The organism is Natronorubrum bangense, assembly GCF_004799645.1.
Lineage (GTDB): Archaea > Halobacteriota > Halobacteria > Halobacteriales > Natrialbaceae > Natronorubrum > Natronorubrum bangense.
In genome coordinates, this window is sequence record NZ_CP031305.1 from 1,687,946 (window position 1) to 1,742,217 (window position 54,272).

At 60.1% G+C, this 54,272-nt stretch carries 61 protein-coding genes and 6 tRNA genes (2 of these 67 running past the window's edge); 26 read left to right on the plus strand and 41 right to left on the minus strand.

Going from position 1 to position 54,272, the window contains the following annotated elements; all coding sequences use genetic code 11:
• Positions 1-795 carry the 5' portion of an ABC transporter ATP-binding protein gene (locus tag DV706_RS08380; protein ID WP_006065073.1) on the minus strand. The gene continues 1,221 nt to the left of window position 1, outside the view, so only the first 795 of its 2,016 coding nucleotides appear in the window; it begins with the start codon at positions 793-795; its stop codon lies beyond the left edge, outside the window.
• Between the two features lie 146 nt (positions 796-941).
• Positions 942-1,436, minus strand: a complete 495-nt coding sequence (locus tag DV706_RS08385; RefSeq protein ID WP_006065072.1) for a DUF192 domain-containing protein — start codon at positions 1,434-1,436, stop codon at positions 942-944.
• Positions 1,437-1,497: 61 nt separating this feature from the next.
• On the opposite strand from DV706_RS08385, the gene DV706_RS08390 reads away from it, so the two are divergent.
• Positions 1,498-1,571: transfer RNA gene (locus DV706_RS08390), tRNA-Val, on the plus strand.
• A gap of 359 nt (positions 1,572-1,930) precedes the next feature.
• Here the strand turns inward: DV706_RS08390 and DV706_RS08395 are convergent.
• Entirely contained in the window at positions 1,931-3,721 is a 1,791-nt protein-coding gene (locus tag DV706_RS08395; protein WP_049889673.1) for an ABC transporter ATP-binding protein, read from the minus strand.
• A gap of 134 nt (positions 3,722-3,855) precedes the next feature.
• Here DV706_RS08395 and DV706_RS08400 point away from each other — a divergent pair, with 134 nt between their 5' ends.
• A complete protein-coding gene (locus DV706_RS08400) occupies positions 3,856-4,656 on the plus strand; it encodes a hypothetical protein (protein ID WP_049889670.1) in 801 nt (266 codons plus the stop codon).
• Positions 4,657-4,762: 106 nt separating this feature from the next.
• Here DV706_RS08400 and DV706_RS21720 read toward each other — a convergent pair whose 3' ends face one another.
• The 3 genes from DV706_RS21720 to DV706_RS08410 all read right to left on the minus strand — a co-directional run bounded on the left by DV706_RS21720 (position 4,763) and on the right by DV706_RS08410 (position 6,740).
• The gene (locus DV706_RS21720; protein ID WP_006065069.1) at positions 4,763-4,939 is read right to left on the minus strand and encodes a hypothetical protein; all 177 of its coding nucleotides are present in this window, start codon (positions 4,937-4,939) and stop codon (positions 4,763-4,765) included.
• 104 nt (positions 4,940-5,043) lie between these two features.
• Entirely contained in the window at positions 5,044-5,976 is a 933-nt protein-coding gene (locus DV706_RS08405) for a hypothetical protein (protein WP_006065068.1), read from the minus strand.
• A 317-nt stretch (positions 5,977-6,293) separates the two neighbouring features.
• On the minus strand, positions 6,294-6,740 hold the full coding sequence (locus DV706_RS08410; protein WP_006065067.1) for a DUF7344 domain-containing protein: 447 nt from the start codon (positions 6,738-6,740) through the stop codon (positions 6,294-6,296).
• Positions 6,741-6,965: 225 nt separating this feature from the next.
• On the opposite strand from DV706_RS08410, the gene DV706_RS08415 reads away from it, so the two are divergent.
• Positions 6,966-7,039, plus strand: a tRNA-Phe gene (locus DV706_RS08415).
• A 270-nt stretch (positions 7,040-7,309) separates the two neighbouring features.
• Here DV706_RS08415 and DV706_RS22560 read toward each other — a convergent pair.
• Positions 7,310-7,732, minus strand: coding sequence for a DUF7344 domain-containing protein (locus tag DV706_RS22560; protein WP_449406812.1), 423 nt, complete (start codon positions 7,730-7,732; stop codon positions 7,310-7,312).
• A 578-nt stretch (positions 7,733-8,310) separates the two neighbouring features.
• On the opposite strand from DV706_RS22560, the gene DV706_RS08425 reads away from it, so the two are divergent.
• Entirely contained in the window at positions 8,311-10,113 is a 1,803-nt protein-coding gene (locus tag DV706_RS08425) for a hypothetical protein (protein ID WP_136350840.1), read from the plus strand.
• Between the two features lie 111 nt (positions 10,114-10,224).
• Here DV706_RS08425 and DV706_RS08430 read toward each other — a convergent pair whose 3' ends face one another.
• Entirely contained in the window at positions 10,225-10,485 is a 261-nt protein-coding gene (locus DV706_RS08430; RefSeq protein ID WP_006065064.1) for a helix-turn-helix domain-containing protein, read from the minus strand.
• Positions 10,486-10,649: 164 nt separating this feature from the next.
• On the opposite strand from DV706_RS08430, the gene DV706_RS08435 reads away from it, so the two are divergent.
• From DV706_RS08435 to DV706_RS08445, 3 genes are all read left to right on the plus strand, one after another.
• On the plus strand, positions 10,650-11,150 hold the full coding sequence (locus tag DV706_RS08435) for a hypothetical protein (RefSeq protein WP_240756743.1): 501 nt from the start codon (positions 10,650-10,652) through the stop codon (positions 11,148-11,150).
• 39 nt (positions 11,151-11,189) lie between these two features.
• Positions 11,190-11,651, plus strand: a complete 462-nt coding sequence (locus tag DV706_RS08440) for a hypothetical protein (RefSeq protein ID WP_006065062.1) — start codon at positions 11,190-11,192, stop codon at positions 11,649-11,651.
• A gap of 72 nt (positions 11,652-11,723) precedes the next feature.
• A complete protein-coding gene (locus tag DV706_RS08445) occupies positions 11,724-12,152 on the plus strand; it encodes a hypothetical protein (RefSeq protein WP_006065061.1) in 429 nt (142 codons plus the stop codon).
• 7 nt (positions 12,153-12,159) lie between these two features.
• Here DV706_RS08445 and DV706_RS08450 read toward each other — a convergent pair whose 3' ends face one another.
• The 3 genes from DV706_RS08450 to DV706_RS21725 form a co-directional block, all read right to left on the minus strand.
• On the minus strand, positions 12,160-13,182 hold the full coding sequence (locus tag DV706_RS08450; protein ID WP_006065060.1) for a tyrosine-type recombinase/integrase: 1,023 nt from the start codon (positions 13,180-13,182) through the stop codon (positions 12,160-12,162).
• Between the two features lie 290 nt (positions 13,183-13,472).
• Positions 13,473-14,054 carry a carboxymuconolactone decarboxylase family protein gene (locus tag DV706_RS08455; RefSeq protein ID WP_006065059.1) on the minus strand — a complete coding sequence of 194 codons (582 nt, stop codon included), beginning with the start codon at positions 14,052-14,054 and terminating at the stop codon, positions 13,473-13,475.
• A gap of 94 nt (positions 14,055-14,148) precedes the next feature.
• Positions 14,149-14,316, minus strand: coding sequence for a hypothetical protein (locus tag DV706_RS21725; RefSeq protein WP_006065058.1), 168 nt, complete (start codon positions 14,314-14,316; stop codon positions 14,149-14,151).
• Between the two features lie 214 nt (positions 14,317-14,530).
• Between DV706_RS21725 and DV706_RS08460 the strand changes: the two genes are divergently transcribed.
• Entirely contained in the window at positions 14,531-15,082 is a 552-nt protein-coding gene (locus DV706_RS08460) for a cysteine hydrolase family protein (RefSeq protein WP_006065057.1), read from the plus strand.
• A 159-nt stretch (positions 15,083-15,241) separates the two neighbouring features.
• On the opposite strand, the gene DV706_RS08465 is transcribed toward DV706_RS08460, so the two are convergent.
• Positions 15,242-15,313: transfer RNA gene (locus DV706_RS08465), tRNA-His, on the minus strand.
• 155 nt (positions 15,314-15,468) lie between these two features.
• Here DV706_RS08465 and DV706_RS08470 point away from each other — a divergent pair.
• Positions 15,469-15,924 carry a DUF5814 domain-containing protein gene (locus tag DV706_RS08470; RefSeq protein WP_006065056.1) on the plus strand — a complete coding sequence of 152 codons (456 nt, stop codon included), beginning with the start codon at positions 15,469-15,471 and terminating at the stop codon, positions 15,922-15,924.
• Positions 15,925-15,927: 3 nt separating this feature from the next.
• Here the strand turns inward: DV706_RS08470 and DV706_RS08475 are convergent, their stop codons facing one another.
• From DV706_RS08475 to DV706_RS08495, 4 genes are all read right to left on the minus strand, one after another.
• Entirely contained in the window at positions 15,928-16,332 is a 405-nt protein-coding gene (locus tag DV706_RS08475) for a hypothetical protein (protein ID WP_006065055.1), read from the minus strand.
• Between the two features lie 67 nt (positions 16,333-16,399).
• On the minus strand, positions 16,400-17,158 hold the full coding sequence (locus tag DV706_RS08480) for an SDR family NAD(P)-dependent oxidoreductase (protein ID WP_136350841.1): 759 nt from the start codon (positions 17,156-17,158) through the stop codon (positions 16,400-16,402).
• A gap of 270 nt (positions 17,159-17,428) precedes the next feature.
• Positions 17,429-18,070 (minus strand): RPA family protein, encoded by a 642-nt coding sequence (locus DV706_RS08490; RefSeq protein ID WP_006065053.1) that lies wholly within the window; start codon positions 18,068-18,070, stop codon positions 17,429-17,431.
• A gap of 1 nt (position 18,071) precedes the next feature.
• Complete coding sequence (locus DV706_RS08495; protein ID WP_006065052.1) at positions 18,072-19,001, minus strand: hypothetical protein; 930 nt, start codon at positions 18,999-19,001, stop codon at positions 18,072-18,074.
• Between the two features lie 265 nt (positions 19,002-19,266).
• Between DV706_RS08495 and DV706_RS08500 the strand changes: the two genes are divergently transcribed.
• The gene (locus tag DV706_RS08500) at positions 19,267-19,578 is read left to right on the plus strand and encodes a DUF7091 family protein (protein ID WP_006065051.1); all 312 of its coding nucleotides are present in this window, start codon (positions 19,267-19,269) and stop codon (positions 19,576-19,578) included.
• 42 nt (positions 19,579-19,620) lie between these two features.
• Here the strand turns inward: DV706_RS08500 and DV706_RS08505 are convergent, their stop codons facing one another.
• On the minus strand, positions 19,621-19,851 hold the full coding sequence (locus DV706_RS08505) for a CDGSH iron-sulfur domain-containing protein (protein WP_006065050.1): 231 nt from the start codon (positions 19,849-19,851) through the stop codon (positions 19,621-19,623).
• Positions 19,852-19,974: 123 nt separating this feature from the next.
• On the opposite strand from DV706_RS08505, the gene DV706_RS08510 reads away from it, so the two are divergent.
• Positions 19,975-20,268 carry a DUF7521 family protein gene (locus tag DV706_RS08510; protein ID WP_049889669.1) on the plus strand — a complete coding sequence of 98 codons (294 nt, stop codon included), beginning with the start codon at positions 19,975-19,977 and terminating at the stop codon, positions 20,266-20,268.
• Positions 20,269-20,404: 136 nt separating this feature from the next.
• Here the strand turns inward: DV706_RS08510 and DV706_RS21430 are convergent, their stop codons facing one another.
• From DV706_RS21430 to DV706_RS08520, 3 genes are all read right to left on the minus strand, one after another.
• Positions 20,405-20,842 (minus strand): hypothetical protein, encoded by a 438-nt coding sequence (locus tag DV706_RS21430; RefSeq protein ID WP_161569794.1) that lies wholly within the window; start codon positions 20,840-20,842, stop codon positions 20,405-20,407.
• Positions 20,843-21,026: 184 nt separating this feature from the next.
• A tRNA-Thr gene (locus tag DV706_RS08515) sits at positions 21,027-21,098 on the minus strand.
• Positions 21,099-21,191: 93 nt separating this feature from the next.
• Positions 21,192-21,965, minus strand: a complete 774-nt coding sequence (locus DV706_RS08520) for a DUF7114 family protein (RefSeq protein WP_006065047.1) — start codon at positions 21,963-21,965, stop codon at positions 21,192-21,194.
• Positions 21,966-22,026: 61 nt separating this feature from the next.
• Between DV706_RS08520 and DV706_RS08525 the strand changes: the two genes are divergently transcribed.
• Both DV706_RS08525 and DV706_RS08530 read left to right on the plus strand, forming a co-directional pair.
• Positions 22,027-22,737: an enoyl-CoA hydratase/isomerase family protein gene (locus DV706_RS08525; RefSeq protein ID WP_006065046.1), complete on the plus strand. Its 711-nt coding sequence runs from the start codon at positions 22,027-22,029 to the stop codon at positions 22,735-22,737.
• Between the two features lie 70 nt (positions 22,738-22,807).
• The gene (locus tag DV706_RS08530) at positions 22,808-23,347 is read left to right on the plus strand and encodes a GNAT family N-acetyltransferase (protein WP_006065045.1); all 540 of its coding nucleotides are present in this window, start codon (positions 22,808-22,810) and stop codon (positions 23,345-23,347) included.
• Between the two features lie 122 nt (positions 23,348-23,469).
• Here the strand turns inward: DV706_RS08530 and DV706_RS08535 are convergent, their stop codons facing one another.
• A complete protein-coding gene (locus DV706_RS08535; RefSeq protein ID WP_006065044.1) occupies positions 23,470-24,264 on the minus strand; it encodes an NAD+ synthase in 795 nt (264 codons plus the stop codon).
• Positions 24,265-24,678: 414 nt separating this feature from the next.
• Positions 24,679-25,113 carry a universal stress protein gene (locus tag DV706_RS08540; RefSeq protein WP_006065043.1) on the minus strand — a complete coding sequence of 145 codons (435 nt, stop codon included), beginning with the start codon at positions 25,111-25,113 and terminating at the stop codon, positions 24,679-24,681.
• Positions 25,114-25,658: 545 nt separating this feature from the next.
• Between DV706_RS08540 and DV706_RS08545 the strand changes: the two genes are divergently transcribed.
• Positions 25,659-26,513, plus strand: a complete 855-nt coding sequence (locus DV706_RS08545; protein WP_006065042.1) for an NAD(+)/NADH kinase — start codon at positions 25,659-25,661, stop codon at positions 26,511-26,513.
• A 40-nt stretch (positions 26,514-26,553) separates the two neighbouring features.
• Here the strand turns inward: DV706_RS08545 and DV706_RS08550 are convergent, their stop codons facing one another.
• The 3 genes from DV706_RS08550 to DV706_RS08560 form a co-directional block, all read right to left on the minus strand.
• Positions 26,554-27,174: a DsbA family oxidoreductase gene (locus tag DV706_RS08550; protein ID WP_006065041.1), complete on the minus strand. Its 621-nt coding sequence runs from the start codon at positions 27,172-27,174 to the stop codon at positions 26,554-26,556.
• 125 nt (positions 27,175-27,299) lie between these two features.
• Complete coding sequence (locus DV706_RS08555; protein ID WP_006065040.1) at positions 27,300-28,082, minus strand: hypothetical protein; 783 nt, start codon at positions 28,080-28,082, stop codon at positions 27,300-27,302.
• A 435-nt stretch (positions 28,083-28,517) separates the two neighbouring features.
• Positions 28,518-29,438, minus strand: coding sequence for a nucleotidyltransferase domain-containing protein (locus DV706_RS08560; RefSeq protein ID WP_006065039.1), 921 nt, complete (start codon positions 29,436-29,438; stop codon positions 28,518-28,520).
• A 518-nt stretch (positions 29,439-29,956) separates the two neighbouring features.
• Between DV706_RS08560 and mptA the strand changes: the two genes are divergently transcribed.
• Positions 29,957-30,889 carry a GTP cyclohydrolase MptA gene (mptA, locus tag DV706_RS08565; protein WP_006065038.1) on the plus strand — a complete coding sequence of 311 codons (933 nt, stop codon included), beginning with the start codon at positions 29,957-29,959 and terminating at the stop codon, positions 30,887-30,889.
• A 29-nt stretch (positions 30,890-30,918) separates the two neighbouring features.
• On the opposite strand, the gene DV706_RS08570 is transcribed toward mptA, so the two are convergent.
• Together DV706_RS08570 and DV706_RS08575 are read right to left on the minus strand one after the other, a co-directional pair.
• The gene (locus tag DV706_RS08570; protein ID WP_006065037.1) at positions 30,919-31,722 is read right to left on the minus strand and encodes a TrmB family transcriptional regulator; all 804 of its coding nucleotides are present in this window, start codon (positions 31,720-31,722) and stop codon (positions 30,919-30,921) included.
• A gap of 85 nt (positions 31,723-31,807) precedes the next feature.
• Positions 31,808-33,457 (minus strand): DUF255 domain-containing protein, encoded by a 1,650-nt coding sequence (locus tag DV706_RS08575; protein WP_006065036.1) that lies wholly within the window; start codon positions 33,455-33,457, stop codon positions 31,808-31,810.
• 155 nt (positions 33,458-33,612) lie between these two features.
• Between DV706_RS08575 and DV706_RS08580 the strand changes: the two genes are divergently transcribed.
• Together DV706_RS08580 and DV706_RS08585 are read left to right on the plus strand one after the other, a co-directional pair.
• A complete protein-coding gene (locus tag DV706_RS08580; protein ID WP_006065035.1) occupies positions 33,613-34,218 on the plus strand; it encodes an FxsA family protein in 606 nt (201 codons plus the stop codon).
• A gap of 68 nt (positions 34,219-34,286) precedes the next feature.
• Positions 34,287-34,360: transfer RNA gene (locus DV706_RS08585), tRNA-Ile, on the plus strand.
• Positions 34,361-34,659: 299 nt separating this feature from the next.
• Here the strand turns inward: DV706_RS08585 and DV706_RS08590 are convergent.
• From DV706_RS08590 to DV706_RS21435, 3 genes are all read right to left on the minus strand, one after another.
• Complete coding sequence (locus tag DV706_RS08590; RefSeq protein ID WP_006065034.1) at positions 34,660-35,118, minus strand: hypothetical protein; 459 nt, start codon at positions 35,116-35,118, stop codon at positions 34,660-34,662.
• Between the two features lie 428 nt (positions 35,119-35,546).
• Entirely contained in the window at positions 35,547-36,905 is a 1,359-nt protein-coding gene (gene chrA / locus DV706_RS08595; RefSeq protein ID WP_006065033.1) for a chromate efflux transporter, read from the minus strand.
• Positions 36,906-36,984: 79 nt separating this feature from the next.
• Positions 36,985-37,143: a hypothetical protein gene (locus DV706_RS21435; RefSeq protein ID WP_161569795.1), complete on the minus strand. Its 159-nt coding sequence runs from the start codon at positions 37,141-37,143 to the stop codon at positions 36,985-36,987.
• Between DV706_RS21435 and DV706_RS08600 the strand changes: the two genes are divergently transcribed.
• Positions 37,142-38,212 (plus strand): anthranilate phosphoribosyltransferase, encoded by a 1,071-nt coding sequence (locus DV706_RS08600; RefSeq protein WP_006065032.1) that lies wholly within the window; start codon positions 37,142-37,144, stop codon positions 38,210-38,212. The two genes, DV706_RS21435 and DV706_RS08600, sit on opposite strands and share 2 nt — an antisense overlap.
• Before the next feature lie 180 nt (positions 38,213-38,392).
• On the plus strand, positions 38,393-39,154 hold the full coding sequence (locus DV706_RS08605) for an SDR family NAD(P)-dependent oxidoreductase (RefSeq protein WP_006065031.1): 762 nt from the start codon (positions 38,393-38,395) through the stop codon (positions 39,152-39,154).
• Positions 39,155-39,244: 90 nt separating this feature from the next.
• On the opposite strand, the gene DV706_RS08610 is transcribed toward DV706_RS08605, so the two are convergent.
• The gene (locus DV706_RS08610; protein ID WP_049889671.1) at positions 39,245-40,216 is read right to left on the minus strand and encodes a succinylglutamate desuccinylase/aspartoacylase family protein; all 972 of its coding nucleotides are present in this window, start codon (positions 40,214-40,216) and stop codon (positions 39,245-39,247) included.
• 142 nt (positions 40,217-40,358) lie between these two features.
• On the opposite strand from DV706_RS08610, the gene DV706_RS08615 reads away from it, so the two are divergent.
• On the plus strand, positions 40,359-40,877 hold the full coding sequence (locus DV706_RS08615; RefSeq protein WP_006065029.1) for a peptidylprolyl isomerase: 519 nt from the start codon (positions 40,359-40,361) through the stop codon (positions 40,875-40,877).
• Between the two features lie 83 nt (positions 40,878-40,960).
• On the opposite strand, the gene DV706_RS08620 is transcribed toward DV706_RS08615, so the two are convergent.
• On the minus strand, positions 40,961-41,116 hold the full coding sequence (locus tag DV706_RS08620) for a rubrerythrin-like domain-containing protein (protein ID WP_006065028.1): 156 nt from the start codon (positions 41,114-41,116) through the stop codon (positions 40,961-40,963).
• A gap of 198 nt (positions 41,117-41,314) precedes the next feature.
• Between DV706_RS08620 and DV706_RS08625 the strand changes: the two genes are divergently transcribed.
• The 3 genes from DV706_RS08625 to DV706_RS08635 all read left to right on the plus strand — a co-directional run bounded on the left by DV706_RS08625 (position 41,315) and on the right by DV706_RS08635 (position 42,879).
• Positions 41,315-42,265 carry an oxidoreductase gene (locus tag DV706_RS08625; RefSeq protein ID WP_006065027.1) on the plus strand — a complete coding sequence of 317 codons (951 nt, stop codon included), beginning with the start codon at positions 41,315-41,317 and terminating at the stop codon, positions 42,263-42,265.
• Between the two features lie 101 nt (positions 42,266-42,366).
• A complete protein-coding gene (locus DV706_RS08630) occupies positions 42,367-42,705 on the plus strand; it encodes a ferredoxin (RefSeq protein WP_006065026.1) in 339 nt (112 codons plus the stop codon).
• A 90-nt stretch (positions 42,706-42,795) separates the two neighbouring features.
• Positions 42,796-42,879, plus strand: a tRNA-Leu gene (locus DV706_RS08635).
• 208 nt (positions 42,880-43,087) lie between these two features.
• On the opposite strand, the gene nadC is transcribed toward DV706_RS08635, so the two are convergent.
• The 7 genes from nadC to DV706_RS08670 form a co-directional block, all read right to left on the minus strand.
• A complete protein-coding gene (gene nadC, locus DV706_RS08640) occupies positions 43,088-43,903 on the minus strand; it encodes a carboxylating nicotinate-nucleotide diphosphorylase (RefSeq protein ID WP_006065025.1) in 816 nt (271 codons plus the stop codon).
• On the minus strand, positions 43,893-45,419 hold the full coding sequence (locus tag DV706_RS08645) for an L-aspartate oxidase (protein WP_006065024.1): 1,527 nt from the start codon (positions 45,417-45,419) through the stop codon (positions 43,893-43,895). The genes nadC and DV706_RS08645 overlap by 11 nt, the downstream gene beginning before the upstream one ends.
• Positions 45,420-45,425: 6 nt before the next feature.
• Positions 45,426-46,559 carry a quinolinate synthase NadA gene (gene nadA, locus DV706_RS08650; RefSeq protein WP_006065023.1) on the minus strand — a complete coding sequence of 378 codons (1,134 nt, stop codon included), beginning with the start codon at positions 46,557-46,559 and terminating at the stop codon, positions 45,426-45,428.
• Positions 46,560-46,801: 242 nt separating this feature from the next.
• Positions 46,802-47,563 carry a GIDE domain-containing protein gene (locus DV706_RS08655; RefSeq protein WP_136350842.1) on the minus strand — a complete coding sequence of 254 codons (762 nt, stop codon included), beginning with the start codon at positions 47,561-47,563 and terminating at the stop codon, positions 46,802-46,804.
• 114 nt (positions 47,564-47,677) lie between these two features.
• Positions 47,678-48,901: an ABC transporter permease gene (locus DV706_RS08660; RefSeq protein WP_136350843.1), complete on the minus strand. Its 1,224-nt coding sequence runs from the start codon at positions 48,899-48,901 to the stop codon at positions 47,678-47,680.
• Positions 48,898-49,680: an ABC transporter ATP-binding protein gene (locus tag DV706_RS08665; protein WP_006065020.1), complete on the minus strand. Its 783-nt coding sequence runs from the start codon at positions 49,678-49,680 to the stop codon at positions 48,898-48,900. Before DV706_RS08665 ends, DV706_RS08660 begins: the two co-directional genes overlap by 4 nt.
• Positions 49,681-49,828: 148 nt before the next feature.
• Positions 49,829-51,403: an amidohydrolase gene (locus DV706_RS08670; protein ID WP_006065019.1), complete on the minus strand. Its 1,575-nt coding sequence runs from the start codon at positions 51,401-51,403 to the stop codon at positions 49,829-49,831.
• A gap of 111 nt (positions 51,404-51,514) precedes the next feature.
• Between DV706_RS08670 and DV706_RS08675 the strand changes: the two genes are divergently transcribed.
• Both DV706_RS08675 and hmgA read left to right on the plus strand, forming a co-directional pair.
• The gene (locus DV706_RS08675; RefSeq protein WP_006065018.1) at positions 51,515-51,901 is read left to right on the plus strand and encodes a hypothetical protein; all 387 of its coding nucleotides are present in this window, start codon (positions 51,515-51,517) and stop codon (positions 51,899-51,901) included.
• A gap of 67 nt (positions 51,902-51,968) precedes the next feature.
• Complete coding sequence (hmgA, locus tag DV706_RS08680; protein ID WP_136350844.1) at positions 51,969-53,195, plus strand: hydroxymethylglutaryl-CoA reductase (NADPH); 1,227 nt, start codon at positions 51,969-51,971, stop codon at positions 53,193-53,195.
• On the opposite strand, the gene DV706_RS08685 is transcribed toward hmgA, so the two are convergent.
• On the minus strand, positions 53,192-53,548 hold the full coding sequence (locus DV706_RS08685; RefSeq protein ID WP_049889653.1) for a hypothetical protein: 357 nt from the start codon (positions 53,546-53,548) through the stop codon (positions 53,192-53,194). The two genes, hmgA and DV706_RS08685, sit on opposite strands and share 4 nt — an antisense overlap.
• Positions 53,549-53,605: 57 nt before the next feature.
• Positions 53,606-54,130, minus strand: a complete 525-nt coding sequence (locus DV706_RS08690) for a DUF5817 domain-containing protein (protein ID WP_006065017.1) — start codon at positions 54,128-54,130, stop codon at positions 53,606-53,608.
• Positions 54,131-54,244: 114 nt separating this feature from the next.
• Here DV706_RS08690 and DV706_RS08695 point away from each other — a divergent pair, with 114 nt between their 5' ends.
• Positions 54,245-54,272, plus strand: the 5' portion of a protein-coding gene (locus tag DV706_RS08695) for a cupin domain-containing protein (RefSeq protein WP_006065016.1). 314 nt of this gene lie beyond the right edge of the window; the window shows 28 of its 342 coding nt (coding positions 1-28); the start codon lies at positions 54,245-54,247; its stop codon lies beyond the right edge, outside the window.

Below are 54,272 nucleotides of genomic sequence, written 5' to 3' on the forward strand. Positions count from 1 at the left end.
CCGGGAGACGTCCTCGACACGGTCCGATTCGTACGTTTCCGTGTTCGAGGATTTGATGACGCCGATCCCGCCGAGGTTGTTCTCGAGGCGGGAGTTTACCTTGCCGACCGAGGAACGGACCGCGGCGTACTTTGGCTGAATCTTCTTGACGAAGATGTAGGTAAAGCCCGCGATCAACGGCACGGGCGCAAGCGAGACCAGCGCCAGCTGCGGGTTGAGCCAGAACAACAGCGCGGAGATGCCGACTACCATTACGATCAGCCGGGTCGCAGAGTTCATCCCCTCGTTGAGAAAGCGCTCGAGTTGGTTGACGTCGTTTGAGAGCACCGACATCATCTCGCCGGTCTGTTTCGAGGCGAAAAACTCCATATCGAGTCGCTGCATCTTGTCGTAGGTTGCGGTTCGAACGTCGTGTTGGATCTCCTGTGAGAAGGCGTTAAAGCCCCAGTTTCGAAGCCAGTGAAACAGCGCGCCGAAGACGAACGAGGCCGCGATGGCGATGGCGACGAACCTGAACTGTCCGTCGGCCGTCGCCGGCAGCCACGCCTCCGGCAGGATCACGAACGGCACCTGTTCGGCGAAGACGGCATCGCCGAAGATGGCGTCGATCGCAACCGCAAGCAAGAGTGCAGGTAACAGATCAAGCGCTCGCGCGAGCACACTCGAGATGAGCCCGACAGTGACGGAAAACCAGTACGGACGACCGTACTCGAAGAGCAGCCGTCGCATCGGGCTCTCGACCTGGTCCCGCTGGTCCTCGAACGGGTCGTCTTTCTCCCAGTCGACGTCCTGCATTACATCCGCCTCGGGGAGCGCTGGGGATAAGCGTTTGCGACAGTCACACGCCGGCTCGAATCAAGCGCCTCAGACGGACCGTTGTCCGTCAACTCCGTCCCGACCCATCCTGCGGTCGTGCCAAGAACTCGGTACAGCAGTCCGTCTCACTTGTAGTCGATATCGACCTCGTCGCCGGCCTCAATTCCAGTTTCAGTGGCGTAACCACGTGGTACCTCGAGGACCCACTTCGCCTGCCCAGTGTACTGGAGGTCGTTGCCGTCCTCGCCCGGCTCTGGCGCGCGGGCGTGCTCGATTGACGTGATCTCGCCGTCAGCGCCGATGAAGATGATGTCGATATCGAAATCCATCTCGCGCATGACGTAGGTGCGTTCGTCTTCACTCGAGTGAACGAACAGCATCCCTTCACCGTCCGCGAGCGATTCGTGGTCGCTCAACCCGGTGTAGCGTTCGGCTTGTGTATCTGCGACCTCGACATCGACTGCGGCCAGCTCGTCGCCGGTGTCGCCGTCGAGCACGCGCACGTCGGCCTCCGATTCCGCCCACGGTGGCGTCACAATCCCGAGTTGGAAAACGAGCAGGCCGATCAGTGAAACGGCGAGAACGGTTACTAGAACCGACCAGACACGCTCGAGAGCCATGCCGAGTTCTCCGACGCCAGAAAGTAAAGGTTATTCGGACGGGGTGACTTCTGTCGAATGCGGGCTCGTGGTCTAGTTGGTCATGACGCGGCCTTTACAAGGCCGAGGTCGGTGGTTCGAACCCGCCCGAGCCCATTCCTGCGGCGAGCAATATCGCGAGCAGCAGGACTGTACCGAGGGCGAGTCGAACTCTATCAGTCGCGCGCAGCGAAGCGAGCACGTCTGATTCTGGTTCGAACCCGCCCGAGCCCATTTCTGTGGCGAATCGATTCGTGAGCCACAGAACTGTCTGCGAGTGGCGGTTCGTGCCCTGCAAGTCGCAGCACTCGAGCGGATGCGAGAGTGATCGTCTTGCTTCGGTCCGAACCCGCCCAAGCCCACTGTTGGTGTCCCGAACAACTCGTGAGCGACAGCCTCCTCACGAAAGCACCGCTCGAGTCCGAACGATCCTGCCCGGAGAACTGATCGACTGAGAGCACTCGCGAAGATGCCGCCTACTGGACTGCGTAGAGCTCTGCATACGCCCCGTCCTGTTCGAGCAACTGCCCGTGTTCACCGCATTCGGCGATGGTTCCGTCCTCGAGTGCGTAGATGCGGTCGGCATCGCGAACGGTCGAGAGCCGGTGAGCAATCGCGACGATGGTATACTCTTGGGCCATCGACTCGATCCCGTCCTGAACGCGTCGTTCGATGGTCGCGTCGAGGTCGCTCGTCGCTTCGTCCAGCACCAGGATGTCTGCGTCCTCGAGGAGGGCTCGAGCAAGGGCGACACGCTGGCGCTGACCACCGGAGAGGCGGACGCCGTCGTCACCGAGTTCAGTGTCGTAGCCGTTGGGCAACTCGTCGAGGAATTCGGTGACCTGGGCGATTTCACAGGCTTCGTGCACCGCTGTGTGGGATGCGTCAGGGTTGCCGACGGTGATGTTCTCGAGCAGTGTCTCATTGAAGATATACGGATCTTGGCGGACGAACGCGATTCGCGACCGCCACGCTTCGGTGTCGAACTCGTCGATTGGCGTTCCGTTAGCGGTGATCGTGCCGTCATCAGGGGCGTACAGCCGGGCGAGTAACGCCGCGATCGTCGACTTGCCTTCGCCGGACTGGCCGACGAACGCGACGAACTCTCCGTCGCCGACACGAAACGAGAGATCTTGTAACACTGGCTCGTCGTCCTCGTAGGCAAACGAAACGTCCTCGAACGCGATCGGCGTCGCCGTTTCTGGGACCGACCGGTCGCCGCCCTGGATATCCTGGCTCGCCTCGAGTTCCTCGATAAACTGCTGGGTCCGAACCAGATGTGGGAGCCGTCCTTCGACCTTGTAGAAGTACTCGTTAGCGCTGCTGACACGAGGGCCGACCTGAAACATGACGAACAGGAACGCGGCCAACGCGCCGAGGGAGAGATCAGCGAACGTTATCGAGACGTAAATCAACCCGAACACTAACAGAGCGATCGAAAGGTTGTAGGCGGAACTGATCGCGGCTTCGTTACGGCCGAGTTTGATCGACGAGGTGGTAAACCGATCGAGGTGTGTCGAGAACTGCTCGTACAACGTATCAGTCATGCCGAGAAGCTTCACGTCTCGGATCCCTTGCGTTCCCGTCTGGACGTTCCGTTGAATCCCCTCGTTTGCGTCGGCCACCTGTTCACCGACGTCGTACCCACCCTCGAGAACGTTCCGGATGAGAACCGTCAGAGCCACGATCGACACTCCTGCAGCGATCGTCATGAGCGGTGAGATGTAGAACGCGACTGCGAGGTAGACCACAATCAACAGCACCTGTTCAAAAAACCGGATGAAGTCTCTGATCGCTTTTCCGGCGTACTCCGCTTGCGTGACGATCGCGTTGAGCACGTCGTCGGAGCCTTCGGTATCGAAGTACGCAACTCGAGCGTCAAGCGCTGTTCTGAACGCTCGAGACTGGAGCTCACGGACATAGTTCGTCCGGAGCGAGACGCGCATCCACGCGACGACAAACGATGAGAGATATCGAACCGTGATGACCGCACCGACGGTCAACACGATGTAGCCGAGTGTAAACGGAATCCCAGCGAACTCGAACGCAGTCAAGAACATGCCGATGATCCCATCTTCCTGGGCTGCTGTCTCGCCGGATGACTGTGCGATTTCAATGATCGGAATGATAAAACTCACACCGACACCCTCGAGGACAGCGACGATGCCACTGAAGAGGACGAGAAAGAGCGTCACGGCCGGCCGGTAGGTCGCGACCAGGTACAACCCCCGGAGCTTTTCGCGACGCGTAAGATCCTCGGTAGACATGTGTTCGGATCGAACGACCACTCGGTCAGGTATTGTTATGAGAACGTTATGAAATAGAAGAGGGTCACTTCTGGATGAACGTCGGCTGTGAACGATTCTGTCGCTTTTTCCCTCGGTCTGGTGTCCGTATCTGCATGTCGCTCGGTGATCGCTCGTGGCTGCCGTTGCAGACGCTCGAGAACGTCTATACGGCGCTTCCAGTGGCTGCCCCGACCGCTGTGAAGAACGTGTATCTGCGACGAACACTTACGGACGATTTCGATCAGTTTGATCATCCGCCGGATCCGTTTGCGACGCTCACGGCCGATCCAAACACCATTCGATCGTTTACAGGTCGGCCGTATCCGCCATATCACGAGAAGGCCACACAGCTTGGCACCGTTCGCGACGGTGACTGGGACCGGACCGAGGACGTCGTCATCACCGACGACGACTACCGGGAGCGCTATGACCTTTATCGCGCGGATCGCTTCGAAGAGAGCGTCTTCTTCCAATCGATGGCGGCCCACTTCGTCGGTGGGACCGACTGGACCGAGACGCCATTCGTTGCGCGGTGTCTCGAACTGGCTGACGACGGCATCCCGTCCTGGCGGAGTCTCACGACCCGTCAGGCCATCCTCGAGCGCTGTGCTCGAATCGATGCGCTCTACGAGCGCATCCGGCAGGATGGCTACCAGTCACAGCAGGCGCTTGGGTTCGACTCGCTGCTCGGCGTCACCGAAGAAGTACTCGTGGACATCGGCCGTAATGGCGATCTCCTGTTCGTCAACGGCCGTCACCGTCTGGCGATCGCGAAACTACTTGATCTCGAGACGATTCCCATTGGTGTGCTCGTCCGTCACCGAGACTGGATGCGTCGCCGGGATCAGTACGCACGAACCGGTGTGATTCCCGACCATCCAGATCTCCACGACGTACCCCGGCGTTCGGACTAACTTGCTGTTACTGATCGTCTTCGAAGGGGCGTGTCACAGTGAGCAACAGACGGCGATCTGGCTGCAGTCCCCCGTTTGAGATCGTTTTCGGACACTCAGTAACTGACTATCGCTTGGCGGTGAGGTCCAGCCACCGCGACGACCAGATCCACTCCGACGCGGATGGTCGTTCGTCCTCCATTGGCGCGATTCGGACGCCGACGATACCGGCGTTCGAATGCGGGTGCCATTCTTCCGGGACTGGCGCTGGCCGGAACGACGTGCTGTCTCGGGTGTCGAGCATACGTTTCGTCTATTCCAGTTCCGGTGTTCCCGGATAGTTACGAAGCCACTGAAGCATCGAAGCCGGTGGCTGTGTCAGTGTCGACGCAGGTATCGAGTGATTTCTTACTCGTCGACGGTTGCCGGTGAGCGATCTCCACTCGTTGCTGCCGTTTCGGTTTCGGTCGCCGACAGCTCGAACTCGTGCAAATCACGCACATCGGGATGCTCGAGATGTCTTCGGGCCTGTGCAGTCAGATCAGATGGTCGAGTGGCGGCCGCGATTTCCGCGCGGATCGATTGCCAGTGTATGTGCCGGCGTCGAACCAGAACTGGAACTGTTCGACACTCAAGCAACTTCGCGATTGCCAGTCGATGATCGCCGCGGTCGCTATGTAACAACCGACCATCTCGACCAATACTGACGGTCACCTCGTCGAGTCGCGGATCGATCGTCCGGTCCCACTTGTAGAAGACGGTCCGTTGATACTCGGGCCGGTCGGACCAGAGTTCCGGCTGTGAACGATATCCATCAGTCGCGATCCGATCGCAAATCGCATCGAGTTCCTCGAATCGTGCCTCTAGTTCGTCTTCGGTCGTACAGCCTTTCGGTTGTTCACCGGCCTCGAGTCGGTCGCGATACTGTTCGAACTCGGCAGTCTCCGACCAGGGCGTTCCTTGCTGGAAGTGTGCTACGACGCTTCGATAGGCGCTGGTTTCGTCGAACGGAAACACCGCTCGATCCCAGCCGCCATCGACAACCCGACCCCAGCGTTTCGACGTCGTCCGTACCTGAGCGTCGATCCGTGCAGGATCGATCCACAGCCGGGCGAAAGGGTCTGTGTCAGTAATCGATGCAGGCCGAACCCACCGGCGCGCTCGCAAGTACGCCCTCGCAGCAGGAACCCCTCCCATGCGGGCAAGGAGTTGTTTCCAAAGCCGATTCCGTCGGCGTCTGAGATACGGGACGCTTCGGTGGACCAACTCGAGTACGCCTTCTGTCCGCACTGTCGCAACCGCGCGCCCGAGGAGTTCTCGTGGGGTGTGCTCTCGGCCCATTTTCGGCTGCTATTTCACGCTATCTGATCAATCTATGGCTCGTGTCAGTTGAGTAGCCACGACAGTCTCTCGAGTAAGAACCGGTTACAGAACAGGTTGCGTCGGTCGAACAGCCCCCAGTCGAAAACTGATGACGTGCTGTCCGCTCAGGTCGAAGTGCAGGCTGTCGAGCGATGCTGTTCTCGGTGTCGGCTGTCCAGGTACCGGTAACTCGAGGATACATTGTCGACAATCAGATCTGAGCCGTCAGAACCACGTTCGGGCGGAGCGGTCATCGACAGTCACACACTCGTATCGCCGCTAAACGCTCAGCGGCTCTAATGTTTGAGCCGCGCAACGTTTTCCCGGATTTGACCCAGCAGACCATCGCCAGATTCCGTCTGCAGGGCGCCATGAAGAATCGAATTCTCCGGTTCGTCCTTGACGACGACACGAAGGTAGGGCTCGAGTTGTTCGAAGTTATCTGAGAGAACGACAGTGTGGTTCTCCTCGTCGTGGTCGACAACACCTGCGTCGGCTAACTTCGGAACGTGACACTGCACAGAAGAGACGTAGACACTCTTGTACTCGTTTTTCGCCACCTCGTCTGGTGGAACATCCAGCTCCCAGCCGGCGACCTGCTCGGCGAGCGTTGAGAGTTCGATTGGGTCGTCCCGTCCACGAAGTGCATAGAGAAGGTATCGCCGCCGACGGTTTGCCAGCAACTCGAGGATAGTGTCTGCAGAGAGGTTTTCGACGTCCTGATCCGAGGTAAGTGCTTCCATAACATGATATTACCCGTCAGACCAGAAAAGGGTGTCTTGAATATCTACAAATCCAACAGACCGCAATCAATTGTTGGTATACTCGAGTGTATCCACTGCGTTACTTTGGATCGCTGTTCCTAACCGGAGACAGACTGGGCGACCTCGAGTAAGTCAGTGGTAATCACTCTCGCAGTGGCTTCGCTTCGAAACCCTTTTTTATACGATCAACAGATGTAGAAATGCGCCGCCTTAGCTCAGACTGGGAGAGCACTCGACTGAAGATCGAGCTGTCCCCGGTTCAAATCCGGGAGGCGGCATACTTGTTACGGGTCGAACCACAATCGCCATACAGCGAAGCAATTCGTCCAGTTTTGATGGGAATCCACCGAGAGATTTGAACCCGCTACAACGCGCGACTTCGTGCTTGCTTGCGTTTCACGTCATTCGACGCCCGAGAGTGTGGTAAATGAAGTCGGATGAGTGAAAGTGGACATCGTGCGTATGTATCATCACTCTCGTCGCTAATGGACACGACGCAAGAGCAGGCGATCTCAGCGGTGTTTCAGTGCAGTGCCCTACGATGTATCCTATTGATCCCGGATCGGGAGAGACGCGAATGTGCTGTCGTCTCCGCAATGAGTACCTTGAATGATTTGACGGTTATTCCGAAGAGGTATCCCATTCAATAATTGGGGGGGGAGTTGTGATTCTAATTTTTGAAGATCCTCTGTCGGGCCAATGACACCGCGTGATTGGTCGTACTCAATAATCTTGGTTTCTGCCAACTTCGGAATATGTACATGATAAAGCGAGATATGGATGTCCACGATTTTGTCCCCCGGGATTTCCGTGATTTCATCGTCATATTCTCGCACGGCAATTTCATTCGTGAGATCCGATAACGTCAACTTCCGTTCATGGGTCAAAAGCAACTCAAGAATCGTACGCCGGCGGTGGTGGGATAGGAGATCGTATAATGTGTCCGCCGATAGACGTTCAGGATCACCCATGGTCGTGCCGAAGTACGAACCGCACCAACTTAGTTCTGCGTGATAATTAGGGTCAATTCGTCTATTCCCGATGGATGACTGAGGCGTACTTCACTGACGTCCCTTACGCGCAATGTTTGTAACGCATCACCATTCTAAACAACAAATCGGAACTCTTGAACTTGATCTCCCCGCTATTCCAGCGCACCGAATTACGCTCAATAGTATACTCTCCTTCTCACTGCGGGACCTATTTTTCAAATCCTCGGTTTTTGTCTCCATTTTCCTTCGAGAACGCGTTAGCAGCAGGCGACGTGAGCGGTTGGAGGTGCTGGTTCCGTGTCATCCATCGGAATGACTCTTCCTCCGCTTAGACGGGAAACGTCTGCGCCTCTCCCCGTTTAACCTATTTAACGACGTATGGGGTAAACTCAGGTCGTTGATTAACGACAATCGTGATTGTTCTAGAGATATTTCCTTACAGCCCACCGAGAGTTTATCGACTCACGCAAACTAGGGTCGTTGAAAGCAATGGTTGCCGCAATCAAGAGTACATTCCGTAGACATATAGGCATTGTTCCCCGTGAACGTGATAACCGATGAGCGGTGCGCAGGGTACCGTTACGAAACGATCCGCCAATCAACGTTGTCGGCGGGAAATTGTGCGTGCGATGGAAAACGGTGACAACGTGTTGATCGATGCGTTGCCCAGCATCGGGAAAAGTAGCAACGTTATCCCCGCCGCACGCGAAACTGATTCCCCGGTTACGATTCTCACAGCTCGCCATGATTTGTATGATCAGTATGAAGAGTGGTGCAAGGATTATCAAAAAGAGTACAACGATAATTTCGAGTTTCAAATCCTCCCGTCATTTCTCAACGATTGCCCTACGGCGTGCGGAGACGAAGGGGACGGATGGCAACAGCAGGTGAAGCGCATCTACGATCGAGGCGTCTCTGGCCGAGACATCCACAATCATGCAAATCGATTCTTCGGTGAACCACTCCCCTGTACGGAAAATAACGAATGTCCGTATGATGAGACGCGGAATTTCGATGCCGATGTGCTGATTGGACACTACACTTACGCATATGTTCATCCGGCGGTCAATGGTCGAGTCGTTGTATTCGATGAATTTCCCGAAGATGACTTCGTCACGGATTTCGACAATCCAAGTGTCGCGGTATCGGATTTTCTTAAATCGAGTACAAACATTCCGTTCAATGATTTCACGGATTTGATTACAAATCGATTAGATCCATCGTATCGGGATGCCGCACTGAAAGTGCTTAACGACATACCGATCGGACAATTGGATAATCCGTCGGCGGTTCTTGACGATCCAACTGGACAAACACACGCACTGGCACCTCACATCGTCTTCACCCTCGTGAACTCCGAACAGATTGACGGCAAATGGGAATGCTCGACTTTGGGGCACGAGGCAGGGGTTTACAACCGAGAAAGTGGCAAAGTCAGGGTTCTACGTCCACCCAGATTGACCGATGCGAGAAACGTTATTGGGTTAGATGGGACACCATCGTGGCGGATGTGGAACATCGTATTGGGATGTGGGCTCGGTGCGAACGAAATGCTTGAACATAAGCAAATTCTCACCGACGATGAGCGACGTGAGTACGTGCGAGACGTTCTCAGTTTGACTGTCATCCGAACCACTTCCGATGCGAAACATTACAGCGGTGGGAAATACGTAGATCCAGAGAAGGAAAAGGCGCTGATCGAAGCAGTGTGTTCGAAACATCGTGATTCACCCGCCCTCATCACAACAAAAAAGGCAGTAGTGAAATACAAAAAGGTGGGTGCGTTGAACGAGCTTGCATACTACGATCATTATGGAAATATCAAAGGATCGAATAAATATGGTCAGTCCCGTGTCGGGATCGTTATTGGATCACAAGTTTACGGATATGATTACGTCGAAGAATGGGCGTCATTTCTAGGTGAACAGACAGATTCGAATGGAAAGGGAATGAATCTTTCATTCAGCGAATTCGGCGATGAGGTTCTCCACCATATGCGTGAACTCGAAGTCACTCAGGCAATTATGCGGTTCGGACGGGATACGAACGGAGCAACGGTATACGTTCACACCGCTGCGATTCCGGATTGGATGCCAATTTCTGCCAAAGGACGCGTGTCCGACCGTGGACGCGGTTACGGGCAGGTCGTTCGGGCGTTATCAGAAATACAGCGCGCGTCAACAGACGATATTGCTGCACATTCAGAGGTCAAAATCAAAAATCGGCAGGTCGGAAGGGTTTTGGACAAGTTGGAAGAGGAAGGGCACGTCACGTATGAGAAGAGCGGACGAAAGGGAGTGTGGGTGGATAGGTCATTAGACACGGTCAATCCGTCCTTCGATGTTTCGCTTCCAAGTTGACAAATATGTCAATTCGGGTAATTAACGTCATTCCGCATATAGTAGTGTATACGTGAGAGGACGTTAGTTAGATTTTTTGACGGATGATGTCGCCGAGTATGATTCCAAGTGTTATTCTGGTTGTTTGATTTCATCGGCGTCAATATTCCCATCGAGGAAGCGGCATCCGAGATCGGTGAGGCGGTAATTCGAAGCGTCAACACGTTGTAATAGACCCGCATCAGTGAGTTTGCGGCATCGTCGTGAGATGTATTCAGAAGTGTAGTCGATATTGGCAGCAATCACCGTTGGCGTTGCGACAATATCCTTCTCGTGTAGAAACTCGAGTACGCGTTCGTCTGCTTGCGTCATCCAATCAACCCGTGGTCGCATTTGATGACGAGAATACGCAATTTGACTGCTTCAGAGGGGGTCAAGGCGTGGTTGTAGACACTAACAATCGTATCTGTAACCACAATTTTTTGTGGTTAATACTAAGTCAGTCGAGAGTTTCGGTTGAGTCAATGAATTTGAGTCGCCGTTTGCTTGAGCAGAAAGTGAACGACTACGAGGACCCGATTTACGAGGAAGAACTCGAACGTATCGAGACGCTTCCCGAGGTGTTTTCGAGCGGTGAATGGACTCAGGACGACCTCGAATGGATAATCAAGTGGAAAGTTGGAACAGCGTTCGAGAAACCGACGCTCAGGCACATCCGATCGAACTCCGACGAGCAGATCAGACGGGCGATAGAAACCGCTGTGAACGCACGCGCTGTCGGGGAGAAGGTCAATGCGCTTACGTCGATTAAGGGAGTCGGAGTTCCCGTTGCATCGGCGATACTGCTGTTCATCAACCCGGATCGATATACGGTGATCGACGTCCGAGCATGGGGGGCGTTATACGAAATGGGATACGTCGATCGAGAGTTGTCGGATGATCCCACCATTGAGGAGTATTTGCTGTATCTCGGTGCCTGCTGGACGCTTGCGAATGAGTACGATGTGAGTCTCCGGACGCTCGATATGGCGTTGTGGGCGCTTGGAGGCGAAGATTAACTGCTACTATCAAACGAGTATTAACTCCAACAAAAACTCATGGAAGAACCCGATCGCCCCGATCCCGACGCCGATGCCAGCGAAATTCAGGAGTGGATGGACGAATCGTTCGATCGATCGGTTGTCGAGGGGATGGAATCGGTAGACGATGGAAATGTGACGGTCGAGATTATCGACTACGAACGGGACGAGGTCGTTGGGACGATTGATACGGACGGCAACCTCGATACGGAGAGCGAGGCGCTCAGAAACGTCTCCGGGGAATATATTGACCGGGGCATTCCCGTACTCGTCCCAATGACAAACGAAAACGATGAAGGTGAGACGGTACACGCAGACGCGGAGGTAATTATCGAACCGGGAGCGGACGGATTCGTGCGAGCGTTCGTTGACGAACTCCCGAGCCCGTTCGACTGCGATATGGGTGTTCTCGATGAGTTGCCGACGTTCGATATGAGGGAACCATCGAGCGAAGGCGCAATGAACGGGAGGAACAGTTGAAACCGATATCCATCCGAAATAGTTACTTTAGCAACAAATAATATGCCAATCGAAATGAACCGACGTAAATTCATGACCGTAGCAACTGGCGCGAGTACTGCCGTTCTCGCAGGTTGTACCGGATCAGCAGGCGCAGATGTAGTGCTCGAATACAGTTACGAAGAAGGAGATCCAGGCCAGGACACTATTCCTCAACACGTCAAGGATGCCGCGGGAGACGATGTTCTCATTCGAGGTGATGAACACAAGTGGGTCGTCTTCACGCTCGAGATTCTCGAAGGAGAGTTACACATTGACGAGATCATGGATCACGCATACATCGAAACTGATGCTGACTCACATTTTACCCGTTCCGTGGTGATTACCTCACCAGAAGACGCTGAAGAAACGATTCCCGAGGGTGGCGAGGCGGATGTATTGTACCAAATCCCCGTCGAGGATGAGGTAACCGGGTGGACGATCGATCAGTCCAGTTTAGATGTTGAGGCCAACGAAAATTAAACAACGGTCAAACGTTTTCGAGGTACGCCCGGCGTTGCTCCATCTTCACTTGTTCCGACCGTTTGTCGTAGTGGATATCCAAAACATCCATGCCCACGTTCATCCGATCGCTCACGACCTTCTCGGGTATGTCGTTCGACAAGTGGTGCGTGATTGATCCACGGCGAATATCGTGAGGACTCACATTCGAGGGACACTTGCTGTAATGTCCGTAGTTCGTCGCTTCGCATTCATCCGGGTCACGACCAACGGGACACTCACCGCCGTAGAAGCAGGGGCGAGTGACGAAGTACACCTCATCACGAATCGACGACCCCTGTATCCGCCCGTTCTCCGTCGTTAGCAACGGTTCGCGTCCGTATTCATCGGTAACGCCGTGACGATTGTGGTCGATCCAGTCATCGAGGACACGACACACCTCCGAGGTCAATGCGACGAGACGTTCTCCTTCCTCACCGTTTTTCAATGGCGTATCGGAGTTAGGTCGATGCTCGAGGAGAAGTGATCTATTCTCGGGATCGTAGTCGGTAACGTCGATCGAGCGCAGTGCCCCGAGACGCATTCCCGTTTGCCAGAATAGTTCGACAATGACGTGACGACGTGAGGCATATTTGAAACGCCGTAGGTACGAGAGCAATTCATCAGCGTCGTCACCGTTGAGGATACCGTCTGCTTGTTCATCGTGCTTCTTCAGGATGGGCATCACGATTTTGTCGTGTAACCCCTCGGAGACGGCATCGATCGATTCACACCAACGGATGAACACACGAAGCGTATCGAGGTTGCCTTCCAGCGTGATGGGTTTCAAATCCCCGTCGTCACGCCGCCACGTTTTGAATTGTTGCAACTTCCGTCCGGTGAGGTCGTTCATGTTCTCGAGTTCTTCGACGTTCTCACACCACCGGATGAAGTGTTTGAGACGATAATGATACCCGTCGAGGGTACTTTGTGACACCTCGTGTTTCCTCGCGTTGAGGTACATTTCCTTCGCCTCAGCGGGCGAGATGGGTTCGAGCGTTTCGTTCGTCATTTGTTGACTCCGAAACACAGGCGAAGCACGAAACCGCCCGACGTGATGTTATTTGCGCGCTGTCCCTCCCCCGGTTCAAATCCGGGAGGCGGCATACTTTTTCGACGTAATCTCTACTCGAGCGAATACTACGCTCGATTGAGAATTGAGCTATCCTCGTTCCCGCGAGCGAAGCGAGCGGGACGTCGAAAGACAAGCGCCAACGAGGGCGACCACATCCGGTCTGAAAGATGGTCTTTCTCATACGACACCACCGGACGCCGTGAGACGATGGGCGGAGTAGGTTCGAGTTACAGGTTTTCGAGATCCCAGCCGACGAACTCGTCTTCAAGGTCGACTTGTAGCGCCTGCAGGACCCGCGCCAGCCCGAGGTAACACCCGGAAAGCATCCCGACGCCGAGGAGACTCACATCGTCGTAGTGGGCTGCTAGATGCTCGTGTGTGTCGTCATCGACCGCTCCATCGACGAACTGTTCGACGTACGCAACGAGGGCCGCATGCTCTGACTCGAGGCGATCTGGTTCCTCACGAGAGATGGCGAGGATCTGGTCGGGAGCCATCCCCTCATCGAGAGCCACGCGGACGTGTTGGTGCCACTCGTAGGCTGCGTCCGCGTAGTAGGCGGTCGCGAGGATGACGGTCTCCCGTTCGAGTGCCGAAAGGCCACCCTGGTTCCAGACGACGTCGCCATACGCTCGGAACCCCTCGAGCAGTGCAATGTTTTGTCCGAGCGCCCGATAGACGTTCAAGCGGTCACCGGTCAACGAGTGTTCACGGTCCTCGTCAGCCACAGCTGTTTCTGAGAGCGAATGTAGCAGGTCTCGTTTCTCAGCTGGCAGCTCGTCTGGCTCGGCGTACGTTATGCGTGCCATACGGTGCTGTTCTGAGTGAAGATACTATACTCCACGTCCTGTTGGATCGGGTGCCGAAACGGGCAGGGTGGCTTCCCGAGGCAGGACTGTGCGATCAGTCACCGACGTAGACCGTTTTCAGCCGCGAACCACAGTGTGGACAGTACAGCGTCTGCCACTTCGCCGGATCCAGTCCGCCCATCGTCTTCGTTCGCCGGGCGTCCTCGCGGGCGAGGGCGGCCCCGCAGGTCTCACACGTCATAACATCGTCACGCTCTGCCATCGATCCGAGTGAGGGTGCCGTCGGTATTCAGTCTACTTGTGCTATAGTAGCCACTGCAAGTCAATGCACACCTGATCGCACGACGGCTGTGCGATCAGTGTGTAAATCGTTGCAGTTGTTACTATAGCGGCGTCAGTTCAGCCCGATCGTCGACGTTTTTCATTCAACTCCAAAGCCAGCAACATTTAACACAATATATATGCATTACATATGTATGCTCGCCGAAAATACCGCTGTTGTCGTTATCGATCTCCAGAAAGAATATTTCGTCGAAGACCGGCCGTGGTACGTTCCCAACGGCGAACGCGTCCTCGAGAACTGCCAGCGCCTCCTCGACATTGCTCGTGAAACCGATGCGACCGTCGTTCACGCCCGTCACGTCCAGCCCAGTCGAGACGCTCCCGTGTTCGCGTGGGGCTCCGAGTACACCGAAATCATCGATGAAATTGACATTCGAGACGACGACCATCTCGTGACGAAGACGAAACCCAGCTGTTTCCAAGACACCCGCCTTGCCGACATCCTCGTCCGGAATGGCATTGAAAACGTGGTCAGCATCGGTCTCCTGTCGGCGATCTGCGTCGACACCACTGCTCGCGAAGCCGACGCCCGTGGATACGACTCCCACTACGTCACGGACGCGACGAGCACGTTCCCCATCGGTGACAACGATCCTGCCAAAATCACCGATACCATCGCCGCTGTCCACGACACGATCTTTTCCAACGTCACGACGACCGACGAGATCGTCGACCGCCTCGAGTAGCGCGACTCGCCTGTCAGGTCGGCGTCGACTCCGGTGTCGACCGTCGAGAAACGTCCGGGTGCGAGAATCGAACCCGACTGCGAGACTCGCTGACGCTCGTCTCGCGTGGTTCGATTCTCTGAGGATTCCTGCGGCTCACGTATTTGTTCGCCGAAGGAAGTCCGGGTGCGAGAATCGAACCCGCGTCTCAGCCTCCACAAGGCTGAAGGATAACCACTACCCCAACCCGGACACGCTTACAAAACAAGATAGGAGTGGTTGGACTGAAATACGTTACGACTCGCGCACGAGCGTATGCGAGTGCGTACCGCGATAGTACGGGACATAAGTACGGCCGGGCGCGACCGGGATGTTTTTTGGCCCACAAGCGGTAAAACACCCAACGCGTGGCTATCACCGACAAAATCTACGTCAAAAACCACCGCCAGCTCAGCTCCCAACTCGAGACGAATATCCCGAAGGGGGCGTTCAAAGGCGCGACGCTCGATATCCTCTTTCAGGGTGCCGGACTCGAGAAACTCGACGAGGCGACCCGCGATCGGGTGCTCGATTTCGCACAGGACTTTCTCGACTGTGACTGTGACAACAACCCCTACTGTGGCTGCCCCGAGCGGAAATTCATCCAGTATCTCCTTGAGTTGCGCGCCCAGGGACTGGGGCCAGATGCGATCGTCGACGTGATGACCGACGACTACATGGTGTATGCCTACTCCGGCGACGTCCTTTCGTTTCTCGACAACGGCGTTCGAACACTTGAAGCAGCCGAAGCGCTCGCCCGCGTCGAAGGTGCAGACGAAAAGTACGACGAGATCCGCCAGGCAAAGCAGAACCTCTCGAGATAGCCGCTACCGCAACTGGTATCGGTCGTCTTCGTCGTCTAGTTCGTCGAGCAACAGCACTTCGTCCTCTTCTTCCTCGAGTCGATCCTGTAACTCGTTGACGTAGGCTTTGTACTCGTCGAGCTGTTCGCGGAGGTGGTCGGCCTCGAGTTCGAGGCGCTCGTGTTCGCGGATGAACCGTTTCGGGACTTCGACGGTTGGCGGGAACGAGTGGCCGTCGTCGTCTCCCGCGTTCGACTCGAGTTCGTCTTCGGGAACGACGGCGACCTGGCCGTCGTGGTCGACGAGCAAGTCGACGTAGTCCCGAAACACCGCGGACAACGAGATGTCGCGTTCGGCGGCGATATCCTGGAGCGCCTCGAACGCGTCCTCGTTTACGCGAAACGAGATCGTCTTGTTCTTGTTGCCCATTTGGCTTCTATTCGTCGTGCATGACACTTAACGGTTCGTCAGACAGAACTGGTCATACGACCGATATTCAGTCGACGAGCCAGCCACCGTCGACGTCGACGGCAGCGCCATGCATGAACGACGCCTCGTCGCTTGCGAGGAAGGTGACAACCTGTGCAACCTCTTCTGGGCGTGCGTAGCGCTCAGCTGGAGTTCCGTCGACGATTTCTCGGACCTCGTCGGGTGTCTCGTCGATTAGCTCTTCAGTCATCCCGGTCTCAATGAAGCCTGGGCAGACAGCGTTTGCGCGAATCTTGGGGCCGTAGTCGTGTGAGAGTTGCTTCGTGAACCCGATTACGCCGTGTTTCGATGAGGTGTAGGCGGCACCGCCACCGCCAGCGACTTTGCCGGCGATCGAGGCCGTATTGATGACGACTCCTTCGTCTTCGCCCTCGAGAAGGGCTGGTAGCGCCGCTTTCGTGAACAGAAAGACGCCCTTGAGGTTGATGTCCATAACCCGATCCCACAGGTCTTCGGAGGTCTCCCCGGTCGGCGCGTAATCGTCGAGGATACCCGCGTTGTTACAGAGCACATCGATCGTACCGTACTCTTCGGTCGCCCGTTCGACGACGGCCTCAACGCTGTCGGAGTCGGAGACGTCGCCGATGACACCGATTGCCTCGTCACCATTGTCCAGAATCTCGCTCGTGAGGTCGTCAAGTCCGTCCTCGTCGACGTCGACGGCAACGACGGATGCTCCGTTATCGGCGAACTCGAGTGCCATTGATCGACCCATTCCTGATGCGCCACCGGTGACAACGACAACACTGTCTGAAACGGACACCATACACTGATTTCGATGGCCAGCAGTAAAAATGTCAGTCACAAATGACTGCTATGCTTGCTCATACGCCGGGGCTCCATCACGTAACGGGAATCGTCGGGGACACACAGGGGGCGATCGATTCGAGTGGCGCGATCCAAACGCGGGCCACGGGGTTACCGACGATGGATTCGACGGCGTCGACGCGCTGCTCGAGGCCGGTATCGATAGCTGAGTCGCCTCGCTCGAACCGTCGCCGAGACGAAAAAGGACGGTAACCGTAGCCGACCGATCTCAGACCGTTGCTTCGGTATCGTCGCGCTCGACGGTCTCGAGGCTCTCGAGGGCGGCAACGACGTCGTTGCGGTAGTTGATGACTGGCGAGTCGTAGCGCTCACGAGCCATCTGGGCGTACTCGTTTGTGGGTGCCGTCGAGGCGCTTTCCGGGGCTTCCTGTTCGGCTTCCCACTCCTCGTAGGCCTCGATTCGGTCGAGCGTTCGCTCGGCGGTTTCGACGACCCAGCGGTCGCGAGTGGCGTCGTCGACGACCGCGATCGACTCGGGCCGGACGGAGACGTTGACAGTGCCGTCGTCGGTCTCGTAGGTGCGTGGTTTGCCGACGATGGCGACGTAGGCTGGTGGCTCCGTATCGCGAAGGACGGAGGCGGCCTCGGGCTGGTACTGGCCAGCGTAGACGAAGAAGGTCCCCGTCGGGTCGACGACGCGGCCGCGCCAGTACTCGCTGTCGTCGCCGACGTCTTCGGTCTCGGTCAGGGTGCCGACGATGAACACGCGGTTGGCGCGGTCGCCAGTCGGGAGCAGCGCGTAGTTGGGCGCACGCTCGTCGTCGCTTTCTTTGAAGGTGTACGTCGAGTCGTTGAATTCGGAGGCGAAGACGCGGCGGGCGACTTCGCGGGTAAGTTCTGACTGGCTCATGTTACATCGACCTCGCTTTGATCAGCAGCTGTTCTGGATCGGCTGGCCCGTCGAGTTCCTCGACGTCGTCGGCCAGCACATAGCGGCCGAACGTCGGCCCCTCGATACGGTAGTAGGTCCCGACGATATCGTCCATGATCTCGTCGGCGACGACGGTCGTATCCAGCGCATCCATCGCCATGTCTTTGGCTTCCTCCAGGCTCAGGCCCGTCAGCTCCTCGGTGGCTTCCTTGTCGAAGATAACCTCGTGGGCGTCGAGACCGTCGTCGACGACGGCTTTGATCCGGAGGTCGAACTCGCCTTCGACCTCACCGTGTTCGTTACAGCGGCCGTTCTGAAGCACTCGCGTACAGCCCTCTTTCGGGCAGCGCTTGATGAGCCCGCTGCCGCTTTGCATATCGACGAGCGCGCCTTCGATCTCGCTCGTGTCGTTGCCGACCTCGAGGTCCTCTTCGAGTTCCTCGATGACAGTCGTCGAGTTGAGTTTGACCGAGTACCGGCCCTGATACTCGTCAGTGACGACGTTTTGGAGTTCGTAGACGCCGCCTTCCTCGAGCGCCGGCAGGTCGGATTTCGCCCACTTGGTGAACTTGATCGTGCCTGTCGGGTCGCCCAGCAGGCCGACCTGTGCGACGGAGTCGCTGCGGGGATCCCAGAGTTCGATGACCTTCGCAGTGAGGTCGATCCACTCTTCGGGTTCGTCGACGTCCTCGATGTTGGCGGCTTCGCTCCCGCTCCGTGAGATGTCCTCACGCTCGAGGTCCGCTGCCTCGAGATAGTGGTTCGTGACGCTCCGTCGGGCCTCGTCCATGGGCACTTTGTACTCGTCGACGAGCGTGCGCAGGCGCTCTTCGACGTCTTCGACGGTAACGTCGATATGGTCTGAAAACTGGTCGTGTATCTCGTCCGCGTGCTGTCGTACGTCGCTCATTGTGTCACGCCTCCTCTTTCGTTTCACTGGGAGGCATACGCGGTTTCGCTCCCGATCATATTTAAACTGCCGCCACCGGAGCGAAAGTGAATTTCGAGACGTCGAATCAGCTGGTTACGGAGTGATCTGGCTTCTCTGCGGAGTCGGTCGCGGGTTCTCACCGTTGTCGAGATGGGGCTGGCGAAGCCGCTTTAGCGTGCAATCTACGCTCACCACTCGTGTCTCAGCGACGGGACTATGGGCCCTGCGGCCTAACAGGTCGGTAATGTCGGATCGTCGTCGCCTCGAGCGATTCCTTCGTTCGAAGCTTCAGGAGGCTGGTCAGCAGTACGAAGAGGTTCGCGGCTCGACGACCAAGCAACTCGAAGAGGCTCGTGAGGCGTACGAAATAGCGAAAAACGCCCGCAGCATTCCCTCAGACGAGAAGGGACGGGCGAAAATCGTCTGTCGTCGGTACGCCGAACAGCGGGCGGCGATGCTCGACGATCAGTATCGACCGGCCTGTTTCGAGGCGGATCATCCCGACTGTGAAGGCTGTGTGGAAGACGTTCGCGAGGGGCGGATCGAAACCTGGTAAGCGCAGTCGTGATCCAGTTTCAGACCGTCACGCCACTTGATGCTACTCGTCGTCTGTTGTGACGACGCGCTCGACGACCGACCGCTCGCCGTTTTCGTACACGTATGTCGTCTCCGACTCCTCGTCGTCGGTCTGTCGGTGGCTCCCATCGCAAAACGGGAACGACTCTGCGAGCCCACACTGACAGACTGCGATATCACCCTTCGATTCGTCGATATCCGATGGCTCCAGTTTCCGCGGGCCTGTGGCCTCGAGTTCGACTAGTCGTGTCATGACACTGCATTCGGGTGGCGAGGATGAAAAGCAACTGGTCGCAATCTGACACCGACCGTGGCTGTTATGGTCGTGAACACAAGGTACTTGAGCGCTGTTTGTGATTTCGAAATACGAACCAGTATGAGTTTTCACGATACAGGGCTGTCGATCGCAATCCTGCTTGCAGTCGTTAAGACGCTTATTCTGCTCGTGGGGAGCGTTATCACGTTTTTTGCGTACAAAGCGTACCGCCGGACCAGACAGCGCGCGCTTGGGCTTCTCGCCGTTGGGTTTGGTCTCGTCACGCTCGGGTTGGTGCTTGCCGGCCTCCTCTATGAGCTGCTTGGAGTGTCGTTGATGATGGGGATTCTCCTCGAAAGCCTGCTGATGTTTGCCGGCTTCCTCATTATTGCACACTCGCTGTACGTCACGTAACAGGCCGATATTGTGTGCGCTCTGCGTCCGTGACAGCGATGATACCGGAATCGTGAGCGGTCAATACCGTCGACAGCTCCGCCAGGATGAACGATACCACAGGAAGTGACGGTCGACCATCCCGTGGTGAGACACGTCACTCGACGACTTCTCTATGGATTTCGTTGAGTGTTTCCTCGAGGTCGTGTTGCCGGTGTTCAAGTGTTGCAATCCGCTCGCGGAGGACGGTTTCGGACTCGGACGTGTGTGCTGGTGATGTCGAACTCCGTTGACGAGGAGGGCTGTGACGACGGTCTTCCAGTGGTGTCTGTGGTTGCCGATCAAATCTCCGTTTTGGCCCCGAGTTGCTCTTCTCCGATTCGGTGTCCGTCGCGAGCATTCGTTTCCAGCCGTCAAGCCAGAGTTCGTACGCGCGCGAGTAGTGTTCCATGGCTTGGGTACTCTCCTGTAGGCCGTCGACGATTGCTTGTTGCGTTTCGATGTACGTACTGCTGATCTCTTGGTACTCCTCGAACGCATCAGTAATGCTTTCCACTCCCCTATAGGGCGAGGCGATGGCTTGAGAGTCGGTCATTCCGAATAAGGTGTCACCGACTCTCGGCATGAAAGTTTGGACGTATTCCATATCCTGACCGTCAAGTGTGACATAACCAGAGCGTATTCACTCGAGAGTACACGTCTGTGGGTATCTGTTGACTGCTTACACTTCGAGACGTGTCCGCGAGAAGCAGCTATCGAGATGAACGTAGAACAATAAGAGCCTAGGCCGGGATTTGAACCCGGGCTCTCGTCCTTACCAAGGACGCGCTTTACCGCTAAGCTACCCAGGCACGCATCTTGTCGTTGTCGCGAGTTAACTTTATGAGTTTCGATTCGACACCGGGCGTGGGGTGGTATGGCTCACCCCGATCCGGGCTTTCGTGTCAGTGGTCCGTCGCCGATGTCGCTCGGTCGGTCGTGTGTTCCTCGAGCGAGTGTTCCGAAAGCGACGGCTCGTGACCATCGAGACACTCGGTTGCGGGCGGGAAGACAGTGCCGGCGTCATCAGCAATCGTCTCCGCAGTGGCGAGCAGGTGCGGCGAGGGTGTGGTCCCGACGGCGGCAGTCCCGGTGAGAACGGCGAGTTCGAGGATGTCGTGTTCTAGGTTGGCATCGACCGTCGCCGGATCGGCGGCCGTCTCGCGGCGGGTTTGATCGCGGCCGAACGTCTGGACCGTCCGAACGGCCTTCCCGGCCGCATCGGTTCGGGCGAGCAGATGAAAACCACGGGCGACGAGGATGTCGGCGGCGAGAATCGCGAGGTCGCCAGTGTTGCTCTCGGTGGCGTCGCTCTCGTTCGCCCAGGGCTCGTCGTGGGCGAGCAACCGTGTGAGACGCAATCCTTCGTAAATGAGCTGGACGCCGGCAGCCTGTGTGGCAAGCGGTTCGTGGTTGATCGGCGTGTCGTCGGCTGTGCTGTGTTCGGTGGTGTGGCCGTCCTCGTGGTCCGACACCGATCGATCGGTCGGCAGATCGGAGTTGAAGCCGGGGACATCGCTTCCGTCGGACGCTGCCGCGGTGGCACTCTCGAGGGTGAGAACACCAGGAACCATCGATGCCTCGTCAAGGACCGCCTCGATGTAGTCGTGTAGCTGCGGCGGTTCGACGTCTGCGATTGCCTCGGAGGCGGCCCGCCGACAGCTGTCGGCTTTTTCCATTGGCAGGGGGTTACGACGGAGGAGGCAAAGACCTTTGGAAACGTCGGGTAGACTGGCGTATATGATTGATGTCGAGATCGATGCTGACCGTTCTATCCGGACCGTGACGATCGACCGCCCCGAGACGCGCAACGCCTTGAGTATCGAAGGTCTCGAGGCCCTCGAGTCGGCGATCGACGACGCCGACGAGGCCGTCATCTATCTCCATGGGAACGGCCCGGCGTTCTGTGCAGGGGCCGATCTCACGGCTGTCAGCGGGCTGGATGGCGACCGCGAGCGAGCCGTCGAGTTCGCTCGGCTGGGCCAGCGAGTCGCCCGGGCCATCGAAGACTCGCCGGCTGTCGTCGTCGCCGGTATCGACGGTCCAGCACGCGGAGGCGGCCTCGAGTTTGCATTGGCTTGTGACGTCCGTGTCGGCACGCCCGACTCGACATACGGCGAGCCCGGCGTCACCTTCGGCTTGTTCGGTGCCTGGGGTGGCACCGTTCGGCTCCCCCGCGTGATCGGCGAGGGCGACGCCCTCGAGTTCGCGCTCTCGGGGCGAGCCGTCGACGCCGAGGAAGCACGTCGGATGGGATTGATTTCGCGGATCGAAGCCGAGCCACGAACGGTCGCTGAAGAGATCGCAGCGAACGCTTCCGATACCCTCACCGTGCTGAAACGCCGGATTCGGGACGACAGCGAACGAGCAACACAGGAACGACTCGAGGCACAGGCCTTTGGCGACCTCGTCGAGAGCCACGCCGACGATATCAATGCGTTGCTCGAGTAAGGAGCCGACAGCACCGCCCGATGTGTCCGCGACACAACCATTATTCATCGGTCGACCGTAGGAACTGTCGATGCCCGAACCGGTGTTTCTCTCCGGCGACTGCGTGGCTCTCCGGCCCATCGAAGAGGATGACCTCGAGTTCCTTCAGCAACACGTCAACGATCCGCGAGTCTGGCGGGCGATCGGTCGTTCGAAGCCACTCAATCGCGTTCAGGAACGGGCGTTCTTCGAGGATGTCGTCTGCAGTGAGGAGTCGATCCAGCTGTTGATCGTCGCCGAGTCGACGCCGGTGGGAACGGTCGGGCTGAAATCGATCGACTGGCCCTCGAATCGAGCGGAACTCGGCTACTGGATCGCACCCGATCACTGGCGCAGCGGCTACGCGTCCGATGCGGTCGAGCGGGTCGTCGCGTACGCGTTCGACCAACTCGGTCTCCACCGGATCGCTGCCCGCGTCTTCGCGTTCAATGAGCCTTCACGACGGCTCCTCGAGTCGGTCGGGTTCACACAGGAGGGCGTTCATCGGGACGTCGAGTTCATCGATGGAGAGTATCAAGACGCCTACTGGTACGGGCTGCTCGAGGACGAGTGGCGTTCGGAGACGGACTGATACGGTCTGCTGTACCATCGCGGGCGGCGAGGTCGATGATCAGCAGGAGATAACAGTCTGCGAGCGACAGTTCAGACGGCCCATCGAGGGCGTCACGTGTGGCCCCGACGACTGCCGGCCGGTCAGTGCAGCGGTTCCGGCGCCGGTGGCACCTGCCGTTTGTGCTCGCTTCGCTCGTACATTCCGCGGACTTTCTCGACGGTCGCTTCGTCGACCTCGAGCAGCCGGCAGGTCGCAGCGACCGACAACGGGCCATCGATGTGTGTCACGAGGATCGAATCGAGCGTCTCGTAGCTGATTCCGAGCTCGTCTTCGTCGGTCTGGTCGGCCCACAGTTCTGCCGTCGCCGTCTTCGAGACGAGGTCTTCAGGCACGTCCATATGGCGTGCGAGCTGGCGAACCTGTGCTTTGTAGAGATTCCCGATCGGGTGACAGTCGACGGCTCCGTCGCCGTACTTGGTGAAGTAACCGACTGCCGCCTCGCTTCGGTTGCCGGTGCCGATGACCAGCCGGTTTTCGTGGTTCGCGACGAGGTAGTTCAGGACGGCTCGAACTCGCGCCCGGGCGTTGCCGACGGCCATGTGATCGCCTTCGGCGTCGGGGTAAGCCGCAAGCAGCGAGTCGATCACTGGCTCGAGTTCGATGACGTCGTAGCTAATCTCGAGGTCCTGGGCGACTCGTTCGGCGTCGCTCATGTTCTCGTCGCTGCTGACGGTTCCCGGGAGAACGAGGCCGTGTACGTTCTCGACACCGAGTGCGTCGACGAGAAGGTAGGCAGTGAGCGTGCTGTCGATGCCACCGGAGAGGCCGAGGACAGCACCGTCGACTCCGGCAGCGTCGACCTGACTCCTGATGAATTCGGTGATATGGTCGCGCCGCTGCTCCAGTTCCGCGTCCGAAAAGTGAACGTCGGGCATGTAAATACGTATGAGTGGCTGAGCTTAATAACCACCCCTTACGCCCAATAGCTGGACGAATGTTGCGTTTTCGATCCGAAAACGGTGTTTGAAACGACAGCATGCGCAAAGAAGTATGTGTACACTGATAGATGGGCACAACCTCGTCTCATCCACAGTTATGGGGGCGTTGCGGTCCCCTCGAGTAGTAGTTACGAAAACGTCTCGAGAGATGTGACAGTCGATACGGATCGCGTTGGCTGTATTTCGGGCCCAACCCACCGGCGACTGCTTGTTGTCGGCCCACCGAATCGACAGCTGGGTGCTCTTGAGCGGCCCAAATGATCGAGGACTGTCGCTGGCTATGAATCGGCGACTCGGACGGTCTACTGTCTCGAGTTCCTGCGGTCGCGCTAGGAACTCGAGCAAACCGTATCAGGGCTCGACGTCCGGTCCGACAGTGAGAACGGGGGCGGGTGCCTGGCGAACGACTCGCTGGGAGACGCTCCCGACGACGTTGCGCTCGTACTCGTCACCGCTCGTTCCCATCACGATCAGATCGATCTCGTGTCCGTCGGCGTAGTCGACGATACACTCAGCGGGGTTGCCCGTATCGATAGCTGTCTCGACCTCGAGGCCGAGATCGAGTGTCTCCGTCGCGAGCTCGTCAACGGCATTGTGTGCGTTCGCCTGGAGGTCATCACGGACCGCCTCGACTCGGTCGTCATCGAGGACCAGAAAGGCGCGATCGTCGACGACTGAGAGGATGTGGACTGTCGCTTCTCGCGTCGCTGCAATCTCGGCTGCGTGTGCAGCAACGACTGCTGCGTGGTCGCTTCCGTCAGTGGGAACGAGGATTCGGTCGTACATCAGGGGCTATCCAGACGACTCGGGTGGATAAAAAAAGCGGTTTTTGTGGTTCTCCCCGCGTGGGAATAGCCTCCGATCGCAACCGCTCGAGATCGTTCAGTCGGGCGGCGCTGGCTGCCAGTCTCGCCCAGTAACAGGCGCTGTCGACTCCGACTTCGAGCAGTTCCGATCAGGGCGTTCAGCTGCGTTCGATTGTCACTGTTTCACGACTCTCGTGGGGTGCAACGAAGACTGCTCGGCGACACCGATAGAGAAATCGACTGCTTCTGGGGGTGAACGTTATCGTCTTGTTGCCGACGTTGACGTGAACCTCGTCATTGTCCTCGTCGAACTCCAATGGGGGTCTCGAGCTCTGCTGCGAGTTCGAATCGCGGAAATTTCTTGTTACGGTTGTCCATTGAGGCATGCGAGCCAATGCCAGTGGTGGCGGCAAAAGTATGCACACCGAACGACGCACAACACCGTCTTCCGCTCATCGACGATGAATCGGATCGACGCACGGGCGACACATGGCTTTTTTACTCCGGGATGGGTAGCCGCCGACGATGGACGTCGCCGTCGGAATCGTTGCCCAACGGAACAACGAGCGCGCACAGGACCTCGCTGCGACACTCGCCGAGACGCTCGAGTGCGAAGGCGAACACGAGCAGACGGCTGTCTCAGTCGTCGTCGACGAACTGACAGGTGAGGTGATCGATGTGCCTGCTGTCCCGGTCGCGTCGATGGCTACTCGTGACCTCGTCGTGAGTATCGGCGGCGATGGCACGCTGCTGTTCGTTGCCCGCGAAGTCGGCTCCACACCGATTCTCGGGGTCAATCTCGGCGAAGTCGGCTTTCTCAACGCCGTCGCGCCCGACGATGCTCGTGCTGTCGCCACCGACCTCGTCACGACGCTCCGTGAAACCGGTTCGCTCGAGGGTTGCGAACGCTTTCGACTCGAGGCGACCAGCGACGGCGACTGGACGCTCGAGCCGGCACTCAACGAAATCGTCGTCCACGGGCCACGCCGGGGCCACGGTGGCGGCGCGACCATCGAGGTCCGGATCGACGGCGAATGCTACGCCGAGAGTCACGCCGACGGCGTGCTCGTCGCAACGTCGGCGGGCTCGACTGCGTACAATCTGAGTGAGGGCGGGCCGCTGGTCCACCCGGCGACGAACGCGCTGGTCGTCACCCAGATGGCCGCAACCGATTCGATGCCGCCGCTGGTCGTCGACCCAGAGACTGAACTCACGATTTCGGTCTCAGGTACTGACACCGCCTACGTAATCAGCGACGGCCGAAACCGACGGCGACTCGAGCCGCCGGCGACGGTTACGGTCTCGCTTGCGGCCGAGCCGGTTCGGCTCGTCGGACCGCGAGGAAACTTCGTTGCCAGCCTTGACAAACTCGACTCCTGACGAATCGTCTATCTGGCGACCCGTTATCACTGATTCTCGATCACTCGAGAAGGCGCTCGAACCGTGCCGGTGGAACGGCTCCACGGGCGATCTGGCCGTCGTACATAAACGTCGGCACACCGGTGATTCCCCGTTGCTGAGCCATCGAAAATCGATCCTCGAGTTCCGTCCGGACGCTGTCGTCGTCGATCGCCGATCGAATCTCATCGACTGGAAGCCCGACAGCGGCTGCGATGTCAGCTAATACATCGACCTCGCCAATATCACGCCCGTCCTGCCAGAGCGCGGCATAAATCTCGTCGTCGAAGGTGGCCCACTGGTCGGGGTACTCCTGTTTGACGTACCACGCTGCCTGTTGGGCAGGCAGCGAGTCGACCTCGATCGCCAGCTCCTGGACCATCTCGACGTCGTACGCCGCCTGGAGTCGGCGGACGTTCTGTTTCGCCTGCTCGAAGTACGCCTCGTCTTTGCCGTCGTCGACATCGTGGTCGATCGAGCCGTCCGCCCTGCGCTTCCCGCTTCGGAGGTCGAACGGCTGCCAGTCGACCTCGAGTGGGGTGGCACGCGTCTCGCGGTACTGCTCGAGGGACTGGGTGCCAAGATAACAGAACGGGCAGACGTAATCGGCGTAGCACTCGAGTTGGTCGACTGTCTCGGACATACGACTGCTAACGCGCCGGGACAGAAAAGTCGATATGCTGAGTCATGACACAATTCGGATTGTCGTTGACTGATATCTGAGACGCTGGTTGCCGAAATCCCGCTGTCGGGGGTACGAAAACCCGGTTAGCGTCCGTTTGAACGCTCGCCCGCTGGTACGCCCCCACTGTCGCCGCTTTCGGCCGTTCCGGTCACGTTCGGCAGATTTGGATCTTGGTACGGGTTCCGACCGTAGGCTGGGAGCTCGTCCTCGAGTTGGGCTTTGAGCACGCGTCGAAGCCGGTTCAGACTCGTCGTATCGAGGCCGTAGTCGGCTGCGAGGCGTTTGAACGTCTCCTCGTCGGTAATATCGTGGGCACGGTACTGGCCGAACAGATCGTCCATTCGCTCGGCAGACAGCGCCTGGGCGTCGATATCGTCGAGCCCGAAGTACGCTTGCCGGTCGACGTCGACGACGTGGCGGATCACCACCAGCGCGACTTTTTCGATTGCGCGCTGGCTGCCAAACTCTCGAAGGTCGATCTCATCCATGACTCCGAGAGCGAGATCACGCTGCCACGGCGTCACGTCGAGGGCGTTACACAGCGCCTGGGTCGTTCGGAGGCGGTCGAGTCGGTGGGCGCGCTCGCTGTAGCCCGGCGTCGCCGCGTGCTGTTCGTCGTGGAGGCGACGAACGCTGTCGGAGAGATCCCCGTCGGGCGACTCCGCGCGGCCGATGACGGTCGCACTCGGCGTGACGACGCCCCACTGACGAACCGTCGAATCGCGCTGGACATCCGCTCGAGAGAGCGAGCCAGAGCCGGGTCGTGTCTCGAGGCGCCGGTCCGCCTCGTACGCTGATTGCGGGCTGTCGCCGACGGCCACGGACTGGCTGGCGTCCGGACCGGGTTCAGCACCGTCGTCTCTCATTACGTCTCGCTCGGACAGGCAGACAGAAAAAGGCTCGCTCGTCTCGAACTGCCTCCAACGAGGACTGTTCTTTCAGATAACAAGTCCTCGAACCATCGCCAGCGCTGATGCTCTCGAGGAGATGGTGTCCGCGAAAAGCCCTTCGTAGCTTCACCTTATGACCAGAGACACTTAAAGAACGTCGGCGATCAACAGCGAGTCGATCGAACGTCGTAACTGGCGAATATGAGCACTCGAGAAGCGACCGTTCTCCCGTCATAGCTCCATCTTGTGACGAGAAGTACTTAAATGAACGCAGACCGGATCAGTGCTGGACACCAGTCGCTGGCTGATGTTGAGTCCTCGAGAAGCGACCGTTCTCCCGTCATAGCTCCACCTTGTGACGAGAAGTACTTAAATGGGACACGGATCGTGACTGGAGAGACGCAGAACGAGCTACTGAACCGCAGCGATCAGGCCGTCGATATACTCGTCTAGCTGTCCGATATCGGGACCATCGCGTGCGTGTATCGCGGGATCGATCTCCTGTGGTGGGTGGGCAAAGTCGCGACCGACGGCGTCGCCGATTGTGGCGGCACCCTCGCCCGCGCGCTTGCGCTCGAGCAGCTCACGAGCGCGCTCGATCCGTTTGGCATCGAACACCGCGGGTGCCTGCTCGGTCAGGAACCGTTCGAACTCGAGGGCCGGCAGCTCGTGGCCGTCACGCTCTCCAGTGGCCTGCAGGTAGCGGGCCGACATCGCCGCGCGAGTGATCGTCAGATTCCGTTTCACCGTCGGTTTGGTCTGGGTTTCGGTGAATCGCTCGTCGCCGGCTGCGACCGTCATCGTCCCATCGTCAGTTTCGACGAGGTATGCATCCTCGAGCACGTCGATGATCGGGACGCATTCGTCGTCGTTGCGAACCAGATGGTGCGAGATGTACTTTCGGTAGTTGCTCGTCGCGATGCCGCGCCACGTGTGATAGAGCTCCATCGGGTTGTACGTCCGTTCGATGTACGCTGCGAGGTCGGCTGGATCGTATGCGGCTCGATAGCGGATCGGACTGCGAAGGATGTCGATCGCACCCTCGTTGGAGTCGGCAAGCAGGCCTGCGAACGTGCGGATGTCCCAGCCCTGAACGTCGATCTCGCCGTATTCGCGGTTGATGACCTCCGTGGGGCCGCGGAGGTGGGCGTACTGGCGCAGGTCTGTCGGTACGAAGACGACGCCGACGTCGTAGTCGCTGTCGGGACCAGCCGCCCCCCAGGCGTAACTGCCGCGGGCGACGGCCAACGCGACGGTCACGTCATACTCGGACTCGAGTGTCTCCAGTGTGTCGTCGACCGCGTCAAAGACGTGTGTCGGAACCGATTCCATAGCTGCTGTCTGCGAGTTGGACGGAGAAAGCGGTGGACCAGGTCCAAATGCCCTTCGTAGCTTCACCTTGTGACCAGAGGCACTTAAAGCCAGAGCGGCATGGTCGCAGTCGTCACTCGAGTCGTTCGATGGTCGTTGAGAACGGCAATCGTAGTGGTGACTTGCTGGTTGTGAGTCCTCGAGAACGGCGACGTCCCGTCATAGCTCCACCTTGTGACGAGAGTAACTTAAAGGCGGATCGGGACCGGAGCAACACTGCCGGTCGGCGGACACACCGGTCGCTGTGTGGGTAGTAACGCGTCAAGAAGTAACCGTTCTCCCGTCGTATCTCTATCTTGTGACTAGAAGTACTTAAAGTACCTCGAGCGTTGCAGGCCATCGTAACGAGCGGCCGGCAGTTGCCGTTGCTCGGGCCCAGCTTGCTGCTGGTGCAGTCCCGGCACTGGAGTCGATGACTGCTCATCCCGAGAATGTCGTCTTCCGAAAGGTTGAATCACATCCTGCTCTGAATGCGCACAATGAGTCACCAGTTGCCGGACGTGCAGGCGTCGTCTCCCGACGTCACCGTCGGACTGAGTCAGGTTGGCGTCACTGGCGTCGACAAACTCGTCAAGATCGCCCGCGAAGACAAGCGCCCGATCGTTCTCACTGCCGAATTCGAGGTCTTCGTCGATCTCCCTGGCTGGCGAAAGGGCGCGGACATGAGCCGCAACATGGAGGTCATCGACGAGATTCTCGAGGATGCAACTCGCGAAGAGGCCTACCGCGTCGAAGAAGTCTGTGGAGAGGCCGCAGAGCGACTCCTCGAGAAACACGACTACACCTCGAAAGCCGAGGTGTCGATGGAAGCAGAGTTCATGCGCCGCGAGCAGACACCCGCAAGCGACCGTGAGACCCAACACACCGTCGATATCATCGCCTCGGCGACGGCGACCGAAGACGGCACGCGCGAGGAGATCGGCGCAGAGGTCACCGGGATGACCGTCTGTCCGTGTTCGCAGGGGATGTCCACCTCACGCGCGAAAGAGACGCTGCAGAATCTGGGCGTCGAAGACGAGACGATCACGGCGTTCTTGGACGAAGTCCCTCAGCCCGGCCACTCGCAGCGAGGGCATGCAACGCTGACCGTCGAATCTAGCGGCGACCCGCAGATTGATCTGAACGATATCATCGACGTCGCCCGCGACTCGATGAGTGCCCGGATCTACAACCTCGCGAAACGACCCGACGAGGATCACATGACCTACGCGGCCCACGCCGACGCGAAGTTCGTCGAGGACTGTGTGCGCGCGCTGGCCGACGGCGTCGTCGACGAGTTCGATCATCTGCCAGACGACGCAGTGATCACAATGGCCCAGTCCAACGACGAGTCGATCCACCAGCACAACGCCCACGCCGAACGCATCGTCGAGATGGCGACGCTACGCAAGGAAGTCAACGGCGACAACTGAGACCGATCTGTCTGCCCGACTCGAGATGCTCAGAACTCGAGCGGCTCTGCCTCGTCCCACCGGGGGGCGAACTCCTTGTGGACGTTCGCAGCGAACTCGGGGTCTTTGAGGTCGATCATACCGAACGCCTCGCTCGAGGCGAGTGGGTTCGGTACCTGAATGCAGACCTCGACACCATCGATAATGTTGAACGAGCCCGTGACGTCGTCGTTCGTCCGCACGTCAAAATCAGACCGTTGCTGTAAGGTTTCTCGGTACCGCTTGCCCACATCTTCGGAAAGCGACGCCACCATCTCGCGAGTCAACAGGAGATCAACCGAGACACCCCGGTCGAGGGCGTCTTCGAGTTGAGCGTTAACCTGCTCGCTGACGGTCTGGAGGTCCCATTGGGGGGCCGGATCCGCAGAGACCATCACGATGTGATCGTCGGCGGCTGCAAGCCGCTCGAGCAGCAGGTCGATCGTCTCTTCAGGGCCGACGGCAGCGGTCCAGAACTGATCTTCGACCGGCTCGGCGGCGTCAAGTTCGTCGGCCAGTTCGTCGACGATCGACGCATACTGGTCTGCCTTCTCCTCGAGTTCGCGTTTCTTGTCGTCGAGCAGCCGATCGAGCGCCGTCGCAGGCTCGACGGCGACGTACTTTTTCGGCCGGCTTGCGGTCTGGCTCCGGACGAGATTGTACTGCTCGATGCTGTTGAGGACGTCATAGATCCGCCCCATCGGCACGTCGCTCGCGCGTGACAACTCCTTGGCTGTTGTGGGGCCGGTGTTGAGCAATGCCCGATATGCTCGAGCTTCGTACTCCGAGAGCCCGAGATCCCTGAGACTGGCCATGTGATGACCGACCAACTGAAGAAACATAAACGCTGTGGTGGTTTGATCGCTGTTCAGTTTTCCATCGCAGCAGCGCCTGTCGGCGTTACTCGAGGATCGACTGAACGCGGTTACTCAACTCGGCGGGGGTTTCGGCACGATCTGAGACGAACTCGCCGCGTTCGGCCCGGGCTGTTCCGGCCTCGAGGGTGTCAGCAGCCGGGACGACGACCTTCTCGTGGTCGGCGAGTCGCAGGGCAGCTCGGTGGAGGTCGGTGCCGGGCTCGTCGCCGACCGTGATCACGAGCGGGCCTTCGAGCAGCCGCGAGACAGTCGTTGCGTAGCCTGCGATCTGGACGCCAAAGCGATCGCTCGCACCGGCGAACGCCTCGAGTGTTTTCCGGGCGAGATCACGATAGCGCTGTGTCTCCGTGAGGACTGAGAGCTCGAGCAACGCGTCCGCGATTGCGACGTTTGCGTCGAGTGGCCGGAGCGGTCGGTCAAGCAGACCGGCACCGACCGCAGGGCCGTCGAAGAACGAGTCTTCGTCATGCAGCTGCTCGATCGTCGCGTCTGCGACCGCAGTTGCGTCCGCAAGGACGGCCGGTTCGAGCGTACTCGCGGCGGTCGTCAGCGCCGCCAGCGTACGAGCCTGATTGAGCAACAGCGGGATCGGCTCGCCGTTCTGTTCGCGTTCCGTGCTTCCCTCAAGCGTGTGAGCGACGATGCCGTTAGTAAGCAGGTCTTCCTGAAGCGTCTCGAGTGCGCGCTCGGCGTACCGGCGCGCACGTTCGTCGTCGGTGTAGGCGTAGTACGTACACAGCCCCTCAATCGCCAGCGCGTTGGGGCCAGCGAAGACGCCCTTGTCGACCGGCGGCTCGGCTGCACTGGCGCGGTCGGTCGCATCAAGGGTATGCGCATCGTCCTCACCGGGAGCCTGGCTGTTCCCAAAGGCGTCGGCATCGTCGTTCCACAGCGTCGTCGTGAGATACTCGACCGTCCGTTCGGCGGGCTCGCGATACACGTCTTTGCCCGTGTGCAGGTAGGCGTTTGCGAACGCCCGAACGAGCGCGCCGTTGGAATCAAGCAGTTTCTCATGGTGGAGCCCAGACCAGTTCGATTCGCTTGCAAAGCGATAGAAGCCGCCGTCGTACTCGTCTAACAGATTCGCGCTGACTGCATCGAACGACCGCAGCGCCATCTCTCGGTCACGTTTGAGCGCAAACTCGAGGGCGTCAGGGAGCGGGAACTTCGGACTGTCTCCCCAGCCACCGGCGACTTCGTCGTACGTTTCGGTAAGCTGGCCGAGCATCGCGGCTTCGACGTCGGCTGTCAGTTCGCCCGCGGGTGGGCTGTCTTCTCGGAGTGGCCGCGGGATCCGTCCGGCACCGCTTCCTTTGGTGTCCCACATGGTGCGAACGCTGTCGAGTACCTGACGCATTCCGTCCGTTCCGAGATAGCCCGCGCCAGTCAGTACGGAACCGTCAGGGGCGAGAAACACCGTCGACGGAAAGCCGCCCATGTTGTATCGATCACGCACGCGCGGGTGACGGTCGGCGTCGACCCGGACTGGCACGAAACTATCGTTGATGTTGGCCGCGATTCGTGGCTCGGCGTAGGTCGTGCGGTCCATCTCGTGACAGTGATCACACCACGTCGCAGTGAGCGAGAGCAAGACGGGCATATCTGCCTCCGCTGCCTCGTCGAAGGCTTCCTGTCCCCACTCGCGCCACTCGACACGCGTCGGATCGTTCATATCGGTGTCTCGGCTGTCGCAGGCGTAAGCCCTTCGTTCGATGCTAGAGCGACATCTCCGGGACTCGAGGGCTCCAAGTCCGATCGAGATCGTTTCGCTCATCCTGTAAAACACGAGAGTAAAGCGTTTTCACTCTCCACCGGCTATACTGGGGCATGCTCCGGTGGATCTTCGCGCTCCTGCTCATCCCATTTCTCGATGCGGTGATTCTCGCAATCGTCGTCAGCCAGACGACGTACATCGGCTGGGTGGGAATGGTGTTGCTCGTCGTCCTGACCGGACTCGTTGGCATGTTACTCGTTCGTGCCGAGGGTCGTCGAACCATCCGGAAAATGCAGCGGTCGATGGCCCAGGGCAAACCGCCAACGAACGAACTGCTCGATGGGGGCCTGCTGATCGCCGCTGGTGCATTCCTGCTCACACCCGGATTGGTCACCGACATTATCGGGTTCCTACTCGTCGTTCCGCTGACGCGGCTCCCGATTCGGGCCGCCCTCAAACGCTTCGTGATCGTCCCCTACGCGGACAAGAAAACGGGCGGCTTTGCCAGCGGGAAAGTCTGGACCTTCGGCTTCCCCGACGAGGGGATGGCTCGAGAGAGCTCCCAGGCCAGTCCGGCCGACGGCGGAACGTACGACCTCGGAGCCGATGACTACTCCGTCGACGCCAACAACAGTGAGGAGTCGTATACGATCGACTTCGGGAACGAATCCACGACGGATGAACTGGACGACGACACCGACGATCCCTCCGCTCGGTAGCGATTCTCACGGCACTCGAAGAAAGAAACCCTTAAACATACCAGCCAACAACTACTGAATGCGAACGCGGGCCAATAGCTCAATCAGGTTGAGCGCCACTCTGATAAGGTGGAGGCTCTCGGTTCAAATCCGAGTTGGCCCATACTTTTGCTGCGAACAACTTCGTGAGCAGCAAATTCTGTATCCAACTCGGTTTGAGCCCTGGAAGTCGCATGCTCGCGAGCGAAGCGAGTGAGACCGTCTTCCTCCGGTTCAGATCCGAGTTGCCCGACTGCTTTTCGGTTGAGTTCCGTTCTGAGCCGGCGGCTCAGCCGCTCATATCGGCTCACTTCGGGCGAGGGAACGATGAACAATCCGGCTGCTCGAGTTCACTCGCTCCGCTGTCGGATATCGAACTATCAGTAACAACGACTAAGCATCGGAACCGCTCTGGGGCGGCTGTCAGTTCTGCTCGGTGGCGTTCGACGGAGTGTTCGCTGCGAGATCCGTGAGAGAGCGGTCTCGAGCGTCGCGAACACTGCTGCCTGGTCGCTCCGAAAGATGTGTATAGCTCAGCAGCGAGCCGTCTTTGAGCACGACCTGCAGAATATCGCGTTCTTCAATCTCGTCGAACGTGGCTTTGGGTTCGACGTGTTGGTCAACGAGTTCGCCATCCTTCTCGAGTAGCAAGACGACGTGTTGTCCGTCGACGATTCGATCAACGACGGCGACGTACTGTGTCGCACCCTCCGGAACGTCGTCTGCTGTCGCGCCGGTCGAGTGGGCAGCGGTGTCTGCTGGCTGGCGTTCATCGGCTCCGGTCTGTGCACCGGCGACTGCTGATGCGACGCCTGTTGCCGTTCCAAGGGCGCCAAGTGTTTGGAGAACGGTTCGCCGTGATGGCCGTTGTCGGTGAGACATACCCCCGTTGGCCGCGGTATGACTGATAAACCCACGGACGGATCGGCGAGCACTGCGACAGGCTGTTGGCCAGGGGATACCGGGTGGGCAGCAACTCGGTGTCATCGAAACATCGCCTCTCGGAATCGCACTCGAGAGTCGTGTGACTGAACAGCCATCACCTGGGCTATCCGGCAGTCGATGCAGTCACAACCGACTGCTCTGCGGGCCGCTCCAGATAAGTCCTAACTGGTTAGGCATATTTCTTGTTACAATTCTGTCCGTACTGTGGGATGCCGTCTTGCATGGACGGCGGCCCCTGGGGCGCACGTGGGAAAACAACGGGGCCACTTTTCGGCTCGCGTACACCGGTTCGCTCTCACGTGTCGATCGACGGATCCGAGATCCGTTCGTCGATCAACCACCCCAGCTACCAACACTCGAGTGAGCTACACCACGAGAACGAACCACGCGACTCCGACGCCACCGCCACCGAGGATGAGTGCCGCGGCGTGGATCCCACGAACGAACAACCAGCAGGTCACGGCGGCTAAGAACACGGTGAAGGGATCGACGAACGACTCCATGGCGAGCGTGACTGTCGCACCGAGGATCGCACCGACGACGGCTGCGTTGACGCCAACGAGGGCCGACTGGACGATGTCGTTCTCCCGAACCCTCGCGAAGTACGGGAAAAATCCCATGATAAACGCGAACGAGGGGCCGAACGCGCCGATCATCGCGACGAGTGCGCCGACGACGGCGATCGTGACCAGGCCGTAGGTATCGAGCATGAGCTTGTAGCCGACGAACGCCGTCGTCATCACGACCGGTCCAGGAGAGAGCTGCCCGATTGCGATGCCGTCGACGAACTCGCGACCAGTCATCCAGCCGAACTCGCTGACGACGTAGAGTTCGATAAACGGAATCAGCACGAGCCCGCCGCCGTAGATGAACGAGCCAGTGTAAATCATGAACGCGAACAGCTGTACCCATGGGTTCGCCCAGACCGCGAGCAACAAGCCCCATAGCGGACTGGCTTCGATGATCCGACGTGTCGCTGGGCCGAGAAGCGCAAACAGGCGATCACGGATCGCGAATGTGATCCCGGCGAGGAGTCCGACGATCGACCACAGCGAGACTCGCCGCCAGTTCTGCCGGACCCACCCCGATCGGTAGATCCCGACCGCGATCGCTCCGGCAACGACGAACTGCACGACGGGATTCATCCCGATGGTGGCTGTCACGACGACGGCGGCGGCGAGCAGCCCGACCAGCAGATAATCGATCGACCACGTCTCATCGCCAAACTGGAACTCGACGTCTGCCCGTCCCTCCGCGAACGCACTTTGTGCCATCGACCACGATGCCCCGACGATGAGGCCGATCACAACCGGGTTGATGCCGTAAAACAGCGCTACAACCGACGGCAGCTCCTGATAGGCGAAGTACAGCCATGAGAAGAAGACGACGATGACGAACGTCGGGAGCATGAAAAAGAACCCAGCGACGATCGCTCCGAGATTCCCAGCGTAGAGCCACCCCATAAAGATCCCAAGCTGTGTCGATGCGGGGCCGGGAAGCATATTACAGATCGCAAGCCCCTCCATGAACGTCGATTCATCCGCCCACTCACGGCTATTCTCACCGACGAGATCGGCTTCCATCATCGCGATGTGGACGAGTGGCCCGCCAAAGCCGACGATGCCGATGAACAGATAGTATCTCGCGATTTCGAGCAGTTTTCGCCGCGACGGCTCACCGCGATAGGCGCCAGCGGAAGACGCCGTCTCTGTCGTCTCGCTCACAGTGTGAGACTCACCTCGAGTCTCGATAAGCGTGCACCTGTCCATCGCTGCGTTGTGGCCGAGTAGCGTCGGTCGTGGTTCACCGAGACGGCCTGTTCGATCGCGTGCGGGCAAGCGGCGCAACCAGCGTGCTGAGATTCGTCTCTGCCTCGTGCAGACGGTCGAAAACGGGCGCGTCTCTCGTGTTGACTCCCGGAAGCGGGAGGCTTTTGATCGGCCCCTCCAAACCGTCATCCATGACTCACTCAGCCCAGGAGTTCGGCGAATGGCCGCTCAAACGGCTGCTGACGGCCGTCGTCGGCTCCGGCCCCAAATCTGCCGACGACATGAGCTACGCGCAGGCTCGAGAAGCCTTCCAGCGGATTCTGGGCGGCGAACCCGACGAGACAACGCTCGGTGCGTTCTGGCTGGCAAATCGTTGGAAGCGAAACACCCCTGGAGAGCTGGCAGCCTACACCGACGTCATGCGCGAGGAGTCGGTCGTGACCGCAGAACCCGACGTCGATCCCGTCGACTGTGGGGCAAACTACGACGGCAAACACTCCTCGGCCCTCCTCGGCGTTGGTGCCGGAATCGTCGCTGCGGCTGCGGGAACGCCGGTCGTCGTCCACTCCGGTGACCGTGTTCCCACGCAGAAAGCGACGGCGTACAAACACGTTCTGGACGAACTCGGCGTGCGGACGGAACTCGAGCCGGCCGAGAGCGCCGAGATGGTCGACGAGACCGGCTTCGGCTTCTACTACCAGCCCGCGTTCAACCCGGGTATTCAGGACCTCTACGAGCGACGCGACGAGATGGGCGTTCGCACGTTCGTCAACACCATCGAAACCGTCGCCAACCCCGCAAACGCCGATGTCCACCTCGGCTCGTTCTATCACCTCGCGTTCGCGAAGAAGCTGACCGACCTCCTCAACGAAAGCGACCAACTCGAGTTCTCCCGGGCGATTTTCTTCCAGGGAATGGAAGGCTACGACGACATCCGACCCGGCTACACGAAAGTCGCCGAATGGAGCGAGGAGGACGACGAACTCGAGGACTACGAGATCGAAACCGCCGAGTACGGCATGGCAATGGAAAGCGACGACCTCGCAGTCGACGACGTCACCGCGGAGTCGGCGTCGATCACCGAGGCCGTTCTCGCTGGCGAGCGCGATGACGCGTTCGCAGATGCCATCGCACTCAACGGTGCGTTTCGGATGTACGCTCGCCAGGATGTCGACACGCTCGAGGAGGGGTTAGCGCTAGCTCGTGAGGTCATTGCAGACGGTCGCGCTGAAGCGGTTCTCGAGGAACTGCAGGCGTTCTGACCCGTTTCAACGGGCGTTGCACAGCTGTTGGCCGAGATGTTTTGCCCAAACATCAATGGATCGATATCTAGTGCGAATGCTTTCCACTGTTCAGGATGGTTCGCCAAATCCCAAACAGCTTCGAGCCAACGTCCGAAAACGATGAACGAAGTTATGTAATGGCGGTCCGATGACAGCTGTATGCGACTCGAAAGCAAGACAGTTGTTATCACAGGCGCAGCGTCGGGGATCGGGCAGGAAACAGCCAAACGGTGTGCCGAGGAGGGTGCGCGAGTGATCGTGACGGATATCGACACGAGTGGTGGCGAGGAGACGGTGGCTTCGATCGAAGACGCCGGCGGCGAGGCGTCGTTCGCCGAACTCGACGTCACCGACAGCGAGGCCGTCCACGCCGTCGTCGACGAGGTCGCCGAGAACGACGGCCTCGACGTGCTGGTCAACAACGCCGGCATCGGTCACCCCGGTTGCAGCCTCGAGGAGATCGACGACGAGATCCGGGATTTCGTGGTCGACGTCAACATCAACGGCGTCTGGAACGGCTGTCACGCCGCGCTGCCACATATGAAAGCACAGGGCCACGGCTCGATCGTCAACATCGGCTCGCTGGCGAGTCTTCTCGGGCTGCCAAAACAGGCCGCCTACTCGACGACCAAAGCCGCCGTGTTGAACATGACTCGGGCGATCGCCGCCGAGGCAGGCCCGTACGGCGTCCGTGCCAACGCCGTCTGTCCGGGTTTTACTGAGACGCAGCTGCTCGAGCAGTATCTGGCAGGACAGGACGATCCAGACCACGCCCGCCAAGAGATGGTCGAGCAGTATCCGCTCAAGCGGTTGGGGACGCCCGAAGAAGTCGCGAACGCAGTCCTCTTTCTCGCGAGCGATGAGTCCTCGTTCGTCAGCGGCCACGGGTTGGTCGTCGACGGTGGCTTTTCGACCTGCTGAGACGGATGGCAAACCACGTCTCCCACCACACCACACTGTTCGTGGTCCACCACTGGATAGCCGACCGTCTGCCATCGTGTTCGTGGCGGTTCACCGGTCGCGGACCAGCGCGACGCTTGCGAGTTGGTCGCCCGCGACGACGGTCGCCTCTTGGGTGAGCACGTAGAGCAGCCCGCTCCGGTCTGCCGACGCCTCGTAGAGTGGTTTGTACGTCGTCGGATCGTACACCGTTCCGACCGTCGTCCCCTCACTAACGAACTGGCCGACCTCGAGTGTCGGCTCCGGGCGGAACAGCCCAGAGTCAGTGGCGGTGACCTGTCCGAGATGGTTTCGAGCGACCGTCTGCTCTCGCTCGGGGACGTCGCCGGGAAGCATTCCGAGGTGGCGACAGACGTCGAGCAGCCCGTCGACACCGATCTCGACGACGGCTTCGACGATCTGCTTGTTGTGTGCCAGTTCGGGCGTGACCGCCGGAATTCCCTCCTCGGCGGCGACGACGCGAAGTTTGCCCGCGAACCCGCGCTGGTGCCACTCCTCTTTTGCGTCGTCGTCAGCCTGTTCAGAGAGCAAGAGACCGGTTCCGAACGCTTCCGCGAGTTGTCGCGCGTCCTCGTCACCCTCCTGATAGACGACGTGGGGGAGCATATCTGGGCTGCCCGTATGGAGGTCGACGACGGCGTCTGCCTGACTGATCTCTGCCCAGAGTCGGGCTGCCATGCGCTGGTGGAGACTCCCCTCGGCGTCGCCGGGCCAGATCCGGTTCATGTTTGGGTTGACGCTGTCGAACACCTCCGGCGTCGTATAGGAGACGCGATCGAACGTCAGCGGGTTCGCGACGGGGACGGTGACGACAGTTCCCGACAACTCCTCGAGCGGCAGCCGATCGTGAAACCGTCGGAGCGCTTCGGTTCCGTTGATCTCGCGGCCATGCTGGGCTCCCTGGACGTAACAGGTCGGACCGTCCTCCGCACCTCGATACCGGTGGATCATCGTCGTCACCGCCATGCCGGAGGGGAGCCGCGCGAGCGTCACCTCTTCGGACGTATGCGTTCCAGTGGTCATACGGTGTCGTTCCACGTCCGGGTGTATGTAGCTGCGGCCGCCTCGTGCCACCTGCGACTGCTGTCTCCACGCGATGGTGTCGTGATCGTCGCCGCGACTCGAGACCACTATCGTTTTCTGTCGGCCCGCCGTCGCTGACGCTATGGGAGACGTTACTGCGACCCTCCACACTAACAAGGGAGACATCGATGTCGAACTGTACGACGACCGCGCACCACGGACCGTCGATAACTTCGTCGGCCTCGCAACTGGTGGCAAAACCTGGACCGACCCCGAGTCGGGCGAGGAAGTCGAGGGCGAGCCGCTGTACGACGACGTCGCCTTCCACCGCGTCATCGAGGGCTTCATGATTCAGGGTGGCGACCCAACCGAAACCGGTCGCGGCGGCCCCGGCTATCAGTTCGACGACGAGTTCCACGAGGAGCTGCGCCACGACGACGCTGGCGTTCTGAGCATGGCAAACTCCGGCCCGAACACCAACGGCTCGCAGTTTTTCATTACGCTCGCCGCCCAACCTCACCTCGACGACCGCCACTCCGTCTTCGGCAAAGTCACTGACGGCATGGACGTCGTCCGTGAGATCGGCTCCGTCGACACCGACCGAAACGACAAGCCACGAGACGAGGTCGTCCTCGAGTCGGTCTCCGTCAACTACGAGTAACGCCACCGCTTGGCGTTTCGATCGAATCTCCGTTTTTGGACCGAAACAGCGCGTCTCGAGCAGTCAATCTCGTGAATGAATGACTACTCGACCGATTTCGCCCGGTTGTGGAAATCACCGCCACAAGCCTCGCATTCGCCGGGATTGGTCTCGGCCGTGACGATCTTTCCACATTGGAGACACTCGTACTCGGATGTGATATCTGACGTGTCGTTTTCGACGTCTTGACCGTGTGGCATACTCTGACATTGGTTCGCTAGACACAAAAGGCTACGTGTCATGTACAGCAACCGTCACGAGCACTGTCCTGAGACGAGCTGTGTCACCGTGTTCACAACGGTTGCTGCCATCCGGATCAGACAGCGCTGACTTCCTGCTCGCCGTTGTGGAGTACCGCGAACAGTATGCTTAGTTGTGTCGCACCCGTTCGCACGCGTATGGGCTGGACTGCCGCCGACATTCCGGAGCAACGAGGTCACACCGTTGTCGTGACGGGCGCAAACAGCGGTATCGGCCTCGAGACTACCCGAGAACTCGCCCGAAACGGTGCGACGGTGGTCATGGCCTGCCGGGATACCGACCGTGGCGAGAACGCAGCACGGGACATCCGGGTGGACATCCCCGATGCAGATCTCCGCGTCGAAACGTGTGATCTGGCGAGTCTCGAGTCGATTCGTGCGTTTGCAGACCGTCTCGGCTCCGAATCGATCGATGTGCTGATCAACAACGCCGGGACGATGGCGATCCCGCGCCGGGAGACCGCCGACGGGTTCGAGACCCAGTTCGGCGTCAACCATCTGGGCCACTTCGCGCTCACGGGGCTGGTGCTCGACGACCTGCGGACCGACGGCCCGGAACCGGCACGCATCGTCACCGTTTCAAGCGGCCTTCACGAACGCGGCAAGATCGTGTTCGACGACCTTCACGGCGAGCGTGGCTACGACAGGTGGGACGCCTACAGTCAGTCGAAACTCGCGAACGTGCTCTTTGCGTACGAACTCGAGCGACGGTTTCGCGCAGGCGGCGTCAACGCAGTAAGCGTCGCGGTCCACCCCGGATACGCCGATACGCAACTGCAGTCGCGCAGCGTCGAGGACCGTGGCCGTGTGATTCGAACGGCAACGCGGCTCGCGAACACGGTGCTGGCACAGCCTGCCGAACAGGGCGCATTGCCGACGCTGTACGCCGCGACTGCGCCGGACGTCGAGGGTGGGGCGTACTACGGTCCTGGTGGGTTCATGAACATGCGTGGTACTCCTGAGCGGCAGGCGTCGTCGGACCGCTCGTACGACCGCGAGACGGCCCGCCGGCTGTGGGATGTCTCGAGCGAGCGAACCGGTGTTGCGTGCGCGCTTCCCGAACCGAAGCTCGCAAAGCGCTCGTCGTAACCGCAGACGCTCGTCGCCGGACTCGAGTCCAGCGCCGTCGCAGCCACACCTGCCGCTGCTCGACCGTAACGCGAAAGACCACAGCAACGAATCTCTCTCCAATGAGCGACGACGGTATCCAGCGTGCGAGCGACATCGGCTCGTCGGAGACGCCACCGATCGACGAAAAGCCCTACAAGCTCATCTTCGAGGCCAACAGATGCTTTGGTGCTGGCAAATGCGCTGAGGTCAGTGACAACTGGGAGATGTCGATCACATCCGGAATCGCCCAGCCGAAGACGTACTTCTTCGGCGAGGACGACCTCGAGCACAACGTTCGTGCAGCGGACGTCTGTCCGGCAAAAAAAGACGACGGCTGTATCCATATCATCGATCGTCGAACCGACGAAGAGATCGCGCCCGATCCACACGGCGACGGGACGTTAAGTGTTGACTGGTGACACGAACGCGGACTTCACACTGCGTGCTACGCGACAGCAACATCGAAACGCACATTCCACGTGGGGTACTACCCTCGAGTGCACTTCTGTGCGAGGGTAGCCAAGCAGGCCAACGGCGGTGGGCTTAAGACCCGCTCCTGTAGAGGTCCCTGGGTTCAAATCCCAGCCCTCGCATGTCGCCACGAACAACTCGTGAGTGGCGACTGCGGTATCTGGATTTGAAGTAGAGAAGTCGCAGCACCGAGCGAAGCGAGGTGATCGTCTTCGCGTAGTTCAAATCCCAGCCCTCGCATGGCTGTCGCGAGCAGTCACGACCGACAGCCCTCGTAGACCGCCTCGAGGTGAGTGTCTGTCTCTCGAGCAGTCGCTGCTCGAGCCATCGCTACTCGCCGGTCCGAAACGAACAATCGAGCGCCGGAGCCGAATGTGTAAGCGACCCCATCGAGATAACGTCGACATCCGTCGCGGCGTAGTCGGCGACGGTCTCACAGGTAATGCCGCCGCTGGCTTCGGCGAGAACGCCGTCATACTCCGCGAGCAATGAGACGGCGTCGCTCGTCTCAGCGGGTGTCATGTTGTCCAGAAGGACGATATCCGCGCCGGCTTCGGCGGCCCGCGGTGCGTCATCGACGGTCTCGACTTCGACATCGAGTTTCGTCGCGAACGACGTTCGCTCCTCGAAGTGATCGATCGCTTCCTCGAGGCCCATCTCGGCGATGTGGTTGTCTTTGACCATCACCATATGCGAGAGGTCGAGTCGGTGGGTGTCGCCGCCGCCGGCGACGACGGCGCGCTTCTCGAGCCCACGGAGGCCGGGGGTCGTCTTTCGGGTCGCGGCGATTCGGACAGTGTCGGATTCGGCTCGCGCCGCCTCGACTGCCTGATGAGTTCGCGTTGCAATGCCCGAGGCGTGGCCAGCGAGATTCACCGCCACCCGTTCGCCCCGAAGCACCGCTCGTGTGGGGCCCTCAACGCGGAGGAGTTCGTCGCCGGGTTCGATCACGGTGCCGTCCTCGAGACACGCACAGATGTCGACGTCGAGATACTCGAAGACGGCTGTTGCGGCCTCGAGGCCCGCGACGACGCCGGGTTCCGTCGCGACGAGCCGCCCCGTCGTGTCGCCGGGAACCTGATTCGTCACATCGTGGTGGCCGAGGTCCTCACGCAGCCAGCGTTCGAGCTGTGTGTCAGTGAGCATGAGTGTGGTCAACCGTCTCACTCGAGTCGGCAACGACGTAGTGACAGCCTTTCGAATCGGGGTTCTCGCTCGCTGCCCGTGCGATCAGCAAGGCGGTGACACAGGCGTGCCGAAGTTCGTACAGTTCGCGAGCCGTCCGCGTGCGAATGTAGGCGTCGAGTTCGCCTTTGAGCCGCCGGAGAACGGCGCTCGCGCGGGCGATTTCGTCCGGGTCACGCTCGAGACCCAGATACTCGTCCATCGTCCGCTTCAGTCGGATCGACTTCTCGGCGGCGAAGCGCTCCGGAAGGTCGGGGTCGCTGTTGCGGAGCTCGGGTGCCTCGACGATCTGCGGTTCAGCGCCGGACTCTGCAGCGTCTGCACCCGCACGCAGCCCCCAGACCAGCCCCTCGAGCAGGCTGGTACTCGCCAGTCGGTTCGCGCCGTGGACGCCCGTGCGGGCGCACTCGCCGACGGCGTACAGTCGATCGAGCGACGTTTGCCCGTCCTCGTCGACGTCGATCCCGCCACAGAGGAAGTGTTCGCAGGGAGCAACCGGGATTTCCTCGCCCTCGATCCCGTGGTCGCGACACGTCTCGGCGATGGCGGGGTACGCTTCCTCGAACTCGCCCTCGAGCGTACTGACATCCAGCACGACCGCTCCCGTCGCCTTGCGTTCGGTTTCGACAGCGCGGGCGACGGCGTCCCGCGGTGCGAGGTCGCCCTGCGGGTGGTAGTCGTCCATGAATCGGTCGCCGTCACCGTTCCGAAGCACGGCGCCCTCGCCGCGCAGCGCTTCAGAGAGGAGGAACGGATCATCGCCATCGTATACAGTGGGGTGAAACTGCACGTACTCGAGGTCCGCGACGTCTGCACCCGAAAGCGCGGCCATAGCGATCCCGTCTCCGGTCGCGTCGTCGGGGTTGGTCGAGCGTGTATAGAGTGCACCGATCCCGCCGGTTGCGAGGATCGTCGTGCCCGCGAAGATGGGGTGGCCAGTGGGCGCGGCGTCGCTGACGACACCGTGGACGCGCCCTTCGTGGGTAATCAACTCGAGTGCGGCGGTGTCCTGTCGGATCTCGATCCGGTCGTGATCGTCGATGTAGCGCAGAAACGGCCGCAGGATGTGGGTCCCCGTCGCGGCGTCGACGTGGAGGATGCGGGATTCGGAGTGGGCAGCCTCGCGCGTGTAGTCGAACTCGCCGGTATCGGTTTCGTCGAACGCGATGTCCAGCGTCTCGAGTAGCACATCTTCGACGGCGTCGTCGGCGTTCTCGACGAGCACGTCGACGGCGTCGGGATCGGCCGTGCCGTCGCTGGCTGCGAGGATGTCTTGTTTGAGGCGCTCGGGATCGTCTCGAGTCGTCGAAATGCCTCCCTGGGCCCAGTCAGTGCTTGCGCCGTCGGGGCGTTCGGCCTTGGTGAGCAACAGAACGTCGCTGCCGTTGCGGGCGGCCGACAGGGCAGCCGCACAGCCCGCGATGCCGCTGCCGACGACGAGGACGTCTGCAGTGTCGTGGTCTGGTGTCTCTGTCATTAGTGGTTAGATCTCGAGCATTCGCTCGAGGGCAAGTCCGGCGAGTTCTTTCTCCTCGGGGGCGACTTCGATCACGTTGCGTTCGCGGCCCGCAACGAGCTCCTCGAGCACCCATGTGAGGTAGTTGGGGTCGATCTGGCGCATCGCGTTACAGTCCATACAGGCGTCCCCACACAGCGGGAGGACGTTCACCTCGGGATGCCAGCGCTTCAGGTGCTCGGTGAGGTGGATCTCGGTGCCGATCGCCCACGTCTCGCCGGGGTCGGCGGTTTCGATCGTTTCACAGATCGTCGCGGTCGAGCCCGCTTTGTCGGCGGCCTCGACGACCTCGCGCCGACATTCGGGGTGGACGATGACCTGTGCGTCTGGGTTCGCATCTCGAACCTGCTCGATATGGTCGGTCGTGAACCGTTCGTGGACCTGGCAGTAGCCATCCCAGAGGATGATATCGCTCTCGGCGACCTCCGCGGCAGCTTTCCCCTCGGGATCCCACGGATCCCATTCGGCGATTGCGTCTTCCATTCCCATTCTGTGGGCGGTGTTCTCTCCGAGATGTTTGTCCGGCAAGAACAGGACCTTATCACCCTTCTCGAAGGCGTACTCGAAGGCCTTGTGGGCGTTCGAGGAGGTACAGACCAGTCCACCCTGACTCGCACAGAACGCCTTCAGGTCCGCATAGGAGTTCATGTACGTGATCGGAATGATGTTCGCGTCGGGCGCGGCGGCCGTGATTTCGGCCCACGCGCTGTCAACCTGCAGCGCCTCGGCCATGCCCGCCATCGGACAGGAGGCCTCCATGCTCGGGAGGATCACCGTCTGGTCGTCATCGGTGATGATGTCCGCGCTCTCGGCCATGAACGTCACGCCGCCGAAGATCACGTACTCGGCGTCCGCGTTGGCAGCCTCTTTCGAGAGCTGATAGGAGTCACCGATGAAATCGGCGTGTTCGACGATCTCCTGGCGCTGATAGTTGTGGCCCAGAATCACGACGTCGTCGCCGAGTTCCTCGAGTGCCGCCTCGATGCGTTCGGTTCGTTTGGACGTCTCGAGGTCCCGATACTGGGGCGGCAACTGCTCGAGGGAGTCGTATTTGAACAAACTTAGATCGGTTTCCAGCTCTGCCGTTTCCATTTTGACCATATCACGTCACCTGTGGTTGCTAGACATCAGCAGGGACTATTGAATAACTTTTTCCTTCGATAGCTGATTATGGGTGATAACCACCGATTGGTACGCCGATCGAAAGCGCTGGCGCTGTTGGTCTGTTTCAACAACAGGTTTTGTGTGACAACTGAACCGATGGACACACCCCTTGTACAGCTATCGTGCGATGGGATGTGCAATGAGGGGAGGCTACTGCAGTCGGTAGTGCGGCCGAACCGCTAGAAGAGCCCCGACGGTGTGGCCAGCCAGCCGCCAAGGAGAGTGACGACGAGCCCCCCAGCCAGCCACGGGAGGACGGGTTTGACGAGGAGTCGTGCTGCGCCGTCCTGCGAGGAGTCGGAGACGACGAACGCCGGCGTCTCCGGCCCATCTTCGATCACTGCACTCACGTCTCGCATCGTCTCTCGCGCGCCGATATCGTACCGCGATTGGCCGAGGACGTAGCCGTCGTCACCCGCCTCGAGCCGCCGTTCGTGATACCGTCGGTCGTTGCCAGTCACAATTTCGACGACGCGGAGATCGAGCGCGGTGTTCTCCGACTCGAGATCCGACTCGGTCTCGAGAAACTCCTTGATAGGGTCCGGTTCGGGCTCGCCGCCGTCGACCTCGACCGTAGTTGCCGTCGTCAGCGCCAGCGTGGCTCCGCCAGGATCGACCTGAACGCTTGCCGTCTCGTCTTCGAGTCGGAACCGGACCGCGTCGGACCCCGTCTCGACCGTGTTCCACGACGAGTTCTTGCCGCTGGACTGGTACTCCTCGACCTCGTACTCGTAGGCGAGACAGTCGCGCTTGGTCAGCGGTGCTGCCACAGTCTCATCGACGACGCTCGCGGTGCCCTCGAGTTCGACGGGTCCCGTGGCTCGCTCGATCGTGACGACGTCGTCGGTGTCGCCGCGATACACGTGATAGGTCGGCCGGAGCTTCCAGCAGCCAACGCCGATAGCGCCGAGTCCGGCGAGGACGAGCAGTGGTCCGATCATCGGTCAACGATTTCGATTCCAACTGGTAATACTGTTGGTTCTCGAACACTCGTGATCGAGACGAACACGACAGCGACGTGTTGGTCGGCGTTGGCTGCCGACCTTCCGACGGCACTACTCGTGGCGTAGCGCTTCGATTGGGTCGACACGGGCACCCCGCCAGGCGGGATAGAGTCCGGAGACGACACCCACACCGATGCCGACGACGATCGCGATGACGACCCAGTCGAGCGGGTACGCCATCGGCCACTCGAGCAGCCACACGCCGAGGTAGCCGGCACCGAGCCCGGCGGCGACGCCGACGATCGAACCGATCACGCCGAGGATGACTGACTCGACGAGAAACAGCTGCATAATGTCGCGTTTGGTCGCCCCGACGGCTTTCATGATCCCGATCTGGCGGGTTCGTTCGGTGACGCTGACGATCATGATGTTGGCAATCCCGATCGAACCGACCACGAGCGCGATTGCGGCGACGGCACCGATGAACACCGTCAGCTGATCGACGATATCGGTGAACTGCTCGATCGTATCCTCGACGGTCTGGACCTGCATCTCGTGGTCGTCCTGTTTCAACTCGGCTGCATCGGAGTCGTCCTCGAGGTACTCGGTAACTGCCTCCTGGGCCGGATCGACGTCGTCGATGCGTTCGGTGCCGACCACCAGCGATGGATACGCCCGTGTTTCTTCGCCACGTGGCGTCTCGACTGTCGTCGTGTAGTAGGGGTCGACGGAAACGAACAGCTGTGGCGGCGTCTGTGCACCCATTTCGGCCTCGACGACACCGGTGACGGTGACATCCGCCGTCTCACCGTCTTCGAACGTCAGCGAGAGCTCGTCGCCAGCCGAGACGTTTTCGTCGAACAGCTGGCTGGTCTGTTCGTTGATCACGGCTTCGCCCTCCCCTTCGAACGGCTCTCCCTCGACGAACGTCGAATGATCGAACCGATCAGCCGTCGTCGCCTGTGCGTCGATCACACCGGTTACCTGCTCGTCGCCGGTGTCCGTCTGGGCGAGTTCAAGCGAGCCGTCCGGGGCGACGAACTCGACGTCGTCGAGCGCCTCGAGCGCCTCGACATCGCGTTCCGTATAGATCGGCGTATCGACGAGCATGATGCCGACACCCGCCTCCGGCTCTGTCTGGGTCTGAACGGTCATCACTGGCTCCTGTTCGGCCTCGATATCGCCGACGACGCTCTCCGAGAACCCACCACCGAGCACCATGAACGTGATCACGGCAGCGATACCGATGATAACGCCAATCGTCGTCAGCGTCGACCGAAGCTTATGCGAACGGATCGAACGCCAGCTGATTCGCAGACTCTCCCGGAGATTCATGGATCCGTTTGCACCTCTTCGTCGGACGGCTGCGCCGCAGCGAGTGCTTGGTGACCGACCGCCACGTCTCGACGCGAATCGAGATGTTCGATCTCCTCGAGTTGGCCGTCGACGAGGTGAACGATATGATCGGCGTACTCCGCGACCTGTCGTTCGTGGGTAACCAGCAGTATCGTCGTCCCCGCACGGTTGAGTTCGGCAAACAGGTCCATAACCTCGGCACCCGTTTCCGTATCGAGGTTCCCCGTCGGCTCATCAGCTAACATGAGCGTCGGATCGTTTGCGAGCGCCCGAGCGATGGCGACCCGCTGGCGCTGGCCGCCCGAGAGCTCACTCGGCGTGTGCTCGAGTCTGTCACCGAGCCCGACGCGCTCGAGTAACTGTTCGGCCCGTTCGTGTCGACTCGCCTCGACAGCGTCGTGAAAGACCAGCGGCAAGGTGACGTTCTCGGCGGCAGTCAGCCGTGGCATGAGATTGAACGTCTGGAAGACGAACCCGATCTCGGTGCCCCGGAGCCGTGCTCGCTCGGCGTCGGAAAGTGCGCCGATCGGTTCGCCACTGACCGTAACCCGACCCTCGGTCGGCGTGTCCAGACAGCCGATCAGGTTCATCAGGGTGCTTTTTCCCGACCCGCTCGGTCCCATGACCGCGGTAAACGATCCCTCACCAAGTGACAGCGAAATGCCGTCGACTGCATGCACCGGCTCGGCAAGCTGGTACGTTCGGCGGACGTTCGCTGCGGTGACCGCTGCCGTAGTCGGTTCGCTGCTGGACGACATACGTTAGCACCCGCTACACCAGTTGGCCAGTTAACAGTTACAGGTACTGGCTCGAGTGCGAACAGGTCACGGATCCAACCACAGGACGGGACGGTCGCACTGACAGCCGATGGGGACGAGCGGGTCGAGACGACTGCCTCGAGGCGCGTTAGGCCTCTCGTCCGTCGAAAACGACCTCGCCATCGACGATCGTCATCGCCACGTCGATTTCGTCGATTCGCTCCGCTTGCGTCCACGGGGACTCCTCGAGCACCACGAGATCCGCCCGCTTGCCGACTGCGAGCGTTCCGAGCCGATCTTCGTCGAAGCCAGCGAAGGCCGCGCCGTGGGTGTACGCCCGCAACGCTTCGGTAACCGACAGCCGCTGGGCATCAGTTGGGGCGGTAACTGCGTGTTGAACTCCCAACAGCGGCTCGAGCGGCATACAGTCCGAGCCAAATGCGAGGGGAACACCGGCCTCGAGCACTCGGCGGAAGCGATTCGTCCGGAGTCGGCGCTCCTCTCCAAGTCGCTGGTCGTAAAGCCCTCCCTCGCCGGCCCAGCGGTGGAAGTTCGGCTGCATCGACGCGACGATGCCGGCCTCGGCCATGCGGTCTATCTGCGCATCGGTCAGCAGTTCGGCGTGTTCGATCCGGTGACGGCGGCCGCCGGGGTCGCTGGTCTCCTCGAGCGCCGACAGCGTCTCTTCGATGGCCTCGTCGCCGATGGCGTGGATACAGAGCTGATACCCCTCGCCGTCGGCGCGGGCGACGAGCGTGCCGAGTTCGTCGGGATCGACGACCCACTGGCCTCGTTCGTGGTCGGCCGATTCACACTCACCGTCGGGCTCCGCAACGACATCCGCGTACGGCTCCTGGAGTTTCGCCGTTCGGCTGCCGATGCTCCCGTCAGAAAAGGACTTGATCGCGCCCGTCTGCACGCGATCGCTGCCCGCGTTCGTCGTCAACCCGACGTCGACGAGCGACTCGAGGTGGTCGCTCCAGTAATCGATCCGAACGCGAAGCGGCAGTTCATCGTCGGCTGCCAGCTCGCGGTAGACACGGGGTGCACTCGAGCCACGAACCTTGTCGTGGACGCCAGTGACGCCGTGTTCGACCGCATACTGTGTCGCTGCCGACAGCACCTCCCGAAGCTCGTCGCGGTCTGCCGTCAACTGCCGCCTGACAGCTTCGGCAGCATCCTCGACAGCGACGCCAGTCGGCTTGCCGTCTGCCGTGCGGAGGTCGTCGGCGGGGAGGTCGTCTGCGAACCGTTCGAGTGCGACCGAGTTCAGCGAGGCGGTATGCAGGTCGACGCGCATCGCAACGACGGGGCGGTCCTCGCTGACGGCATCGAGGTCTGTCCGCGTCAGCGGGCCGCTCTCCCACGCGCTGTCGTCGTAGCCGAAGCCGAGCACCCACTCGCGGCCCGGATCACGGTCGGCCTGTGCCGAGAGTTCCTCGAGACAGTCGGCGGCGCTGTCGGCGGTCGATAGGTCGGCGTGGACCAGATGCTGGCCCAGCTGTTCCATATGTGTGTGAGCGTCGATAAAGCCCGGCAGGACGACCCGGCCGTCGCAGTCGATCACGTCGGTTTCGACGCCCTCGAGAAACTCGAGTTCGTAGCTGTCACCGAGGCGGATGATCTCGCCGTCGCGGATTGCGACGGCCTCGAAGACGGTATCGGGATCGGTGAGCGTGTGAACCGCCGCGTTCACGAGCAGGCGGTCTGCAGCGTCAGTCATAGCTGAGAGGCGATGGGCAACCGACAAAACAGTTTGGTCCAGTCGTCGCCGGTGGCCTCTGAAACTGCATCTGAGCACAAGGTTGACCACACCGCCCGTGGATTCGTCCGTATGATCGATCGCAACGGCCGCATCGTCTTCGGGGCGCTTCTGGTGCTCGTGCTCATCCTCACCGTGTCGGCCATTGCCGAATTCCAGTACGGTATCGAGCTTTTCGACTACCCACTCCTGTCGTTTCTGCTGTTTGCCGGCGTCGCCGTGGTCGCGCCACAGCTGTATCTCGCCATGACCGACGACCACGTCCCACCCCGGAGTCGGATTCAGTTCGCGGCGGTCACCACAGCAGTCTTTGCGATCGTGTTCGCTGGCATCGCAGATGGCGTTCGCTCGCTGCTGATCGCAGCCATCGGCACGTGTGCGCTCTTCGGACTCATCAGCTACGAGGTCCTCATCGGCTACCGATCGACAGGCGATGAGTCCCCGACGAGGGCACCATGAGTCGTGGGCGATGTCCGCGCGAGGGAAATCAGCAATCCTTAGGACCGGCCGCTGTCTTGGCCAACCCATGACAGACCCCGAGAACCTCGTCGCACAGGTACGCGAGGGCGACCTTCGGCTTCACGAACTCGAGGATCACGCTGACGCCGACACGGCAGCGACGGCCCGTCGGCTGCTGATCGAACGCGAGACCGACACCGATCTCGAGACGATCGGCGACTACACGTTCCCAGCCGAGCAGGCGGAGCCGAACATCGAGAACATGATCGGTGCAGCCCAGATCCCGATGGGCGTCGTCGGCCCGGTCGCCGTCGATGGCGGCGCAGCCAACGGCGAGCACTATCTCCCGCTGGCGACGACCGAAGGCGCGCTACTCGCGTCGGTCAACCGCGGGCTCAGCGTCATCGACGCTGCTAGCGGCGCTGACGCTCGAGTGACGAAAAACGGGATGACCCGCGCTCCGGTGTTTCGGGTCGCCGGCGTCGCAGAAGCCGCCGAAACGGTCGAGTGGGTCACCGACAATGTCGAGGCACTTCGCGAGGCTGCCGAATCGACGACGAGCCACGGCGAACTGATCGATATCGAACCCTACGTCGTCGGCGACTCCGTCTATCTCCGATTTGCCTACGACACCAAAGACGCGATGGGAATGAACATGGCCACCATCGCAACCGGCGAAGCCTGTGCGGTCGTCGAGTCGGAGACACCCGCCTCGCTCGTCGCGCTCTCGGGCAACCTCTGTTCGGACAAGAAACCCGCCGCCATCAACGCCGTCGAAGGGCGCGGGCGCTCCGTCACGGCCGACGTCCTGATTCCCGGCGAACTCGTCGAGCAGCGACTGCACACGACCGCCGACGCTATTGCCGAGGCGAACACGCGCAAGAACCTCACCGGCAGCGCCAAAGCCGGCAGTCTGGGCTTTAACGCCCACGCCGCCAACGTCGTCGCCGCCGCCTTCCTCGCGACCGGCCAGGACGAAGCGCAGGTCGTCGAAGCCGCAAACACGATCACGACCATGGACGCCCGCGAGCGCGAGGACGGCACCACCGATCTGTATGCCAGCGTCTCGCTTGCCTCCCTCGAGGTCGGCACCGTCGGCGGCGGGACGAAACTGCCGACCCAGGCCGAAGCGCTCGAGGTCCTCGGCCTCCGTGGCGGCGGCGAGCCAGCCGGGTCGAACGCCGACGCGCTGGCCGAGATCATCGCCGTCGGCGCGCTCGCCGGCGAACTCTCCTTGCTCGCGGCGCTTGCCTCCAGGCATCTGGCGAGCGCACACGAAGACCTCGGGCGCTAGCCGGCAGCCTGTGTCTCTGTGTTGCGCGCTCGAATCGTGACGAGCGCGATGTAGGAGCCGCTGGCGACGAGCAGCACCAGCCCACCCAGTACCTGCGGGCCGTTGATAGCCAGCGTCACGAGCGCCAGTCCGACCGCCGCGACGCCGTGTGCAAGCGCGAGGTCACGACGCCCGTATGCGCCGTGAAGGAGTCCGACAGCGGCGAACGTCGCGGCGAACGCTCCCGTCGCCAACATTGCGGCATCGAGTCCGAGTATCGTCTCGTTGATGTACCGACTGTACCCAAAGAACGCAAGCGCGACGAGCGTTCCGACACCGATCGCCGTCCCCTGTACGTCCACCGTCTCATCCATTTTCTTCTCATTGCGGCCCGCGGTGGAAAGCCCTGACGTTTGCCCGATCTCATGTCCCTACAGCAGCCGATAGCGGCCACGACTCTCGCTGACCGCACCGCGTCTCGTGAGTTTCTCGAGCGCGTTTTCGACGTACCCCGCCGAGACGCCGCGCTCGCTGGCGTAGTCGATCACCTCGTCTTCTGTCGGTCGGTCGAGCTCCGCGAGCGCCGCTTTGACGATCTCCTTCTTGCTCCCGCTGCGTGTCGGTCCGCGCGGATCACGCTCGCCGGCCGCCGCGACCTCGTCAACGTCGAGGCCCGATTCCTCGAGGTACGCCTCGTCGTCGACGACACCGTCGGCCACCTCGTCCTCGAGGGCGTCGTAGGAGTCCAGTTTGGCAAACGCCTCTCCCTCGCCCTGTCGGTTCGCAAGCATCGACGCGCGCACGTCACGAGCGTGACTCGCGTCCTCGGTCTCGACGAACTTCTTGCGTTTCTCGTAGGCCCGCCGCGAGCCACAGCGGGGACACTGGGTCGTCTCCGAGCGACCCTCGATGATCCAGAGGTTCGAACACTCGCTACAGCCGACGACAGCGTACATACCTCGAGATGGCAGCGGCCGATAGTTCAACCTTCGCCACGCGTGGTGAAACTGAAACCGCCGAGCGTATCGTCGCCACCCGGTATTATGCGCCAGCGTGTACTCCTGTGTCGTATGGAACGCGTGTCACTGTCCGACTGTG

Bases quoted from the DNA above. Each gene is read 5' to 3' on its own strand.
- DV706_RS08630 (WP_006065026.1), top strand. From the start codon at position 42,367: ATGAGCGACGACGGTATCCAGCGTGCGAGCGACATCGGCTCGTCGGAG.
- DV706_RS08460 (WP_006065057.1), top strand. From the start codon at position 14,531: ATGCTCGCCGAAAATACCGCTGTTGTCGTTATCGATCTCCAGAAAGAA.
- nadA (WP_006065023.1), bottom strand. From the start codon at position 46,559: ATGGTCAAAATGGAAACGGCAGAGCTGGAAACCGATCTAAGTTTGTTC.
- DV706_RS08590 (WP_006065034.1), bottom strand. From the start codon at position 35,118: ATGTCTCACCGACAACGGCCATCACGGCGAACCGTTCTCCAAACACTT.
- DV706_RS08475 (WP_006065055.1), bottom strand. From the start codon at position 16,332: ATGGGCAACAAGAACAAGACGATCTCGTTTCGCGTAAACGAGGACGCG.
- DV706_RS08550 (WP_006065041.1), bottom strand. From the start codon at position 27,174: ATGTCCGAGACAGTCGACCAACTCGAGTGCTACGCCGATTACGTCTGC.
- DV706_RS08530 (WP_006065045.1), top strand. From the start codon at position 22,808: ATGCCCGAACCGGTGTTTCTCTCCGGCGACTGCGTGGCTCTCCGGCCC.
- DV706_RS08405 (WP_006065068.1), bottom strand. From the start codon at position 5,976: ATGGGCCGAGAGCACACCCCACGAGAACTCCTCGGGCGCGCGGTTGCG.
- DV706_RS08455 (WP_006065059.1), bottom strand. From the start codon at position 14,054: ATGGCACGCATAACGTACGCCGAGCCAGACGAGCTGCCAGCTGAGAAA.
- DV706_RS08600 (WP_006065032.1), top strand. From the start codon at position 37,142: ATGACTCACTCAGCCCAGGAGTTCGGCGAATGGCCGCTCAAACGGCTG.
- DV706_RS08490 (WP_006065053.1), bottom strand. From the start codon at position 18,070: ATGAGCCAGTCAGAACTTACCCGCGAAGTCGCCCGCCGCGTCTTCGCC.
- DV706_RS08655 (WP_136350842.1), bottom strand. From the start codon at position 47,563: ATGATCGGACCACTGCTCGTCCTCGCCGGACTCGGCGCTATCGGCGTT.
- DV706_RS21430 (WP_161569794.1), bottom strand. From the start codon at position 20,842: ATGACCGACTCTCAAGCCATCGCCTCGCCCTATAGGGGAGTGGAAAGC.
- DV706_RS08575 (WP_006065036.1), bottom strand. From the start codon at position 33,457: ATGAACGATCCGACGCGTGTCGAGTGGCGCGAGTGGGGACAGGAAGCC.
- DV706_RS08505 (WP_006065050.1), bottom strand. From the start codon at position 19,851: ATGACACGACTAGTCGAACTCGAGGCCACAGGCCCGCGGAAACTGGAG.
- DV706_RS08540 (WP_006065043.1), bottom strand. From the start codon at position 25,113: ATGTACGACCGAATCCTCGTTCCCACTGACGGAAGCGACCACGCAGCA.
- DV706_RS08665 (WP_006065020.1), bottom strand. From the start codon at position 49,680: ATGTCGTCCAGCAGCGAACCGACTACGGCAGCGGTCACCGCAGCGAAC.
- DV706_RS08685 (WP_049889653.1), bottom strand. From the start codon at position 53,548: ATGGATGAGACGGTGGACGTACAGGGGACGGCGATCGGTGTCGGAACG.
- DV706_RS08510 (WP_049889669.1), top strand. From the start codon at position 19,975: ATGAGTTTTCACGATACAGGGCTGTCGATCGCAATCCTGCTTGCAGTC.
- DV706_RS08620 (WP_006065028.1), bottom strand. From the start codon at position 41,116: ATGCCACACGGTCAAGACGTCGAAAACGACACGTCAGATATCACATCC.
- DV706_RS08535 (WP_006065044.1), bottom strand. From the start codon at position 24,264: ATGCCCGACGTTCACTTTTCGGACGCGGAACTGGAGCAGCGGCGCGAC.
- DV706_RS08660 (WP_136350843.1), bottom strand. From the start codon at position 48,901: ATGAATCTCCGGGAGAGTCTGCGAATCAGCTGGCGTTCGATCCGTTCG.
- DV706_RS08480 (WP_136350841.1), bottom strand. From the start codon at position 17,158: ATGGTGTCCGTTTCAGACAGTGTTGTCGTTGTCACCGGTGGCGCATCA.
- DV706_RS08450 (WP_006065060.1), bottom strand. From the start codon at position 13,182: ATGACGAACGAAACGCTCGAACCCATCTCGCCCGCTGAGGCGAAGGAA.
- DV706_RS08400 (WP_049889670.1), top strand. From the start codon at position 3,856: ATGTCGCTCGGTGATCGCTCGTGGCTGCCGTTGCAGACGCTCGAGAAC.
- DV706_RS08385 (WP_006065072.1), bottom strand. From the start codon at position 1,436: ATGGCTCTCGAGCGTGTCTGGTCGGTTCTAGTAACCGTTCTCGCCGTT.
- DV706_RS08645 (WP_006065024.1), bottom strand. From the start codon at position 45,419: ATGACAGAGACACCAGACCACGACACTGCAGACGTCCTCGTCGTCGGC.
- DV706_RS08555 (WP_006065040.1), bottom strand. From the start codon at position 28,082: ATGAGAGACGACGGTGCTGAACCCGGTCCGGACGCCAGCCAGTCCGTG.
- DV706_RS08615 (WP_006065029.1), top strand. From the start codon at position 40,359: ATGGGAGACGTTACTGCGACCCTCCACACTAACAAGGGAGACATCGAT.
- DV706_RS08395 (WP_049889673.1), bottom strand. From the start codon at position 3,721: ATGTCTACCGAGGATCTTACGCGTCGCGAAAAGCTCCGGGGGTTGTAC.
- DV706_RS08445 (WP_006065061.1), top strand. From the start codon at position 11,724: ATGACCGTAGCAACTGGCGCGAGTACTGCCGTTCTCGCAGGTTGTACC.
- hmgA (WP_136350844.1), top strand. From the start codon at position 51,969: ATGACAGACCCCGAGAACCTCGTCGCACAGGTACGCGAGGGCGACCTT.
- DV706_RS08570 (WP_006065037.1), bottom strand. From the start codon at position 31,722: ATGGCCAGTCTCAGGGATCTCGGGCTCTCGGAGTACGAAGCTCGAGCA.
- DV706_RS08690 (WP_006065017.1), bottom strand. From the start codon at position 54,130: ATGTACGCTGTCGTCGGCTGTAGCGAGTGTTCGAACCTCTGGATCATC.
- DV706_RS08545 (WP_006065042.1), top strand. From the start codon at position 25,659: ATGGACGTCGCCGTCGGAATCGTTGCCCAACGGAACAACGAGCGCGCA.
- DV706_RS08430 (WP_006065064.1), bottom strand. From the start codon at position 10,485: ATGCGACCACGGGTTGATTGGATGACGCAAGCAGACGAACGCGTACTC.
- DV706_RS21720 (WP_006065069.1), bottom strand. From the start codon at position 4,939: ATGCTCGACACCCGAGACAGCACGTCGTTCCGGCCAGCGCCAGTCCCG.
- DV706_RS08425 (WP_136350840.1), top strand. From the start codon at position 8,311: ATGAGCGGTGCGCAGGGTACCGTTACGAAACGATCCGCCAATCAACGT.
- DV706_RS08580 (WP_006065035.1), top strand. From the start codon at position 33,613: ATGCTCCGGTGGATCTTCGCGCTCCTGCTCATCCCATTTCTCGATGCG.
- DV706_RS08605 (WP_006065031.1), top strand. From the start codon at position 38,393: ATGCGACTCGAAAGCAAGACAGTTGTTATCACAGGCGCAGCGTCGGGG.
- nadC (WP_006065025.1), bottom strand. From the start codon at position 43,903: ATGCTCACTGACACACAGCTCGAACGCTGGCTGCGTGAGGACCTCGGC.
- DV706_RS08500 (WP_006065051.1), top strand. From the start codon at position 19,267: ATGTCGGATCGTCGTCGCCTCGAGCGATTCCTTCGTTCGAAGCTTCAG.
- DV706_RS08495 (WP_006065052.1), bottom strand. From the start codon at position 19,001: ATGAGCGACGTACGACAGCACGCGGACGAGATACACGACCAGTTTTCA.
- DV706_RS08560 (WP_006065039.1), bottom strand. From the start codon at position 29,438: ATGGAATCGGTTCCGACACACGTCTTTGACGCGGTCGACGACACACTG.
- DV706_RS08525 (WP_006065046.1), top strand. From the start codon at position 22,027: ATGATTGATGTCGAGATCGATGCTGACCGTTCTATCCGGACCGTGACG.
- DV706_RS21725 (WP_006065058.1), bottom strand. From the start codon at position 14,316: ATGGCAGAGCGTGACGATGTTATGACGTGTGAGACCTGCGGGGCCGCC.
- DV706_RS08520 (WP_006065047.1), bottom strand. From the start codon at position 21,965: ATGGAAAAAGCCGACAGCTGTCGGCGGGCCGCCTCCGAGGCAATCGCA.
- DV706_RS21435 (WP_161569795.1), bottom strand. From the start codon at position 37,143: ATGGATGACGGTTTGGAGGGGCCGATCAAAAGCCTCCCGCTTCCGGGA.
- DV706_RS22560 (WP_449406812.1), bottom strand. From the start codon at position 7,732: ATGGGTGATCCTGAACGTCTATCGGCGGACACATTATACGATCTCCTA.
- DV706_RS08610 (WP_049889671.1), bottom strand. From the start codon at position 40,216: ATGACCACTGGAACGCATACGTCCGAAGAGGTGACGCTCGCGCGGCTC.
- DV706_RS08410 (WP_006065067.1), bottom strand. From the start codon at position 6,740: ATGGAAGCACTTACCTCGGATCAGGACGTCGAAAACCTCTCTGCAGAC.
- DV706_RS08625 (WP_006065027.1), top strand. From the start codon at position 41,315: ATGGGCTGGACTGCCGCCGACATTCCGGAGCAACGAGGTCACACCGTT.
- DV706_RS08440 (WP_006065062.1), top strand. From the start codon at position 11,190: ATGGAAGAACCCGATCGCCCCGATCCCGACGCCGATGCCAGCGAAATT.
- DV706_RS08675 (WP_006065018.1), top strand. From the start codon at position 51,515: ATGATCGATCGCAACGGCCGCATCGTCTTCGGGGCGCTTCTGGTGCTC.
- mptA (WP_006065038.1), top strand. From the start codon at position 29,957: ATGAGTCACCAGTTGCCGGACGTGCAGGCGTCGTCTCCCGACGTCACC.
- DV706_RS08670 (WP_006065019.1), bottom strand. From the start codon at position 51,403: ATGACTGACGCTGCAGACCGCCTGCTCGTGAACGCGGCGGTTCACACG.